The 57,671-nt window shown below is 34.5% G+C and carries 63 protein-coding genes and 2 pseudogenes (1 of these 65 cut by a window edge); 15 read left to right on the top strand and 50 right to left on the bottom strand.

The window, feature by feature from the left end; genetic code table 11:
- Positions 1-167: 167 nt before the first annotated feature.
- A complete protein-coding gene (locus tag ACEWK1_RS00920) occupies positions 168-749 on the bottom strand; it encodes a YitT family protein (RefSeq protein WP_212134811.1) in 582 nt (193 codons plus the stop codon).
- Positions 750-1,001: 252 nt separating this feature from the next.
- Here ACEWK1_RS00920 and ACEWK1_RS00915 point away from each other — a divergent pair, with 252 nt between their 5' ends.
- Positions 1,002-1,385 (top strand): GtrA family protein, encoded by a 384-nt coding sequence (locus ACEWK1_RS00915; RefSeq protein WP_121661669.1) that lies wholly within the window; start codon positions 1,002-1,004, stop codon positions 1,383-1,385.
- Between the two features lie 77 nt (positions 1,386-1,462).
- Here ACEWK1_RS00915 and ACEWK1_RS00910 read toward each other — a convergent pair whose 3' ends face one another.
- The 5 genes from ACEWK1_RS00910 to ACEWK1_RS00890 form a co-directional block, all read right to left on the bottom strand.
- A complete protein-coding gene (locus ACEWK1_RS00910; protein WP_121661668.1) occupies positions 1,463-1,828 on the bottom strand; it encodes a DUF4181 domain-containing protein in 366 nt (121 codons plus the stop codon).
- Between the two features lie 166 nt (positions 1,829-1,994).
- The gene (locus ACEWK1_RS00905; RefSeq protein WP_212134809.1) at positions 1,995-3,572 is read right to left on the bottom strand and encodes a sensor domain-containing diguanylate cyclase; all 1,578 of its coding nucleotides are present in this window, start codon (positions 3,570-3,572) and stop codon (positions 1,995-1,997) included.
- A 201-nt stretch (positions 3,573-3,773) separates the two neighbouring features.
- A complete protein-coding gene (locus tag ACEWK1_RS00900; RefSeq protein WP_212134807.1) occupies positions 3,774-4,301 on the bottom strand; it encodes a DUF664 domain-containing protein in 528 nt (175 codons plus the stop codon).
- A gap of 13 nt (positions 4,302-4,314) precedes the next feature.
- Positions 4,315-5,037: a DUF2161 domain-containing phosphodiesterase gene (locus ACEWK1_RS00895; protein WP_212134804.1), complete on the bottom strand. Its 723-nt coding sequence runs from the start codon at positions 5,035-5,037 to the stop codon at positions 4,315-4,317.
- 118 nt (positions 5,038-5,155) lie between these two features.
- Positions 5,156-5,653 (bottom strand): GNAT family N-acetyltransferase, encoded by a 498-nt coding sequence (locus ACEWK1_RS00890; RefSeq protein ID WP_212134802.1) that lies wholly within the window; start codon positions 5,651-5,653, stop codon positions 5,156-5,158.
- 154 nt (positions 5,654-5,807) lie between these two features.
- Here ACEWK1_RS00890 and ACEWK1_RS00885 point away from each other — a divergent pair, with 154 nt between their 5' ends.
- Positions 5,808-6,650, top strand: a complete 843-nt coding sequence (locus ACEWK1_RS00885; protein WP_212134800.1) for a hypothetical protein — start codon at positions 5,808-5,810, stop codon at positions 6,648-6,650.
- Between the two features lie 126 nt (positions 6,651-6,776).
- On the opposite strand, the pseudogene ACEWK1_RS00880 reads toward ACEWK1_RS00885, so the two are convergent.
- From ACEWK1_RS00880 to ACEWK1_RS00870, 3 genes and pseudogenes are all read right to left on the bottom strand, one after another.
- A pseudogene (locus ACEWK1_RS00880) lies at positions 6,777-6,956 on the bottom strand (transposase); the annotation flags it as partial.
- A 269-nt stretch (positions 6,957-7,225) separates the two neighbouring features.
- Positions 7,226-7,375: a hypothetical protein gene (locus tag ACEWK1_RS00875; protein WP_162987318.1), complete on the bottom strand. Its 150-nt coding sequence runs from the start codon at positions 7,373-7,375 to the stop codon at positions 7,226-7,228.
- Positions 7,376-7,458: 83 nt separating this feature from the next.
- Positions 7,459-7,644, bottom strand: coding sequence for an alpha/beta-type small acid-soluble spore protein (locus ACEWK1_RS00870; protein WP_162987317.1), 186 nt, complete (start codon positions 7,642-7,644; stop codon positions 7,459-7,461).
- A 278-nt stretch (positions 7,645-7,922) separates the two neighbouring features.
- Between ACEWK1_RS00870 and ACEWK1_RS00865 the strand changes: the two genes are divergently transcribed.
- Positions 7,923-8,486: a CBO0543 family protein gene (locus ACEWK1_RS00865; protein WP_212134796.1), complete on the top strand. Its 564-nt coding sequence runs from the start codon at positions 7,923-7,925 to the stop codon at positions 8,484-8,486.
- 7 nt (positions 8,487-8,493) lie between these two features.
- Here the strand turns inward: ACEWK1_RS00865 and ACEWK1_RS00860 are convergent, their stop codons facing one another.
- Positions 8,494-8,952, bottom strand: a complete 459-nt coding sequence (locus tag ACEWK1_RS00860) for a GNAT family N-acetyltransferase (protein ID WP_121661659.1) — start codon at positions 8,950-8,952, stop codon at positions 8,494-8,496.
- Between the two features lie 41 nt (positions 8,953-8,993).
- Positions 8,994-9,514, bottom strand: a pseudogene (locus tag ACEWK1_RS00855) (DinB family protein).
- A 112-nt stretch (positions 9,515-9,626) separates the two neighbouring features.
- Here ACEWK1_RS00855 and ACEWK1_RS00850 point away from each other — a divergent pair.
- Entirely contained in the window at positions 9,627-10,184 is a 558-nt protein-coding gene (locus tag ACEWK1_RS00850) for a hypothetical protein (protein WP_416635327.1), read from the top strand.
- Between the two features lie 193 nt (positions 10,185-10,377).
- Here the strand turns inward: ACEWK1_RS00850 and ACEWK1_RS00845 are convergent, their stop codons facing one another.
- Both ACEWK1_RS00845 and ACEWK1_RS00840 read right to left on the bottom strand, forming a co-directional pair.
- Positions 10,378-11,019, bottom strand: coding sequence for a DUF421 domain-containing protein (locus ACEWK1_RS00845; protein ID WP_212134794.1), 642 nt, complete (start codon positions 11,017-11,019; stop codon positions 10,378-10,380).
- Between the two features lie 234 nt (positions 11,020-11,253).
- Positions 11,254-11,724: a DinB family protein gene (locus tag ACEWK1_RS00840; RefSeq protein WP_212134792.1), complete on the bottom strand. Its 471-nt coding sequence runs from the start codon at positions 11,722-11,724 to the stop codon at positions 11,254-11,256.
- Between the two features lie 62 nt (positions 11,725-11,786).
- On the opposite strand from ACEWK1_RS00840, the gene ACEWK1_RS00835 reads away from it, so the two are divergent.
- Positions 11,787-12,257: a nucleoside deaminase gene (locus tag ACEWK1_RS00835; protein WP_212134790.1), complete on the top strand. Its 471-nt coding sequence runs from the start codon at positions 11,787-11,789 to the stop codon at positions 12,255-12,257.
- Between the two features lie 431 nt (positions 12,258-12,688).
- On the opposite strand, the gene ACEWK1_RS00830 is transcribed toward ACEWK1_RS00835, so the two are convergent.
- On the bottom strand, positions 12,689-14,185 hold the full coding sequence (locus ACEWK1_RS00830; RefSeq protein ID WP_121661653.1) for an aldehyde dehydrogenase family protein: 1,497 nt from the start codon (positions 14,183-14,185) through the stop codon (positions 12,689-12,691).
- 506 nt (positions 14,186-14,691) lie between these two features.
- On the opposite strand from ACEWK1_RS00830, the gene ACEWK1_RS00825 reads away from it, so the two are divergent.
- The gene (locus ACEWK1_RS00825; protein ID WP_212134788.1) at positions 14,692-15,771 is read left to right on the top strand and encodes a diguanylate cyclase; all 1,080 of its coding nucleotides are present in this window, start codon (positions 14,692-14,694) and stop codon (positions 15,769-15,771) included.
- A 126-nt stretch (positions 15,772-15,897) separates the two neighbouring features.
- On the opposite strand, the gene ACEWK1_RS00820 is transcribed toward ACEWK1_RS00825, so the two are convergent.
- The 4 genes from ACEWK1_RS00820 to ACEWK1_RS00805 form a co-directional block, all read right to left on the bottom strand.
- A complete protein-coding gene (locus ACEWK1_RS00820; protein ID WP_121661651.1) occupies positions 15,898-16,092 on the bottom strand; it encodes a hypothetical protein in 195 nt (64 codons plus the stop codon).
- 86 nt (positions 16,093-16,178) lie between these two features.
- Positions 16,179-17,606 carry a sigma-54-dependent transcriptional regulator gene (locus ACEWK1_RS00815; RefSeq protein ID WP_212134786.1) on the bottom strand — a complete coding sequence of 476 codons (1,428 nt, stop codon included), beginning with the start codon at positions 17,604-17,606 and terminating at the stop codon, positions 16,179-16,181.
- Entirely contained in the window at positions 17,603-19,252 is a 1,650-nt protein-coding gene (locus ACEWK1_RS00810; protein ID WP_416635323.1) for an ATP-binding protein, read from the bottom strand. The genes ACEWK1_RS00815 and ACEWK1_RS00810 overlap by 4 nt, the downstream gene beginning before the upstream one ends.
- A 13-nt stretch (positions 19,253-19,265) precedes the next feature.
- Positions 19,266-20,414 carry an iron-containing alcohol dehydrogenase gene (locus ACEWK1_RS00805; protein WP_212134784.1) on the bottom strand — a complete coding sequence of 383 codons (1,149 nt, stop codon included), beginning with the start codon at positions 20,412-20,414 and terminating at the stop codon, positions 19,266-19,268.
- 225 nt (positions 20,415-20,639) lie between these two features.
- Between ACEWK1_RS00805 and ACEWK1_RS00800 the strand changes: the two genes are divergently transcribed.
- A complete protein-coding gene (locus ACEWK1_RS00800; protein WP_121661648.1) occupies positions 20,640-21,593 on the top strand; it encodes a C40 family peptidase in 954 nt (317 codons plus the stop codon).
- An 81-nt stretch (positions 21,594-21,674) separates the two neighbouring features.
- Here ACEWK1_RS00800 and ACEWK1_RS00795 read toward each other — a convergent pair whose 3' ends face one another.
- Positions 21,675-22,208 (bottom strand): hypothetical protein, encoded by a 534-nt coding sequence (locus ACEWK1_RS00795; RefSeq protein ID WP_212134782.1) that lies wholly within the window; start codon positions 22,206-22,208, stop codon positions 21,675-21,677.
- 399 nt (positions 22,209-22,607) lie between these two features.
- On the opposite strand from ACEWK1_RS00795, the gene ACEWK1_RS00790 reads away from it, so the two are divergent.
- On the top strand, positions 22,608-22,742 hold the full coding sequence (locus ACEWK1_RS00790) for a hypothetical protein (RefSeq protein WP_257535985.1): 135 nt from the start codon (positions 22,608-22,610) through the stop codon (positions 22,740-22,742).
- A gap of 11 nt (positions 22,743-22,753) precedes the next feature.
- On the opposite strand, the gene ACEWK1_RS00785 is transcribed toward ACEWK1_RS00790, so the two are convergent.
- A complete protein-coding gene (locus ACEWK1_RS00785) occupies positions 22,754-24,097 on the bottom strand; it encodes a sodium-dependent transporter (protein WP_212134780.1) in 1,344 nt (447 codons plus the stop codon).
- 167 nt (positions 24,098-24,264) lie between these two features.
- On the opposite strand from ACEWK1_RS00785, the gene ACEWK1_RS00780 reads away from it, so the two are divergent.
- On the top strand, positions 24,265-24,852 hold the full coding sequence (locus tag ACEWK1_RS00780) for a DUF6434 domain-containing protein (RefSeq protein ID WP_212134778.1): 588 nt from the start codon (positions 24,265-24,267) through the stop codon (positions 24,850-24,852).
- A 38-nt stretch (positions 24,853-24,890) separates the two neighbouring features.
- On the opposite strand, the gene ACEWK1_RS00775 is transcribed toward ACEWK1_RS00780, so the two are convergent.
- From ACEWK1_RS00775 to ACEWK1_RS00690, 18 genes are all read right to left on the bottom strand, one after another.
- Positions 24,891-25,592, bottom strand: a complete 702-nt coding sequence (locus tag ACEWK1_RS00775) for a polysaccharide deacetylase family protein (protein WP_212134776.1) — start codon at positions 25,590-25,592, stop codon at positions 24,891-24,893.
- 101 nt (positions 25,593-25,693) lie between these two features.
- Positions 25,694-26,434 (bottom strand): YdcF family protein, encoded by a 741-nt coding sequence (locus tag ACEWK1_RS00770; RefSeq protein ID WP_162987316.1) that lies wholly within the window; start codon positions 26,432-26,434, stop codon positions 25,694-25,696.
- A gap of 286 nt (positions 26,435-26,720) precedes the next feature.
- Positions 26,721-28,067, bottom strand: coding sequence for an MATE family efflux transporter (locus tag ACEWK1_RS00765; protein ID WP_212134774.1), 1,347 nt, complete (start codon positions 28,065-28,067; stop codon positions 26,721-26,723).
- Positions 28,068-28,090: 23 nt separating this feature from the next.
- Positions 28,091-28,852, bottom strand: coding sequence for an ABC transporter ATP-binding protein (locus ACEWK1_RS00760; RefSeq protein WP_212134772.1), 762 nt, complete (start codon positions 28,850-28,852; stop codon positions 28,091-28,093).
- The gene (locus ACEWK1_RS00755; RefSeq protein WP_212134770.1) at positions 28,821-29,810 is read right to left on the bottom strand and encodes an ABC transporter ATP-binding protein; all 990 of its coding nucleotides are present in this window, start codon (positions 29,808-29,810) and stop codon (positions 28,821-28,823) included. The genes ACEWK1_RS00760 and ACEWK1_RS00755 overlap by 32 nt, the downstream gene beginning before the upstream one ends.
- 7 nt (positions 29,811-29,817) lie before the next feature.
- Positions 29,818-30,663, bottom strand: a complete 846-nt coding sequence (gene nikC, locus ACEWK1_RS00750) for a nickel transporter permease (protein WP_232273469.1) — start codon at positions 30,661-30,663, stop codon at positions 29,818-29,820.
- On the bottom strand, positions 30,660-31,601 hold the full coding sequence (nikB, locus tag ACEWK1_RS00745) for a nickel ABC transporter permease (RefSeq protein WP_232273470.1): 942 nt from the start codon (positions 31,599-31,601) through the stop codon (positions 30,660-30,662). Before nikB ends, nikC begins: the two co-directional genes overlap by 4 nt.
- Before the next feature lies 1 nt (position 31,602).
- Positions 31,603-33,135 (bottom strand): nickel ABC transporter substrate-binding protein, encoded by a 1,533-nt coding sequence (gene nikA, locus ACEWK1_RS00740; protein ID WP_212134768.1) that lies wholly within the window; start codon positions 33,133-33,135, stop codon positions 31,603-31,605.
- Positions 33,136-33,463: 328 nt separating this feature from the next.
- Positions 33,464-34,627: a serine hydrolase domain-containing protein gene (locus ACEWK1_RS00735; RefSeq protein ID WP_232273472.1), complete on the bottom strand. Its 1,164-nt coding sequence runs from the start codon at positions 34,625-34,627 to the stop codon at positions 33,464-33,466.
- Positions 34,628-34,754: 127 nt separating this feature from the next.
- Entirely contained in the window at positions 34,755-34,907 is a 153-nt protein-coding gene (locus tag ACEWK1_RS00730) for a hypothetical protein (RefSeq protein ID WP_162987314.1), read from the bottom strand.
- 123 nt (positions 34,908-35,030) lie between these two features.
- The gene (locus tag ACEWK1_RS00725; protein ID WP_212134766.1) at positions 35,031-35,918 is read right to left on the bottom strand and encodes a PhzF family phenazine biosynthesis isomerase; all 888 of its coding nucleotides are present in this window, start codon (positions 35,916-35,918) and stop codon (positions 35,031-35,033) included.
- Positions 35,919-36,111: 193 nt separating this feature from the next.
- Positions 36,112-36,963 carry a hypothetical protein gene (locus tag ACEWK1_RS00720; RefSeq protein ID WP_416635314.1) on the bottom strand — a complete coding sequence of 284 codons (852 nt, stop codon included), beginning with the start codon at positions 36,961-36,963 and terminating at the stop codon, positions 36,112-36,114.
- A 19-nt stretch (positions 36,964-36,982) separates the two neighbouring features.
- Positions 36,983-39,400 carry a heavy metal translocating P-type ATPase gene (locus tag ACEWK1_RS00715; RefSeq protein WP_416635312.1) on the bottom strand — a complete coding sequence of 806 codons (2,418 nt, stop codon included), beginning with the start codon at positions 39,398-39,400 and terminating at the stop codon, positions 36,983-36,985.
- 97 nt (positions 39,401-39,497) lie between these two features.
- Positions 39,498-39,704 (bottom strand): copper chaperone CopZ, encoded by a 207-nt coding sequence (gene copZ, locus ACEWK1_RS00710; RefSeq protein WP_121661635.1) that lies wholly within the window; start codon positions 39,702-39,704, stop codon positions 39,498-39,500.
- Between the two features lie 20 nt (positions 39,705-39,724).
- A complete protein-coding gene (locus ACEWK1_RS00705) occupies positions 39,725-40,066 on the bottom strand; it encodes a metal-sensing transcriptional repressor (protein WP_285842650.1) in 342 nt (113 codons plus the stop codon).
- A 217-nt stretch (positions 40,067-40,283) separates the two neighbouring features.
- Positions 40,284-41,093, bottom strand: a complete 810-nt coding sequence (locus tag ACEWK1_RS00700; protein ID WP_416635309.1) for a hypothetical protein — start codon at positions 41,091-41,093, stop codon at positions 40,284-40,286.
- The gene (locus ACEWK1_RS00695) at positions 41,093-42,118 is read right to left on the bottom strand and encodes an alpha/beta fold hydrolase (protein ID WP_251394037.1); all 1,026 of its coding nucleotides are present in this window, start codon (positions 42,116-42,118) and stop codon (positions 41,093-41,095) included. The genes ACEWK1_RS00700 and ACEWK1_RS00695 overlap by 1 nt, the downstream gene beginning before the upstream one ends.
- A 55-nt stretch (positions 42,119-42,173) precedes the next feature.
- Positions 42,174-43,184, bottom strand: a complete 1,011-nt coding sequence (locus ACEWK1_RS00690) for a serine hydrolase domain-containing protein (RefSeq protein ID WP_121661632.1) — start codon at positions 43,182-43,184, stop codon at positions 42,174-42,176.
- Positions 43,185-43,292: 108 nt separating this feature from the next.
- On the opposite strand from ACEWK1_RS00690, the gene ACEWK1_RS00685 reads away from it, so the two are divergent.
- From ACEWK1_RS00685 to ACEWK1_RS00675, 3 genes are all read left to right on the top strand, one after another.
- The gene (locus tag ACEWK1_RS00685) at positions 43,293-43,907 is read left to right on the top strand and encodes a TetR/AcrR family transcriptional regulator (protein ID WP_416635306.1); all 615 of its coding nucleotides are present in this window, start codon (positions 43,293-43,295) and stop codon (positions 43,905-43,907) included.
- Positions 43,908-44,028: 121 nt separating this feature from the next.
- Complete coding sequence (locus ACEWK1_RS00680) at positions 44,029-44,511, top strand: hypothetical protein (protein WP_121661630.1); 483 nt, start codon at positions 44,029-44,031, stop codon at positions 44,509-44,511.
- A 163-nt stretch (positions 44,512-44,674) separates the two neighbouring features.
- Complete coding sequence (locus tag ACEWK1_RS00675) at positions 44,675-45,721, top strand: hypothetical protein (protein ID WP_416635304.1); 1,047 nt, start codon at positions 44,675-44,677, stop codon at positions 45,719-45,721.
- A 66-nt stretch (positions 45,722-45,787) separates the two neighbouring features.
- Here ACEWK1_RS00675 and ACEWK1_RS00670 read toward each other — a convergent pair whose 3' ends face one another.
- The gene (locus tag ACEWK1_RS00670) at positions 45,788-46,753 is read right to left on the bottom strand and encodes an aldolase catalytic domain-containing protein (protein ID WP_121661628.1); all 966 of its coding nucleotides are present in this window, start codon (positions 46,751-46,753) and stop codon (positions 45,788-45,790) included.
- A 175-nt stretch (positions 46,754-46,928) separates the two neighbouring features.
- Here ACEWK1_RS00670 and ACEWK1_RS00665 point away from each other — a divergent pair, with 175 nt between their 5' ends.
- Positions 46,929-47,255 carry an MGMT family protein gene (locus ACEWK1_RS00665; protein WP_251394035.1) on the top strand — a complete coding sequence of 109 codons (327 nt, stop codon included), beginning with the start codon at positions 46,929-46,931 and terminating at the stop codon, positions 47,253-47,255.
- A 49-nt stretch (positions 47,256-47,304) separates the two neighbouring features.
- Here ACEWK1_RS00665 and ACEWK1_RS00660 read toward each other — a convergent pair whose 3' ends face one another.
- The 5 genes from ACEWK1_RS00660 to ACEWK1_RS00640 all read right to left on the bottom strand — a co-directional run bounded on the left by ACEWK1_RS00660 (position 47,305) and on the right by ACEWK1_RS00640 (position 51,678).
- On the bottom strand, positions 47,305-48,129 hold the full coding sequence (locus ACEWK1_RS00660; RefSeq protein ID WP_416635301.1) for an aldo/keto reductase: 825 nt from the start codon (positions 48,127-48,129) through the stop codon (positions 47,305-47,307).
- Between the two features lie 78 nt (positions 48,130-48,207).
- Complete coding sequence (locus tag ACEWK1_RS00655) at positions 48,208-49,419, bottom strand: Bcr/CflA family multidrug efflux MFS transporter (RefSeq protein ID WP_251394033.1); 1,212 nt, start codon at positions 49,417-49,419, stop codon at positions 48,208-48,210.
- 139 nt (positions 49,420-49,558) lie between these two features.
- Positions 49,559-49,780, bottom strand: coding sequence for a YdbC family protein (locus ACEWK1_RS00650; protein WP_121661624.1), 222 nt, complete (start codon positions 49,778-49,780; stop codon positions 49,559-49,561).
- A gap of 254 nt (positions 49,781-50,034) precedes the next feature.
- Positions 50,035-50,412, bottom strand: a complete 378-nt coding sequence (locus ACEWK1_RS00645; RefSeq protein WP_247347238.1) for an SET domain-containing protein — start codon at positions 50,410-50,412, stop codon at positions 50,035-50,037.
- Positions 50,413-50,559: 147 nt separating this feature from the next.
- The gene (locus tag ACEWK1_RS00640; RefSeq protein ID WP_416635298.1) at positions 50,560-51,678 is read right to left on the bottom strand and encodes an amidohydrolase; all 1,119 of its coding nucleotides are present in this window, start codon (positions 51,676-51,678) and stop codon (positions 50,560-50,562) included.
- Positions 51,679-51,853: 175 nt separating this feature from the next.
- Between ACEWK1_RS00640 and ACEWK1_RS00635 the strand changes: the two genes are divergently transcribed.
- The gene (locus ACEWK1_RS00635) at positions 51,854-52,525 is read left to right on the top strand and encodes a cell wall hydrolase (protein ID WP_121661622.1); all 672 of its coding nucleotides are present in this window, start codon (positions 51,854-51,856) and stop codon (positions 52,523-52,525) included.
- A 111-nt stretch (positions 52,526-52,636) separates the two neighbouring features.
- On the opposite strand, the gene ilvD is transcribed toward ACEWK1_RS00635, so the two are convergent.
- From ilvD to ACEWK1_RS00615, 4 genes are all read right to left on the bottom strand, one after another.
- The gene (gene ilvD / locus ACEWK1_RS00630) at positions 52,637-54,313 is read right to left on the bottom strand and encodes a dihydroxy-acid dehydratase (RefSeq protein ID WP_251394031.1); all 1,677 of its coding nucleotides are present in this window, start codon (positions 54,311-54,313) and stop codon (positions 52,637-52,639) included.
- A 207-nt stretch (positions 54,314-54,520) separates the two neighbouring features.
- Complete coding sequence (locus tag ACEWK1_RS00625) at positions 54,521-55,489, bottom strand: NAD(P)-dependent alcohol dehydrogenase (protein ID WP_416635295.1); 969 nt, start codon at positions 55,487-55,489, stop codon at positions 54,521-54,523.
- Between the two features lie 138 nt (positions 55,490-55,627).
- Positions 55,628-55,879 (bottom strand): YnfE family protein, encoded by a 252-nt coding sequence (locus ACEWK1_RS00620; protein ID WP_121661620.1) that lies wholly within the window; start codon positions 55,877-55,879, stop codon positions 55,628-55,630.
- A gap of 3 nt (positions 55,880-55,882) precedes the next feature.
- Entirely contained in the window at positions 55,883-56,020 is a 138-nt protein-coding gene (locus ACEWK1_RS00615) for a hypothetical protein (RefSeq protein WP_162987312.1), read from the bottom strand.
- 145 nt (positions 56,021-56,165) lie between these two features.
- On the opposite strand from ACEWK1_RS00615, the gene ACEWK1_RS00610 reads away from it, so the two are divergent.
- Positions 56,166-57,038, top strand: a complete 873-nt coding sequence (locus tag ACEWK1_RS00610; RefSeq protein ID WP_121661619.1) for a cupin domain-containing protein — start codon at positions 56,166-56,168, stop codon at positions 57,036-57,038.
- 232 nt (positions 57,039-57,270) lie between these two features.
- On the opposite strand, the gene ACEWK1_RS00605 is transcribed toward ACEWK1_RS00610, so the two are convergent.
- The gene (locus tag ACEWK1_RS00605; RefSeq protein ID WP_162987311.1) at positions 57,271-57,408 is read right to left on the bottom strand and encodes a hypothetical protein; all 138 of its coding nucleotides are present in this window, start codon (positions 57,406-57,408) and stop codon (positions 57,271-57,273) included.
- A gap of 164 nt (positions 57,409-57,572) precedes the next feature.
- On the bottom strand, positions 57,573-57,671 hold the 3' portion of the coding sequence (locus ACEWK1_RS00600; RefSeq protein ID WP_121661618.1) for a CPBP family intramembrane glutamic endopeptidase. 513 nt of this gene lie beyond the right edge of the window; 99 of the gene's 612 nt are visible here — the last part of the coding sequence; the start codon falls outside the window, past its right edge — the gene reads right to left on this strand; the stop codon is at positions 57,573-57,575.

Below are 57,671 nucleotides of genomic sequence, written 5' to 3'. Positions count from 1 at the left end.
GTGAGACCCCGCAGGAGCTCAGCGACGAGGAGGCTCACCGCCAGCCTCGCGGAAAGCGAAGCGCCTGGAACGGAAATCAACAGCCACCTTTCACCTCAAGCCAAAATAAAAAGACTATAAGCATACCCGGTTACTACCCAAGTTTGTTATAGTCTGGCTTTTCAAGCTTAAACTTCCCTTATAGATTTTGATGAAACAATTGTTGTTGTTAATCCAACGAATACGATGGTAATACAAGACAAAATTAATGTTTCACTTGATATTAATAGACCTCCTAGCAAGATCACAACCATATCAATACAAAAGATCAAAATCCCGACGTTAATTCCAGATCTGTCAGATATAAATTGAGCAAGAAGATCTGTTCCACCTGTGCTAGTCCCGATACGAAGCATTAACCCAATCCCTGAGCCAACAAATATCCCGCCAATAATGGAGCTTACAATTGGTGAAGCATGAACAATTCCATCCAATGGTTTTAGCAAATCAATAAAAAAAGATGAAAGTAATAACCCATGTAAACTATTATAAAAATACTTTCTATAATAGATCCATGCAACGAGAAATATTGGTGCACTAAAAACAATGATCATGATACCTGCTTTTAAATCAAACAAATAGTGCAAGATTAAGCCAATTCCGATCATTCCACCATCTAACACTTTATAAGGAGTTAAAAAAACATTGATTCCAATTGATAATAGAAGACTGCCTAACACAATAACACTCACAATTTTTATCGTATTCATTCGATTCCCTCACAAACATTTGGACATGTATTAACTTTATGAGAGAATCCTTCATAATATCTGTTAAAAATGGTCGTCATTTAAAAAACGATTATTTCATTCTATCCTTTTGTAAGTAGTATTGATAAAAATCATTACGTTCCAGGGTCAAGTAAAATCAAACAAATATGAAAGGTAACAAGAATTTTTGTAAATATTTATTTCTACTAACCGATATGAATAAAGAGTAATTTTTATGTAAAAGGTGATGGTATGACTCTAAATAGACTTTTTATTATAAAATTTATAAAATACAGTTTTGTCGGGATTATATGTACGCTCATTTATTTTCTATCAATGTTTATATTTGTAGAATTTTTCCATCAACAACCTGTTATCGGTGCGTCGATTTCTTTTATCATCATGACTCTTTTTTCATACCTGTTAAATAAAAAATATACATTTGGTGGAAAGTACTCTCATCAACAATTACTGCGATTTCTTGTTGTGTCCATCATTGGCTTCACATTAAATTTTGTGATTATCTTTACAGTTGTTAATGTTCTATCGTTTCATTATGCTATTGGAGAAATTGTGACAATCCTAGTAATCCCACTCATAAATTTCACTTTAAATAATATTTGGACATTTAAATAGAGCATAAAAAAACCTGGATGGTAAGGTGATTTCCATCCAGGTTTTTTATTTTATTATTGCGCACCTAGATGCATATTTTACACACCAGTAATACCTAAAATATATAAAACTCCTAATAAAATACAAACTCCAGTACCTAGCCACGTGAATATATATTCTCTATTTTCCTTATCAAACTTCCATTCCTGTATACCATGAAGAAAGCTCGTGATTGCTAAATAAATAAAAACAAATACAATCATGTCCATAAACGATAGAACGATATTTATTAAAAGCAACAGTAAAAAGACTCTAAAAAGCCATTTATCTATATTTTTAAACATTACATCATGATGCTCAAACTTTTTAAAAGCTTTTTTTAATTTGATACCTAATATATACCTTAAAAGAAGGTCTAAAATGAACCAGAAGATAAAAATAGCAACAACAATTATGATAGCCACCTAATTTCTCAATAAATGCAGTATATAAAAAGGTTTCATAAGATTCGTAAAAATTATCTCCTAAGACAAACCTACTTTCAATAGTAACATTTGTATTGTAATTCTCAAATCAAAATAAAAACAGGCTGTTGTACACAGCCTTAAATAAAATCATATTTGAAATCACTTATAAGTTTTCATTCCAAATTGTCGTCCTGTTTTTTCCTTTTGATTTTGACACATATAAGGCTTGGTCGGCTAGGTCAAATATTTCATCCTGCCGTTTTGTGTGTAATGGAAATTCTGCTATACCTAAAGATATTGTAATAGGTTTTCCGATAGGAGAAATATTATTTTCTAAGCATATACGAATTTTTTCCGCGATTGAGTAAGCAGTAGTTGATGTAACATTTGGAATTAATAGAACAAACTCTTCCCCGCCGTATCGAAATAACAAATCGTTTTTTCTAATCATCATTTGTGCATATTTTACTACAAACTGTAGTACTTGATCTCCAGTTTGATGTCCAAACGTATCGTTCACTTTTTTAAAATTATCAATATCAAAAGCGATAAGTGTAAAAGGTTTGTTTTTTGCTACCCATTCTTTCATAACCTCGTCAAGCAGGCGGCGATTTGAAGTATTTGTTAGAGAATCGGTTGTTGCTTCGTAAGAAAGCTGTTGATGTTTATCTTGCATTCCTTCAATCGCCATTGTCACACTTTTTGTTAATAAGTCAGCCTCTCTATTCCAATGTGATTTCATTTCAGGAAAACTCACTAATTTACCAGAAGAAATTTGGTTTACAACGTTAGAAAGATCAAAAAAAGGCTTTGCTAATTTTCTGGCAATAAAAATTGAAAGAGCAAGCAAACTAACAAAAGGGATAAGAATATATATAAGTAACTTTTTTAGGTGATCATACAATGATTCATAGATAAAAGAAACAGGTGTTTGCTGAACAACTCCCCAGCCTGTTTCTGGAACAACACTATATGCCGCTAACATCGTGACGCCCATTGTATTTGTGACAATTTCCTTTCCACTTTTACCTTGCATTATTTTCCCGACAATAGGATTTTCTGATACATCTTCGCCAATTTGTTTTTTGTCAGGATGAAATAAAATCTTCCCTTCAGGTCCAACAACATAATAATAAGAACCGTTTTCATCAATGATATCGTTGCCAAGAATCTCGGTAAGCACGTTTTGCTCCTGAAGATAAATAGATCCTCCGATCATTCCTTTAAAGTGATTATTCTGATCATAAAAAGGATGTGCAAGCAGCACAATTAAACGTCCAGAAGGAGCAATATATGGCTGAGAAACCGTTTGTCTTTTTGAATCCACAATTTTTCTTGTCTCACCTGAACTAAGAATTTCTCCTCTTAGACCTACCGAAATAGGGGCTATACTCCTAACAACACCACTTCCATCAATCCAAGATAAAGAATTGAAGTATCTGCTATTATTTCGTAAAAGCTCAAAGTAATCTTGAATTTCATCATCTTTAAAATCATCGTTTTCAGACAAAAAAGTTGCTGTTTCTTCTAAACTCATTCTCATTGACTTAAACAACGAATCAACCGATCTACTCATCTTACTCGACTTTGAGTAATTAAGATTAAGATAGGCGTTTGTCAGCGATTCTTTTTCATATTGATAGGATGCTATCAATAATATAACTGTCGTTAAAATAACAGAACCAGCTACAAGTCCTGTTAATAAAGTTGAAAGTCTAACTTTTCTATTTTTAATTTTCATAATAACTCCAATACATTAAAGAAACATGTTGTAGGTATAGTTTATTACGTTAAAGAGAGTATATAAATAGGGTCTCATTCCTATTAGGAACTTGTTCCTACTCTAACTATAAAATATATCAGCTTACACCTTCTAAAAATGTGATTTATATCACTGCAAAAACCAGCTTGAAAATGAAACTCAAGCTGGAGCCATAAAAATCTACTCTATAAATCTTTTTCGAATCATTCTTATTTGTCCACGATGATTTAATTCATCTTCAAAAACGTGGAACCATTTAAAATAATTATTTGCGGTCAAATTATTCCAAAACGGAGTTGTTTCATCGAGCCAATCATCGCTTCTTTGTTGTAGCTGTTTAAGTGTTTCATTCCTGCTTTTTTCTAGTCTGTCAAGATAAAACTCTAAAGGATATCCCTTAATATTTTCTTGTCCTTTCTCACCTAAATCCAAACCCAATTCTAGCTCTTTTTCTTCAAGCTCTGTGGGTTCCCTGTTTTCAAATGTTAAAATTTGATAAATCTTCTCAACATCAGCGAAATGATACAGCAACATACCGATCGAATTACTTTGAGAGTCTAGGTGAAAGTCAAGCTCCTTGATGGATAAACCATGAACAGCTCTTAATGTTGTATGTCGTGTATAATTCATCATAGAAACTAACCGACCAATTTGCGGTGAGAACCCCTCTAGCTCACCAATATGGTATATCTTCTCGTTAAGTAGCATCTAAATTCCCCCATTATTCTGATTCTTTTACTTTATCTAAATAATAATCTACTAATTCAGGATACTCTTTTATTTCAAGTCTTCCTGTGTCAGTTATGGTATAGATGCCTCTTTTCACTCGTTGAAACCAACCATAAAAGTTCTTGGTTAAGATGGAGGATGTTTTTGAACCTGTTCCTAATTGCACTAATTTTTTTGGAGAGAGTTCACCAAATTCAAGTAAATAGCAAGCAATTTGAATACAATTTTCTTTGTAGGCAGTCATAATTTTCGTTCGACTGCTTCCCCCAATATTATAATCAGCACTTCTTCCTTTTATTTCTTTAAGAACTGAATCTCGTTTCCACTTCTGTTGCTTACGTTGTTTACTATATGTAGTTGGATGGAAGATCATCTCCATTCTCTTTCTATTTCCCGTGAAAGATACAATAATCAGACCAAGCTCCAGTCTTTTTATGAGATGACATAGATCAGACCATCGCTTCGACCGCTTATTATAGCGAGGCTTCGGAATAGCAATATATACTTGATCCGTTAAACGCTGCCGCTTAGTTGCTTGCATTAATAACTCAATACTTAAGTTAAGCTTTAGTTCCACCACAATAAGCTCGTCATCTTTTACTGCCGCAATATCGCAATCCTTTACTTCACCATAAACGTCATATCCTTCTCGGGTAAAATAATGTTGGATTGGTTTATATAAGTCTGCTTCTTGTATTTTTTTCTTTTCAGTCATGTTGCCACCATCCAAGTGTGTTTCCAGAGTTATTTATTTAAGTTTTATGGCTACTTTACACTAAGTAACAATTCTGTTAGTGTTCTTTTGCATTTGAATGACATAATCCGCCGTTGTATTACAAATATAGTACCATAAGTTCTTCATCATAATAAGTTTCTTTAACTTTTAATGCCTTTTGATCAATACCAAATGTTTTGAAACCTAATGATTGATAAAGATTTTTTGCTGCTATATTGCTCGATGAAACAGTTAAATATAGTTGCTCGATTCCTTCAATAGACTTTGATTTGTTAATGGCTGCTTCTACTAACTTTTTACCTATTCCCGATTTGCGGTAGCTAGTACTAACATAAACAGCGACGATATTAGCTCTATGTTTTAGTTTATTTTTTGTTTCCGGCAACAATGTAGCAACAGCAACTAATTTTTCATCAACAAATGCTCCAAATGTGAAGGAGTTTTCTACACTTAACCTCTTTTCTACAGTAGCTATAGAATAGGTGATTTCCTCCTCATAACTGGAGCTGAATGCTTCTGGATGCTCTTGTAACGCCTTTAATCTTAGACTTTTATAAACAGCTGCGTGTTTTTCACTTAATAATCTTATATCCATCTTTTTTCCTCTCTTTCAAGGAGATTCCATTCCATTGTACCAAATCAAGCGGGTATTTCGTTAGTTGAGTAAAAAAACAAATAATAACAAAAGATAAAGGTAGGAGAGATTTGAGAAATCAAAATATTATATTAGTCAAGAGCTGGTGATACCCTTGCGTAGAGGACGACTGAATAGAAACTCTATACCATTTCTTTTATTAACAATTATTCATCTTATTATTTTTTCACAATTACTAAAACGAAAAAGAGAATACACATGGACACTGCTTCTTTCAAATATTGGCTTTGCTTTCTTTTTTGAATACTTTGTACTAAATCTTTTTCAAGCATACACCTATAAGCCCTCCATCTTAAAAATAAAATATTTAGATAATATTCTTGGAGCAATTTTATCTCAAGCCTTTTATGTACCCATTACAGCAACGTTTTTAACGATTTATAAAAAGAATTGGCGATGGAAAGTTTCCTTCATCACATATTTTTATATTGTTGAGGAATTATTTCTTCGCTTGGGCATTTATAAAACTAACTGGTGGAATCCAAAATTCACCACAGTCTTAATGCTTATATATTTTTATATAAGCGATTACTTTTATAAAATGATTGAGAAGAGAAAATATTGGGCTCTTAAATTGGCTCAATATTTAACAATTGTTGTAATTGATGTGACCTTTATGTATACGTTGGCTGTAAGAGGAAAATTAAAATTTGGGGTTGGGTTGCTACATACCTGGAAGGAACATTTTATCATTGCGCCTCTTTACAGTTTACTACTGAGTTTTTTCTCTACCTTTATCTCTTCTAAGCGTGGAATCATTTATCGCTTTTATCATCTATTGTATTTTTTAGTGGTTGATTATTTCCTTATAAAGGTTCGCTTTGTGAAAATAAATTATAGTGCCTTTCTTCAGTTTATTCCCTGGCATCTATTTGTTATTTATGTTTCACGTTTGGTGTATAAGGAGATATTTTCAAACTCAAAAGAAAGAACATAGTTAATTTAAAATAGAGGGTGACTCAAAAGGTTGTTAAATTACGACCTTTTGAGCACCCTTTCTTTATTTTTGGTGTAGAAACCAAATAAGTAGGATTTTTTATTTGAAAAGAGGTATTCCTCCCCCTTATTCGCATCCAATTTTCTCTTTTACTTTATTTCTTTTTATTGCTTTCTGCATTTTTTTACAGTTATGTGCAACACAAAGAAGCCCCCATTCAATCGTATTTTTTTGGAGGCCACGCATCGAAAAGCGTCTGTACTGCTGATTATGTTTTATTTGTCCAAATATACTTTCCACATCACATTTTCGTTGGTTCTTGTATAAGGTGCTGTGGTAACTTCATTATACAAAATAAGGCGATTTTTTTGTTTAATCATGTCTTTAAAAGAGGCTGTTTTAGTAGGGTGTTGCAGATAAATATTATTTTTAATGGAACGAACTAATTTTACCTTATTTACTTTATTTTTTTAAAAAAGTACGCAAAAAAAGGCTAATCCAAAGGTCTAAAACCTAGACTTTTGGATCAGCCTCTATTTTTTATTTATAAGTTTGGGGGGTTAGTTCTAGTATAGTCATTCAGTAGCCATTTGGTGTCGTCTGTTCAGCTCTTCAGTTAGTTCAAGCACAACAGTTCTTAGATGTATGTCTTTAGTTACTTTTGTTGACTTTCCTAGAATGTTATATAAATGAGCAATTTCATGATCTTTTAAAACACTAAACATTAGAAAACCTAAAATGGCATCTTCATTCTTTAGTTGTCGTTATACATGATGTTTAATTCTAAAAGAATGATGCCTTATTCAAATTAACCTAGTTGTTGTTGCGCCATTGAAACAAGGCGTTTTGTAATTTCTCCACCAACAGATCCGTTTGCACGTGATGTTGTTTCACCGCCAAGATCTACACCAAATTCATTTGCGATTTCCACCTTCATTTGCTCAAGTGCATGTTCAGCTCCAGGTACGACTAAGTTATTTGAGTTATTTGCCATAATCAATTCCTCCTTTGTATAGTGTACTTGTAACATTTGTCGATAGTTTGTATATTATGCATCTTTTTCAAAATTCCCTTCTAAAAAATTTGAAAACCTCGTCCTGAAGGTATAGTCCAGGCATTAAATGCTTTTGTTTTTTTATAAAAAAATATGCTAAATAACATACATTTGGATGTACAAGCTAACACCTAGTTAATAACTGGAGTAGAAAAAATTGGTTTGGCAAATAATGATAGTAACAACCATTTTTTTCATGCGATAGGAGAGAATGCTCAATGTCACGTGAACACATATTAGAGGAAATAGATTCTTTAGATGCCAAATTAACTGACCTAATTCTCGAATACTGGAAACAGTTTGCTCATTTTGGAACTTGGCAATTTTGGTTTAACGTTGTTTTCTTTTTTGTTCCATTAATTTTCACCCTGTTTTTTATTGATCGTAAAAACATCTTTCGAATTTGTTTTTATGGGTATTCTTTTCATGTGATGTTTGTTTACTTAGATGTATTTCTTACTCGTTTCAACTATTGGGATCATCCTTATTTTATGGTTCCTTTTATACCCGTTAGCATTCCTGTTGATGGATCATTTGTTCCAGTTGCATTTATGTTTGCTTATCAAATTTCAACTAATCGCAATCGTAATTTTTATATTTTAACCTTTATCACTTCGGTACTAATCACAACAATTGCTTTTGTATGGCATAAGCTTGGATTGTTGCTTTTTTATAAAGGAATGAATATTTTTCATGTTTTTCTTCTTGATGTAGGTATGTCTATTCTTGCGTATTGGTTTACTAATCTATTTGTCAAATTGAATCAAAGCGTAAAGTCATAAACACATTTTATTCAATATCCAGTGTAAAGCGCACCATATCTCTGCATTGGATACCATTTTCATATATCGGTTCATCATAATGTTTGACGAAAAAATCAAAATCAACGCCTGTTAGTCTAAATCCACATTTTTGATAAAAGGCCATTTGATCGATGCTAGAATTTCCAGTGCCAACTTCCATTACTTTAAATAATTTTTCTCTAGCTACGGAAATCGCATGCTTGATTAATAACTTGCCAACACCTTTTCCTTGGTAATCCTCTGAAACAGAAATATTCACTAACTCCACAGAATGTGGTCTTGTAGGAAGTAGCACTAAAACTCCAATGACCATGTTCTCCTGATTTTCAGCAACAAAACACATTCCCCGGTTAAGGTAATCTTCAATTATAGATACTGAAGGATCCGCAAGTAATAATAATTGTATTGGTGGTGTTTCTTCCTTTTGAAGTGCTCTAATCTTCATTATTGAAAGCTCCTTGTTTTGAGAAAGATACTTTTACAATTCTATTTCTTTAATACTCCCAAATATTCCTTCCAAGGCCCAACGTCATCATAATACCTCTTTGCCATGACTCTAACGATTTGCGAAAGATGTGTAAGATCATGAACAACCCAGGTTGAAAGAAGCTCTCTTATTTTGACCACACCGAAAGCGGGATGTGTCCCCTCGATTTCTAGATGATGATGAGGATTAATTAGTTCTTTTAATTTTTCAGTGTTTGTTTCTCTAAGTTGGTTAAAAATTAGTAGTTTTTCTTCAATCGTACTTTCAGGCTTAGTCAAATGTGAAAAACGATCAAATGCAGGAAAATGTTTGCTCTTTCCATCATGTAGAATAGATTCTAATCTAGGAATCCAATTATGTAGTTCAGCTTCAATTAAATGTTCAACAATTTCAGAAGCATTCCACGTTCCTTCTCCTTCATTACAATGCAGCCATTGATCAGAAAGTCCAGATAAAAATGCTCCAATGCTTTTGGTGTTCTCGATAATACCTCGATTGCTTCATTCAAATGAAAATTCATCATATTGCTCCTTTCTATGGAACTAGTAGAATATATTTTTTACATGTAACAAAGAAAAGTAAGAAGTGCTAAAATAGTGTTAGAAATTACCATTTCATAAAGAGAGGTACTTATGAATTATTTAGGATGGATCATTATTGCATGCGAGGTTTCATTTTGGGTTGTTATATTACTAGGGTTAATGGCACGATATTTACTGCAGCTTCAAAAGCTTGGTTTTTTACTGTTAGCTTCTACCCCCATTATTGACCTTTTGTTAATTATCATTACAAGCATTGATCTGTATCGCGGAGCAACAGCAACTCTAGCACATGGAATTGCTGCAGTTTATATCGGAGTTTCTCTGGCATATGGAAAAAGTATGATTAATTGGATGGACGAAAAATTCCAATTTTATATAATGAAAAAACCTTCGGCTAAGCCGGTGAAACGATACGGAATTCCTTTTGCAAAGCATTATGGAAAAGGATTTATCAAGCACGTTGTAGCATTTACAATTGGTGTAGCAATCTTAGAAATGATGATCATCTATATTCAGGACCCTCAAAGAACCGAAGCACTCAATACAATGGTAAGCGTATGGTTAATCGTTTTAGCGATTGACTTATACATTACAACAAGCTACTTTATCTGGCCCAAGAAAGAAAAAACAGCAAAGAAACCCCATTAAAAAACGGAGGTATTGCATGGAATCGACCTGTCAATGCCTCTTTTCTCCTTTACATTCCTGAAGTTAATATAATAAATCCCTAAGAAAACGGGAGGTCTACTTAGGGATTTATTATAAATAACAAACCTATTATACTACATCTTTTTTTAATATTAACTAAAATATTACATTTATTGGTGTTTTTTATAAAAAATTATTGTAAGTGCTTTGGAGGAGCTTCTTTATGTCTATTATGTTTAACTTCTGCAAAAATGTCCTCTTTATTTTCTGGCTTTGTATTATTGTTAATTAGGCTTAAAATTTCATTTATATGAGTAAGTTGAGCATTACTAGGTATTAAGTTTACAATTGTTTGTTTAAATTCGTCAAAATCCTTCTTTGTAACAGGCTGTGCTTCTTGTTTTAACTCATACCCTAATTGACCATTTGGTTCCAAGGTTGCCCATTTTACATCACTAATTTTCGAAATACTATTTTGGCGAAGCATCATTTCTAGTTGATCTACAGATAATCTAAGTTTTTTAAGATTTTGCTCATTTAAATTTCCGTTATCAATGATAATTTTCGCCTTACCTGTAATCGCTTTTTCAAATTTGTCTGATTTCATTTGAAGAAGTTCCATAACTAAAAGAGTCCCAACTAATATTCCTCCGACTAAAAATGTCGTCCAAACATTTTTACCCGCAACAGGCTGAATAAGGAGAGTACCGATACCAACCATTAATACTGTCTCAGCTAACGTCATCTGAGAAATTGTTTTTCTTCCTGCAATTCTCAATAAAACGGTTCCAACCAGAACGATGAGAATGGCTTTCCAGATAAAATCCCATTCCATGTATCACTAACCACCAATCTTTATATAGTTGAGTTAATTTCATAATTATGACTCATAAATCAAAAAACGAACATTTTTCTTCACCTTGAACATGTTAATAAACAATACACGGATAAAAACATTATTTCATGTGAAATTTCATACGTTTTTTGGTAACAAATGATACATTATGAAATTGATTCAGTTAATGATAATTTTCCCAGATTCCTAACCATTATCCATTGTTGTTAGTAGTTATTCGAATAAAGAAACGTTAAGATCCTTTTTGAAGTGATATACGAGCAGTGAATGTAGCTGCCCTCTATGGTGATAAAGATGAGCTATTATTTCTAACAGCCATTCATATCTAGAATATGTAACACCCCAATATGAAGTTGTCATTTCTAAAAGCTCGTTCTCTGTATAATTTAAAAATGCTTTCTCAAGTATTTTATAATGTTTTTCTAAAGCTTGTTGCAACCCTTCTAACGTTTTGTATGAATGAGCATTATAAAATGAAGACATTTCCCCTTCTGTTGCCCCGTTTAAAATAAGTAAATCAGCTTCACATAACACTGAAATATGCTCCAAAAGCTCACCAATTGAGCGTTTAGTTGCTAAAGCCTTTATATGTAAATCTTCTTCTTTCAACTGATTAATCATGGTAGATACAGAATCAAGAGCCAGCTTGATCTGTTTTAATGCACTCTTTGTATATAAATTCATTTTGAAACTCCCTTAATCTAGTTTTATACTATATTATAATAAAGATTTTAGGAGGCATACATGTGATAGATCATACTTTTTATATGAAAGAAGCTTTAAAAGAAGCTGAAGAAGCAGGAAAACGCGGAGATCGACCAATCGGGGCTGTGATCGTTCATGATGGGAAAATCATTTCACGAGGATCTAATCGGATAAGCACGTTAGAAAACGAAGTGGCACACGCAGAAATAAATGCAATTCATAGCTGTGCAGCCTATTTAAAAAAACATGCTGAAAATTGTACAATCTACACAACTGTTGAACCTTGTATGATGTGTTTAACAACTATTGTTATGGCAAATATACGACATATTGTTTTTGGTGTTAAGGATAACTATTTACAAATGGAAAACTTTATCGAATCTGTTCCTTATGTCAAAAAGAGATTGTATACATATGAAAGTGGCATTTTATCAAGTGAATCTGAACAGATTATTAAAAAATACTCACCCTTTATGGCAGAAATTATTTTTAATGGGCGGAAACCGTCTTAAAATTCGCCTTAGGTTGACTGGAATAAGATTTTAACTCGGATAATGGAGTTTTATCTTCGATTTTAGACGTTTTATCTTCGATTACGGAGTTTTATCTTCAAAGTTAAACGGTCTATCCTCGGTTATTGAGACTCATCTTCGATTCTAAACATTTTATCTTCGATTATGGAGATTTATCTTCGATTTTAGACGTTTTATCTTCGATTATGGAGATTTATCTTCGATTTTAAACGGTCTATCCTCGGTTATGGAGATTTATCTTCGATTCTGAACATTTTATCTTCGATTACAGAGTTTTATCTTCGATTACGGAGATTTATCTTCGATTCTAAACGTTTTATCTTTGATCAGACAAAAATCGACACTATTCCCGTTACCTAAAACCAACTTAAAAAGAGGTCATCAGAATGACGACCTCTTCCCTTCAGCAATTAATCCATATTTACCCAAACACTTTTTACTTCTGTGTAATTTTCTAATGCATAGCTTCCCATTTCACGGCCGATACCTGATTGCTTATATCCGCCAAATGGACTTGCTGCGTCAAATGCGTTGTAGCAGTTAACCCATACTGTTCCTGCTTTAATTCGGTGTGCAATGTAGTGTGCTTTTTTAATATCTTGTGTCCAAACACCTGCTGCTAGACCATAGTGGGAGTCATTTGCTTTGTCAACAAGATCATCTAAGTCATCAAACGGCATCGCAGCAACAACCGGTCCGAAGATTTCTTCTTTTGCGATCGTCATTGAATTATTAACATCGGCGAAGATGGTAGGAGCTACGAAATAACCTTGTTCAAATGGAATAGTACCTCCAGCTAGAACTTCTGCTCCTTCTTCAATTCCTTTATCAATGTATCCTTTTACACGATTTTGTTGTTGTGCTGAAATGAGAGGTCCCATTGTTGTTGCTTCTAATAATCCATTACCTTGAGAGATATCTTTTGTTAGGGATACTAGATCTGCAACAACATTATCGTATTGTTTTTTCTGAACATAAAGACGACTACCCGCACAGCATACTTGACCTTGGTTAAACATAATTCCCATTAAAGAACCAGGTACAGCCTTTGAAAGATCAGCATCCGGTAAGATAATATTAGGTGATTTCCCACCAAGCTCAAGTGTTACACGCTTTAATGATTCACTTGCCTGTCTCATAATTGCTTTACCAACAGCTGTTGAACCTGTGAAAGCCACTTTGTCTACTAACGGGTGATTTACTAATGGTGAACCAGCTGTTTGACCGAAGCCTGGAACAATATTAACAACACCTTTAGGGAAGCCAGCTTCATTAATTAATTTCCCTAAATATAGTGCAGATAATGGCGTTTGTTCTGCCGGCTTAAGGACAATTGTACATCCTGTAGCAAGGGCAGCCCCAAGCTTCCAAGCAGCCATTAACAATGGGAAGTTCCAAGGAATGATCTGTCCAACTACACCAACTGCTTCATGACGTGTGTAATTGAAATAGTTCCCTTGTACAGGAATTGTTTGTCCTACAATTTTTGTAGACCATCCTGCAAAGTAACGGAAATGTTCAATCGCTAACGGAATGTCAGCGTTTGCAGTTTCGCGAATCGGTTTACCATTATCTAATGTTTCTAACTGTGCAAGCTCTACCTTATGTTCTTCAATTAAATCAGCTAATTTATAAATTAAACGACTTCTTTCAGCAGTTCCCATCTTCGACCAAGGACCATTGTCAAATGCTTCTCTAGCTGCTTTTACTGCAACATCTATATCCTCTTCTCCTGCTTCAGAAACAGATGCTAGTTTCTCACCAGTTGCCGGGTTTAATGTATCAAATGTTTTACCACTTACTGCCTCTACCCATTCTCCATTAATAAAAAGCTTTTTGTCCCCATTTAAAAATTCAACTAATCTAGGGCTCAATTCTAGTTCTTTTGTTCCTACGTTTTGTACCATTACATTCCCTCCCAAAATATAAAAAGATAAGTTGGATAGCTAAAAGAATTTATGTAAGACAAATTGTTGTATCAATAATTGTTGGTGACCGTACCACCGCTATCAAATATATTAATCTCTAGATCGTGTTAGAACATATAATGGAAACTATTTCCATTACACTATTATCCTTCATAAAACACTCCTCAATTTTTAATTCGTTAATAACTAAGCAAGAATGATGCCAAATAGTAAACGCTTATAAATAAAGAGGATTACAAAATATAATGAATAAAAAGCCGAAAAATCGGCTATATTTTGCCGTTTTTTCGTCACTCTGCCAAATTTGCGTAGAAAATTCCTAGATTGGTTACTCTTTTTTTTAAAAAAACCTATCTTAATCACATCAATACCTTATTTTTTTCCATAATTTTAATCAACCTTTTCCTTGAGATTCATTGTAAAAAGCTTATAATATATATATTATTCTTAACAGGATTTTTCAATTAGTAAGAACAGGTGATCATATGATAATTAAGCAATTACTGTCAAATTTAGCTATATTAACTTCATTACTTTTTTTATACACTCAACTAACAAAATCTTCTCCTCTTCAAAGATCTTCAACTATCTCAAGGAAATTACTTATGGGAAGTATTGGTGGCCTTTTAAGTAATGTCTTAATGCAATATAGTATGCAGTTTGAGAGCACAATTGTAGATTTAAGACATATTCCGGTTATATTACTCGCTTATTATGGCGGAGCAGTTCCCGCATTAATTGCGATGCTGTTTGTTATTATCGGACGCTTAATGATTGGCATTAACTTATCTGCGTATGCAGGTGTGATTTTGATCGTACTAATAACTTTGATTTCTATCTATCTATCAAATAAGAATCTATCTAAAAAGGTTAAAATAATCTACATCTTAACTCTTTCTAATATTATATTTTCAGTTTTAGTATCCATTATATTAACAGATGCTCATATTTTAATGTTTTTAATTCCTTCTTATTGGGGAATTTCATATCTGGGTGGATTTATTGGTTTTTATATGGTTGAGTATTTACGAAACAGCCAAGAGCTATTTGACCGATACAAATCAGAGTCTTCAACAGATGGGTTAACTGGACTAAACAATGTTAGAAAATTTGATGAACTATTCAATTCCTTTTTATCGACAATTGAACAAAAGCAGGAAAAACTATCTCTTCTATATATTGATATTGATCATTTTAAAAGAATTAATGATACATACGGTCATAAAGAAGGTGACGTTGTTTTAAGAGAATTAGGAAATATCTTAAAAAACTCAGTAAGGTCGTTTGATATCGTTAGTCGTAATGGTGGCGAGGAATTTACAATTATTTTATTAGATTGTTCACTTGAAAGAGCAAAGGAAATTAGCGAGAGTATTCGAGAGCGAGTGGAGAAATATAACTTTACTTTAAACTCTGGTGAAAACATATCGATCACTGTTTCCATAGGAGTAGCCTGTTATAATGACACAACAATGAATTCAGCTTCATTAATTGAAGATGCAGATAAAGCGTTGTACCAAGCGAAGAGAACTGGAAGAAATAAGGTATGTGTATCCAACAGTTAATTTTAAAAAGGGTGTTCACAAAGAATGATGAACATCCTTTTTAATAGTCTCTAATAAACCGCTCAAAAAAAGAAAATAAAAAGGACATCTTCTTTTATTAAGAAAATGTCCTTTTTAAACGTTCGTTTATGAACCCATTTTTCTTCGTGTATTACTTGTTTTTTTGTGTTGCTGACTTTTCATTTTTTGATTAGAAGCAGCACCGCTTAATGATTGTTTATTATTAGAAAGCTTTTCTTTCTTTTTTGCTAATTGTTGCTCCATTAATTCCTTAAGACTTACTTTCTTTTTTTCGTTTGTATTGTTTTCTGAATTCGACATGATCTTTTCTTTATCTCCTTTTATATAGGACAATTATTGTCATTCTTGCTTATTATAATAAATATTTTGACATAATCAAAGTGTTATTACGTTTTTTCGTTTAACAAATATCTCAGCTTTCTCATCGTAATTTGCAGTCGTTTTGCAGCTTCCTTCCTGTTTCCATGCGTGTCTTTTAACGTTCGCATAATAAACGATTTACCAACCTGTGATTCTAATTCTTTGACTTGGGCCAGCACCTCATCTAGCTTAACTTCGTCTTTTTGTTCAAATGTAGTCAATGTTTCTGTCAGCCATGTTTTTAAGTAACTTTCCAAATTACTTTCTTGTTTATCTGCCTTAGAGGTTATCACTTGACTTTTAGTTTGGCGATTTATTGGTAAATCATCTGCCTGAATAATGGTAGCATTAGGATCAGCTAACATAACTGCTCTTGTAACAAAGTTTGATAACTCTCTTATGTTTCCCGGCCAATCATATGATTGTAATAAGTCTATCGCAGAATTAGAAAATGAGAGTGACGTGCCAGTTCGTTGCAGTAAATGCTGAACAAGGAGTGGAATATCCTCCTTCCGCTCACGTAATGGCGGAATTATTAGATGAACAACATTTAAACGATAAAATAAATCTTCTCTGAATTTCTTTTGTTTAACAGCTTCTTTCAGATCTTCGTTCGTCGCCGCTATTAACCTAGTATTGGTTCGAAGCATGCTCTCACTACCAACGCGCATAAACTCCCTTGTTTCAAGAACTCGAAGTAATTTTACCTGTATCGCATAAGATGCTTCAGCAATTTCATCTAAAAATAAGGTTCCGTTACTGGCAATTTCAAATAATCCTTTTCGAGGCTGGGTGGCACCAGTAAAGGAACCCTTTTCATGACCAAATAATTCACTTTCTAGTAAATTTTCAGATAGTGCACCACAGTTTACACCAATAAAAGATTCTTGATGCCGATCACTTGCTTGATGTAAAAAGCGTGATAAGACTTCTTTTCCTGTACCAGTTTCACCCTCAATTAAAATATTTACCGGTTTTCCTGCAACCTTGGCAGCTGTTTGAATAAGTTGATTCATTGTCCTACTATTCCCTACGATAAGACCTGATTCACGGGCTATCTTTTCGATATGATGTTGATTCGTAAAACAGGTAGATTCTAGCAACTTTTCTACTTGCTTTTCTAATAAATCAATATCGTCAAAAGGTTTTTCGATATAATCACTTGCACCTAGTTTTATCGCATCAACAGCTGTCTTAATGGTACTGTATCCTGTCATAATCATTACTTTACATGCGGGTTGAACTTGCTTTAGATTTTGCAATAGAGAAAGACCATTTGCATCCGGTAATTTCAGGTCAATCATAGCAACATGAAATGGCTCTAACGAAAAGTCAATTTTAGAAAATTCCTTTCCACTATTAACGACTTTTACATGATATCCTTTAGACTGAAAAAGACGAGATAAAAAGTAACCAATTTCCACTTCATCATCAATAATTAAAATCGAAATCATACACTCGCCTCCGTTTTATTTGTTGGTTGAAGTGGCAACACGAGTTGAAAGGTACTGCCTTTGTTTACTTCACTTATTACATCAATACTTCCACCATGTGTTTTAGCGATTCCTATGCTTACTGATAAGCCTAAACCAGTTCCTTTTTCAGCTTCTTTTGTTGTATGAAAAGGATGAAAAATTTTTGACAAGCGTTCTTGTTCTATGCCAATACCATTGTCACGGACCGAGACCTTAACTGCTTGATTTTCCAGTGATGTTATGATTTCAATTTCTTTATTATCTTTTACTATCGCTTCTACTGCATCTTTTGCATTTAGTAGCAGATTAATGATAATTTGTTCAATTTGCTGCTGACTTCCTTCGATCATTGGAAGATCTTTATGTAAGTTTGTGATGACGGTTATTTGATTTTTTTCCAACTGATATTTTAATAAATTTAACACCTGTTTCACCGCATCATTTATATGAAAAGTTTGAAATGTATACTCCTCTTGTCTTGAGAAAGCTAGTAAACTTTTAATTATATCTTTACAACGAATTCCACAAGTTTTAATATCTCGTAAAAGAGTAAAAGAATCATCGTCGTCCTTTACATTTCTTAATAGAAGCTGTGAATTTCCTAAGATCGCAGTGAGTGGACTATTTAGTTCATGAGCTACTCCTGCTGCCATTTCCCCAATTGCAGCCAATTTTCCTGAATGAAGTAATTGTACTTCCATTTTTCGTTTTTCTGTTACATCTTTTACATACGCAATAACGCCATTTACGATGTTTTTATTGTTATAAACGGGATATGTGTAAAGTTCAAAGGTGGATTGGTCCTCAAAATTAATTTCTTTATATCTGGCTTTTTCTGTTTGAAATGTTTTATTAGCCAATCTTTTATAGTGTTGTTCTAGGAGAAGATTATCTTTATGATGATGGGTTTTCAAAAAATGCCTAACGGAGTCGTTCATTTGAATAACATTTACATGCTTATCAAAAATAATGATCATATCGTCAACTGCTTTAAATGTGTTCTCCCACTCTTGCTTTGACCTTAACACCTCATTATATAATTGGGTATTTTCTATACTAACTGCTAAATGATCGGCAAGCTGCTCAAGAAATGCTATGTCATCTGAATGCCAATGTTCACGGAAACAACGACCGATACAGATTACACCGATTTCTTTGTTTTTACTATAAATGGGCACAACGAGAATGCTGGTTAGCTTTAGGTTTCTTAAAAACTCTAGTTCATGAAAATTCCAGGTTGGAGTTTCTACCTGTTGAAACATAACTTGCCGTTTAGTTAAAGCCATCCAGTAAAGAGAGCGATCGCGAGGTAAGTCTATCCCACGTTCTATGGTAAAAGTGTTTTCAGGGAAAACGTTAATTAAAGTAAGGCTTACATTTTGGAGTAGAAAAAAGCTTAATCGATCAAATTGTATAATATTTTTTAATTTATCAACCATATTATTTAAAATCTCTTCTAGTGTCATATCGATTTTAATACTCTTCATCACTTCGTTCATTATTTCAAGCTGCATATTTTTCTTTTGTAACATATCAACTGTTTTCTTAAGTTCTGTATAATAGCTTTTCTTGGAAGATTCAACACCTGTTAACAGGGCAATCATCTCGTTTTTATCTTCAAGCAAAAGAATTTCCTCCTTACAAAACCTGATGTAATAACTGCTTCATTTGTTCAAGATTCATATCACGAGGATTTGTTATCATACATGCATCTTCTAATGCAGTTTGACAGATTGATGTAATCATATCTTGAGAAATTCCAACCTCTCTTAATTGCTTTGGAATTCCGATATCAGCTGATAACTCTCTTACATATTGTATTGCAGCATTTCCAGCTTCTTTTTGGGTAAACGCTCTTGTATCAATTCCCATACAATCTGCCATATCGATAAATCTTTTTGGCGCTGCAATATAATTAAAATCCATTACATATGGTAAAAGTATTGCATTTATTTCCCCATGAGGTAACGGAAACCTTCCACCAATCGCATGAGAAAGAGCGTGTGCTGCTCCTAAAATCGCATTAGAAAAAGCAAGTCCTGCCTGTAAGCTAGCCATCGCCATTGCTTCCTTTGCTTCTTCATTTGTTTTTGATGCAACAGATGGTCTTAGATAAGTCGCCACAAGGGATAGTGCATTTTTCGCTTGTACATCTGTTAATGGTGTGGCGGCGATACTCACATAAGCCTCGATAGCATGAGTTAAAACATCCATACCAGTTGCAGCCGTTAAACTGCTATCTTTTGTCATTAAAGTAAGAGGGTCAATGATGGCAATGTCTGGTACAAGTGATTTCGAAATAATTGTCATTTTCTTTTTTCTAGTTGAATCCACTATTACAGAAAACTGGGAAACTTCAGATCCGGATCCCGCTGTAGTCATAATCATGATCATAGGTGGTAGAGGATGGACGATTTTATCGATTCCTTCATAATCCTTAATTTCTCCTCCATTTGTTGCTACAATCGCAATAGCCTTCGCCACATCTAATGCGCTTCCGCCACCAACACCAATAATGGCATCACATTCGTTTTCTATATAAGATCTGCATCCGTTTATCACTTCGGTATCCTTTGGATCAATCGTAATATCTGTATATGTGGCAAATGGAAGACAAGATTCTTTGCAAAGATTAACAACTTTATCTAACCAGCCAGCTACTGCAACTCCTTGATCACTCACAATTAATACCTTTTTAGCACCAAGACGTAAACATGCCTCACCCGCTTGTTTAATCGAGTTTTTACCAAAGATAATTTCAGGTGTTACAAATTTTGATATATTCATCGATATCACCTTTATTCGATTTTTATACTATGTAATTTCTTATTAGTTTTGGAAAATCCTTCTTTTTTGTCGAGAAATGTGTTAAACGCTTACATTTTTACATTCAATTGGATAAAATCTCTAGTTATCCCATATTTTTAGAGGTATAATCAAACCTCCCAACACGTTATGATGAATTTATAGCTGCGCAGAAATAGAATTCTAACAACAAGGAGCGTGTTGTGCTTGAAAAAGCAAATTATCTTAACAATAGCCACTCTTGGAGTCATTTCGACTGGATTTACAAAACCAGCTTCAGCCCACGAAGTAACATATAAGGTTCAAAGCGGTGACTCTTTATGGAAAATATCCTTTAATAATAACTTATCTGTTCAAGAAGTTATGCAATATAACAACTTAACGACCTCTACCATTTATGTTGGACAAGAATTATCATTAATTGCTCCACATTCACATGAAACACCAGTTGAAATAACAACTTACACCGTAAAATCCGGTGATTCCCTTTCTTTAATTGCAAAAAACTTCAATACAACTGTAACAAATTTAAAAACGTTAAATAACTTAACATCTGACCTTATATACATTGGACAAGTATTAAACGTAGAAGGTCAAGCTACAGTTACTCCACCACCTCCTACGGTAACGAATACTACAACTTATACCGTACAATCTGGTGATACACTATGGAAAATTTCTATAAATACTGGTTTAACCGTGACACAGCTAAAAACGTATAATAATTTAACGAGTGATTCAATTTATACGGGACAAGTGCTAAAATTAACGGGATCAACAGCTACTGCACCTGTTACATTAAATGCAGAAGCATTAATTACTGAGGCAAAAAAATATATCGGAGTTCCATATGTTTGGGGTGGAAGCACTCCTACAGGGTTTGATTGTTCTGGCTATTTAAGTTATGTTTATAACACACAAGGAATAAAAATACCACGTACAGTGGCAACAATATGGGAAGCAACAACAACCGTTTCTTCTCCACAAAAAGGAGACCTTGTTTTCTTTACAACAACTGCACCAGGTCCAACACATGCGGGTATTTATCTTGGGGATAATAAATTTATCCATGCTGGTTCATCTACAGGTGTAACAATTTCTGATATGAATAACACCTATTGGAAGCCACGTTATTTAGGTGCTAAAAAAATAAGCTTATAGAATGCTAGATTTGTTGCATATATGAATAGAAAAAGGAGCAAGCTTATTTCAGCAGCTCCTTTTTTCATTATTTATTTATAATTAAATGTTCAAATTTTTTCTTTTAGATAAACCAGTCATAATAAAACATGTAACAAAGGCAACAGAAGTAACAATTATGGCAAACATGAATCCGACTGCTCTCATAAACGTATCTTCACCAGGGTAAAGAGGCTCTAATCTAACTAAAAAATAGAAAAAGACTATCGTTAAAATCAGGTAGAAACTACTACCAACTGCCCCCATTTTCAAACGGGTTAACTTTGTACCTTCCCAAGCAAAATTGATCATGCTCCATACAATTACACTCACAATCACCGCAAATAGAATTACAAATAAATGTAAAAATGGGATCGTAAAAAACGTCAAAGCATACAAAATAACTCCTGTTATCAAAAAGAGAAAAGCATTAATAAAAAATAGAAAAAGACCCGATAACCAAGGATTGCGAAACCAACGTTTACGTTTAAGAGGGTTAATTACTTTTTGATTTATCACGAACAAATTTATTATGGGTTCCTTGAAAAACAGCATGAAAAGGATTGCCATAACACCCAGAATGAATAAAACCGACAAGTTTTATCTCCACCTTATTATGTATTTCAAATTCAGTTACCTTATTAATTATAGGTATGATTTTATCGTTTATCAATAAAAAAATATCCTTTATAAACAAAAGAACAAATAAGTACTTCTTTTTTTAAGTACAAAAAAGAAAAAGATACTGTTCGTAGAGGTATAGGAATTGATAGGCGGAGAAATTCCGTTTAAGGTATATGGTAGGTGCTTAAGAAGCCGTTATAAGCGGATATATTCCGGTTAACTTCTATATATAACTAAATCTAAAGAATAGATTCATATAAGCGGAAAAACTCCCCTTATTTTGTCGAAAATGTTGGTATTTCCCGATTTAAACGGAACTTTTCCGTTTATTTTTCAAATTTAGTATAAAAAATGCTTGGAGACACAATTACAATGTTCCAAGAATTTTTACTAATAAAATTATCTGTTAATGTAAGTGCAAATGGCCGTTCGAATAGTACGGTTATTTCTAATTTTGTACTTCAAAACCTCAAACCCCTTTTGAATACAGACATCGGTCTTATTTAATATGTTTATTACTAAATAAGACCGAGTGTACTTAAAAATACAACAACAATGGTAAGTGGTACTACCCATTTCATTAGAAATCTCCATACTTTAAATAAGATAGGCGAAAGTGAATGACCTATACCAAACTCTGCTTCTACTAACTGTTTATTCATTTTAATGGAGATAAAAAGAGCAATAAGTAGGCAGCCTAACGGTAACATAATATTACTAACCAAGAAATCAGTAGCATCAAATATTGTTTTTCCGAAAACATGAAAGTTCTGTAGTTTACTAAACGATAATGCTGCAGGAATTCCCGCAAAAAACACAACAACTCCAGATAGCCATGCTGTTCTTTTACGTGTTGACCTTTTATTGTCAGTGATTGCTGAAACGATAATTTCTAATAAGCTAAACGATGATGTTAAGGTTGCAAATAAGAAAAGCAAAAGAAATATAGCTAGAAACAACTCACCCAAAGGCATTTGCGAAAAAACAGCAGGTAGCACCATAAATAGCAACCCCGGACCTTCAGCTGGTTCTAATCCAAACGCAAAAACAACTGGAAAAATAGCGAGACCTGCTAGTAACGATACTAGAATATTCATGACAACAACTGTACTTGCAGAGGATGGAATGCTCACTTTTTTTTCTAAGTAGGAACTATATGTAACCATGCATGAAAAACCAACTGCTAATGCAAAGAAGGATTGTCCAAGTGCATATAGAACAGATTCAGCAGTGATTTTTGTAAAGTCAGGCTGTAAGAAAAATCGTACTCCCTCCAATGCACCTTCTAATGTTAATGCTCTAACAACCAAAATTAAAAATAGAAGAAACAAAATCGGCATCATATACTTACTTGCTTTTTCAATCCCATTTTTAATTCCTACTGATATAACAATCATGTTTATAAGTAAAAATACAGCTAAACCTAGAAGTGTAATAAGTGGTGATCCTGTAATGCTACCAAATAATTCTGGATAACTTGCATTAGGTTCTATCACACGGCCACCGATTGCCATTATCGTATAAATTAGCACCCAGCCTCCAACTACTGCGTAAAAAGAAAGCAATAAAAAGCAGCCAATCACTCCTAATGGTCCAATAATTGTCCACAAACTGTTTGGTGCTAGTTTTTTATAAGCGGAAACAGCTTCACTTTGAGCCCCACGTCCAATAATAAATTCTGAGATTAGCATCGGTAAACCTATTAGAACAGTAAACAGAATAAAGAGTAATAAAAAAGCTCCACCACCACTCGTACCTGCTACATAGGGGAATTTCCATATTGCCCCAAGTCCTATTGCTGCCCCTGCTGAGGACATGATAAAACCAAATTTCGATGACCATGTTTCTCTATTTGTATTCATTAGTTCCCCCTTAAAATAATTATTATTTTATTATAGCTTATGGAAGGTGGTATAGCATAAAAAATAAACTTCATATATTATTTTCCCCTTGTACAAATCCATTATTTTCTATACAATAGAACATAAGTTCGATTTTGTGGTTATTTTGAAGAGGAGTTAAATAAAGAATGAGACCAAAGTTATGTAAAGAAATGTACATAGAGGATTTTAAAAATTACTATTGGCTAAAAGAAGAGCTCGCTACTTTCTGTAAAGAAGTTGGTATACCATCATATGGATCAAAAATAGAATTAATGGAAAGAATTATCATGTTTCTAACAAGTGGTGTTATACCTAAAGCTCATAAGAAAAAAAGTTCAAAAACAAAGCAATATGATTCTCTCTCTTTGGATACTGTCATTATTTCAAATCACAGATGCAGCCAAGATATTAGAGAGTTTTTCACAGAAGAAATCGGTAAAAAATTTCATTTTTCAACTTACATACAGAACTTTTTTAAAAACAATGCTGGGAAAACATTCAAAGATGTCGTTAAAGCCTGGTATGAAGAAGAAGAACGCAAAAAAGATCCTTCATTTACTAAAGAGATCTCGCCACAATTTGAATATAATCAATTCATAAGAGATTTCTATCAAGATCCGACCAATAAGGGAAAACGTCGAAAAGATGCGATAGATGCATGGAACACCATAAAAACTCTACCGGGAGATAATAAATACAAATCCTCACACGTTAGTATACATAAAAAGGAGTAAACACTTTGTAGTATTTACTCCTCTTTCATTTTCTTAGTTTAGCTCCCGTTTATACTTTGCAATTCATTAACAGTTGTAAACGAATAGCCTTCTTCTGATAAAGATTTTAAAATTCCTTCAAGCGTTTGTAGTTCATCTTCATCGTACATTGGATGAAGTAAGAGAATTGAGCCTGGTTTTATATTGTTTTTCACATACGAAATTTTTTCTGAACGAGATGAATTGTAGGTATCAGGTTCAAGGTCCCACATGATTGTCTCAATGTTTTCCTTATCTAAGTAATATGGCAATGCAATTAATTTCTTCCCATTTGGAGGTCGAAAATCAATTTCTCCCCTATATCCAGTTTGACGAATCAACTCATTTGTCTTTGTTATTTCGTCCTTAATAAATGACATTTTTTTGAATATCATCCGTTCATGGGAATAAGTATGATTACCAATATCATGTCCTGCTTTCACTATCTTTTGTCCGAGATCCATATTCTTTTCTAGTTCACTACCAATTAAGAAGAATGTAGCTTTCGCATTATATTCTTCTAATAGTGGTAAAATCTTCTCAATCTTATCAGTTGGTCCATCATCAAAAGTAAGGGCTACTACCTTTTCTTTCGTCTGAACACTATTTATTAAATCACCGAAAACTTGATAATTCCTTAAGTTCATTAGTTTATATGCACCTGTAAGTAAAAGTGCAATAGAAAGGATCAATGCACCGGTCACTATTAACTTTCTTCTCATGTAATACGTCCTTTTCCCAAAGATTTATTCATTTTCAACCACAATATTTTCATGTAGATGCGGCCTTACCTATTCAATAAAATCAAAAGTTTGCTTCCTGATTAATCAAGTACATCTTCCACCAACATTTTCCCTATCCCCATCATTTCTCGTAAATGTGTAAGAGGAACAATACTTAGTGGAATAGGGGCTCCCGCACGATATGGAGTAAGTCCGGCTTTATTTGCATAATAACTTGCACGAAATAAATGATAATCACTAGTTACAACCATTACTTCTTGTGATTTCCCTGACATTAGCTTTTGACTGAAATCAGCATTTTCCTTTGTACTTGTTGCTTTATCCTCCATCATTATTAATTGCTCCGGTATACCATTAATAATAAGGTATTCCTTCATAACAAAAGCTTCCGTATATTGCTCACCAGTATCAAGTCCCCCAGATACGATTATGCTTGATTCTGGATATTTACCATGCATGTCAATTGCTTTTTGCAAACGATTTTTTAACACTGGGGTTGGGGAACCATTTTTTACTCCAGCACCAAAAACGAGAATATAATCAACGCTTTTAGGCTGCTTTTCAATCATCCCGCTTAATAGTAATGCTTCTAAACTTGCTGCTGTAAGTAGTCCTATGGATAAAACAATAAATATCGTTCTTTTAAGCTTTTTTCTTTTTTGTACATATTGTTTTAACTTCTTAAAATAAATACTAACTACTAAACAAATCATTCCCAAAAATAGAATAAATACAATTCCAATGTTTATTCTATTTGTCCACAATGATGCTAGTCCATAAATAATTAATAATGCAGAAAAAATCCAAAACACATTTCTCATATTACCCTCACCCAATTTTAATAGAATTATCATCTAAAATAACAATTATTACTAGTTTACCTGGAAATCTATCAAATTGTGTCATATTTTGGTATCAATTACAATGGGTTTAATTGCTTATAATAGTTACTAGGATAGATAGAGGAAAGAAAAAGTGGCTACACCTGTGAGTTTAATAACACTGAAGAAATTAAACTTATTAGATCAAAAAAAGTCCTTCAACTAGACTACTATGAAGGACAATACACATTATATTCACAAGTAAAATGCTCTCTAATTGAACATTCTACCTAAAGTTACTTCTCTCAATCTTCCTAACATACATCGATAAAAATACTGTTCGACCCAAAGTAAACACAGTAAATGACAGCCATAGTTCGTGTGGAGTAATATCTCTACCATATATGAGGATTACGATAACAAACGCAAGCAACGCATAGAAGATTGAGTTTCGAACCGATTTAGCATCTGTCGCTCCTGCGAAGATCCCTTCCAATTGAAGTGCCCAAAAACCAGCGATTGGATAAATGACCATCCAAATTCCTAACTCTATAACAGCATTGTTTACTTCTTCAATAGATGTAAAAATTTTGAAGATACTCTCATCAAACAGCAGCATTATTAACGATAATATACAAGCTGATAGAGTTCCCCAAAATAGAGATAGTGATAACGCTCGCTTGAAAAGAGGAAACTGCTTACTACCAATGGATCTTCCGACTACAATACTAGAAGCGTTTGCAAACCCTCCAAGTAAATAGGCCATCAAATAATGAATTTGCAATAATATCGCATTAGCCGCTAATGCTGTTTCTCCCAGTCTTGCACCTATTGTTGTAAAGGTAACTGTCATTGTTAACAAGCAAATTGAGCGTAGAAAAAAATCTCGATTTACTTTGAGCATTTTCACTAAAGGGGCTTTTTCAATTAAGATTCTCCATTGAATCATTGATAAGTCAATTAACTTTGTACGAATCATAAAGAATAGACCGATAAAAATAGCACTAATTTCCGCTATTACCGTTGCATAGGCTACCCCAGCCACTCCTAGACCAAACACGAGAACAAATAAGAGATCTAACACAATGTTTAGCACATTCATTGTAATTTGAGTGCTTAACGAAAGCTTTACCTTACCTAACCCCATCAGCCATCCAATCAAAACATAATTTAAAAGGGCAAAAGGAGCTCCCCAAATTCGAATCGAAAAATAAGTAGAAACAAGGTCTCCTACTGATTCTGAGGTACCAAATAAGTAGAGTGAGAGCTTTAAAATCGGAATCTGTAAAATGATAAATAACGATCCTATAAGTACAGCCAAAAACATAGGACGTAAACAAGCTAAAGCCATTTCCTTAGCATCATTTGCCCCATTTGCTTGTGAGGTAAGTCCTGTTGTACTTACGCGTAAAAAACCAAGCAACCAATACATCGTATTAAATATAACAGCTCCAAGTGCTACTGCACCAATTGCTGATGCATCAGGCAATCTTCCTACAGCAGCTGTATCAACAGCACCTAAAATTGGTGTAGAGATCCCTGATATGATCAGGGGAATTGCTAATGTTAAGTATTCACGATGTGTAAAAATGCTCCCTTTATGTAAAGGAGCTGAAGTTAACACAGATTTCATTACTTTCTCCTTCTTAGCTAGCTTTATAAAGCAGTATACCTTACTAGTTGTTTTGTATAATCATGACGTTCTTCTTGTAATATATCGTCGGAAGAAAAGCGTTCCAATAGCTTTCCTTCTTTTAAAACTACTATCTCATCACATAAAAAACGTACAGCCTTTAGATCGTGTGAAACAAATAAAAATGAAGTTTGCAATTCTTTTTTAAGAGATTTTAACAGCATTAGAATTTGAGCTTGAATGGAAACATCAAGGCTTGAGGTGGGCTCATCTAATATAAGTAATCTTGGATGAAGACTAATCCCTCTAGCAATAGAAACCCGTTGCTTTTGACCACCGCTAAGCTCATGAGGATATTTAGTAAGGTGCTCCTCTTTTAATCCAACCATTTTGCCAACCTTTTTGGCAATGTCAAATAAAGAAAGATTAGGGTATAAGGTATCTTTTCGATCACGGAAATTACTTATTGGTTCAACCATACTTTTCCATACTGGAAGCTTAGCATTCAATGAAGTAGAAGGATCCTGCATAATGATTTGAATATCTTTATACAACTCTCTTTTCTGCTTACCTTTTAACTTATGAATATCTTGATTTAAAAAAAGAATCCGACCGGAATGGATGCTTTCCATACTTAATATGCTCTTGATAAGAGTACTTTTGCCACTCCCACTCTCCCCTACAACTCCTAACGCTGTTCCTTCACTTATAGAAAAAGAAATATTGTCAAGAGCGGGTAGTTTACCGTAGTTTTTAGATATAGACTGGACTTTTAATAGAGTCACTTGTCGTTCCCTCTCCTTCTTTCGTATTCACAAGGTGACAAGCTACTTGATGAAGGGGTGTTCCCTTTAATGTAACTTGTGAATGAAGGCAAACGGGTTCACAATAAGGACATCTTGTTGCAAATGGACAGCCTTCACGATTCACTTCACCAGGTTCTCCAGGAATAAGTTGAAGATATTCAGCATCTGCCTTAAACGTTGGGATTGTATTCAAAAGTAGTTTTGTATACGGATGTGTAGGGTTCTTTTTAATCTCATTTGTTAGACCGTATTCCATCCATTCTCCACCATACATAACAGCAAGTTGATCACAATAGTTCATCACATGATGAAGCTGATGACTAATAAAAATAATTGCGGTATTGTATTGTGTTTGCAAATCATTTAAAAGCTGCATAATTTGGTCAGCATTTTTAGGGTCTAATGCGGTTGTAATCTCATCACATATGAGAAGCTTCGGATTAAGAATCATGGCAGAAGCAATAACTACTCGTTGTAACTGCCCGCCGCTAAGTTCAAAGTGATAAGATGAATAAACTTTTTCAGCCGGTAGTTGTACTCTTTCTAGCATGTCAAGAATTCTTTTCCTTCTCTGTTTTTTTGATAAAGAAGTATGTGTGGCCAATTGTTCATCCATTTGAGAGCCTATTTTAAAGAAAGGTGAAAAGCCGTTTGAATAGTCTTGAGGAATATAACAAATTTCAGTCCCAATCAACTTGTTTTTTTTCTGAAAAGAAATCGATTGTCCCTCAAATAATATGGAGCCATTCATATTAAACGACGTAGGAATGGAGCCTAAAATTGCCTGTGCGGTAACACTCTTTCCACTCCCACTTTCCCCAACAATGCCTACCATATCTCCAGAATATATAGTAAACGAGAGAGATTGAATGATTGTTTGATTTGTATGTTTTATTTCGATACTTAATTCTTTCATCTCTAAAAGAGGAACATTCATATAAAAGCTACTCCTTTCTGTTAGATTGAACATCTAGTTTATCTCTTAAGCCATCTCCTATTAGATTAAAGGCCATAACAACAAGCATGATCGCTAGACCGGGAAAAATAATTAAGCTTGGAGATGTTTGAAAATATAACCTTCCTTCATTTAACATTGCTCCCCACTCTGGCAGTGGTGGTTGTGCTCCTAACCCGATATACGATAGGGAAGAAATAAGAAGAATAATTTTCCCTATATCTAATGATGCTAAAACAATCACTTGTGGAAGGATATGTTTGAATAAATGCAGGGTCATGATTTTCCAAACGGAACTTCCACTAAAAGCTGACATCGTAATATAGTCCTTATGCTTTTCAGTAAGAACAATACTACGTGTTAAGCGAGCATAGCCTACCCACTTTACTGAAATAATCGCAATCATCACATTCCAAATCCCAGGACCAAGTAATCCTGTTATCGCGATTGCCAGTAAAAAATCTGGGAACGCAACAAACGTATCAATAACTCTCATGAATAATTGATCTATTTTTTTCCCGAAGTAGCCTGAAAGAACACCAACTGGTAAGCCAATCAATAAAGAAACAAAGATGGATAAAACCGATATCCCCAATGTGTAGATGGCACCTTCTGTTAACCTCGCTAAAATATCACGACCTAGTTGATCTGTTCCAAGTAAATGCTCCATACTAGGCGACTGCAATCGTTCACCAGTGCTTACTTTTAATGGATCATGTGGATTAAATAGGTAAGATAAGAAAAAAAGGAGCATAATCAAGATGAGTAATAGTACACCCGTTTGAATAAATAGATTTCGCTTTTTCTTCTTAAGATGTAATACATCCGTTATCACGCCCTTTGCTCCTTTCTTCTTAATTTTGGGTCTAAAAGATAATACGATAGGTCAACAATTAAATTAATACTCATGACAAAAATGCCTGAAAGTAAAATATAAGCTTGGATTAACGGATAATCTCGATTCATGATGGCTTCAACGACCATTTTTCCTAACCCAGGCCATGAAAATAAAATTTCTACAACAATTGCCCCAGCCAATAAGTTCCCAAGGCTCATACCAAACATCGTAACAACTGGTATCATGCTCTCACGTAAAGAGTATTTAAAAATTAGGCTTTTTTCACGAATGCCTTTCATTCTCAAAGCCTTAATATATGGCTTATTCATTGTTTCAAGCATTGCTGCTCTCAATAGCCTTGCGTAAACAGCAGACATTGCAAGTCCTAATGTAAGGGATGGGAGAATAAGGCTTTCGGCACCATTATTACCGATAAACGGAAGAACCTTCAACTTTACACTAAAGAAATAGATTAATAGAAGTCCCAGCCAAAAGCTTGGAATGGAAGCTCCGAAAAAAGCAAAAATTCGTCCAAGATGATCAATCCATTTTGATTGATAAACAGCTGAACAAACCCCTAATGGAATCGATATTAAGATAACAACAAGCATTCCCCCTCCCATCAGTTCAAGAGAAGCTTGTAAACGGTCCTGTATTTCACTCAAAACAGGTCGGTTTGTTAAATACGATTCCCCAAAATCTAGCTTAATCGCCTGTTTAAGCCACATTCCATATTGAACAAAGATGGGCTGATCAAAGCCCATCTCCGATCTTATATCCTCAATTTCTGCTTCTGTAATCAATACTTCATCAATATCCAACATTGCCTTTACAGGATCTCCGGGAGCTAATTTAATGAACACAAAGCTCAAAAACGAAAGACAAAGTAATACGACAATAATTTGTATAATTTTTGATAAAAGATATCGAATCACGTTATTCTACATCCAATTGATTTGTTATTAAATAATATTCTTGTTTTGAAACTGAATAGTTTTTTACATCTTTATTCATAGCAACAGTGATCATTGGGTGAACGATATAAGATTGATAAATTTTTTGCTGTGTCATGTTTTCAACCTGTTTCCCAACATCGTTACGTTTCTCAACATCTGTTGTTTTATTTAGCTCTGTTAAAATTTCATTAATTTCTGGATCATTAATTTCACCAATATTTAGAGCACCATCAAGTGAATAGGCAGAATTGAGGAAATATCCAACATCTCCACGTGGAGCTGTTAAATTACTGTATGTTGCAATATCCCATTCCTCATTTGTTGATAAGTACTCATCGATATTTTCAACAGATTTAATGTTGATCTCAACACCTATTTCCTTTGCATTCGATTGAAGCATCTGTGCAATAAGTGGAAGCTCTGGTCTTGATTGATAGGTAATCATCTCTAGTTGCAATGGTTCTCCATTTTTCTCCATTACACCATTAACTTCCTTATAGCCAGCTGCTTCAAGCAGCTTCTTTGCATGACTAGAATCATATTTAACGGGATCTGCTTTCATGCTAAACGGAAAGTCAGGATTAAACGGACCACCTGCTGGTACAGCCATTCCTCCCATTAAGTCATTGGCAACTGCTTCACGATCAAATAAAGAATCCAAGGCTTGACGGACATTTTCATCGGCAACTTCAGAGCTGTTCATGTTATAGGAAATAAAATGGGTACGTAAACTACTCACAGATTCGACTACAATATTTTTATCACTCTTTAAAGAGGTGGCTAATTCAGAAGGTAGATAATAAATGATATCTGCTTCTCCTGATTGAAGAGCCATAGCCCTTGCATTCGCATCTGAATTAAAACCAAATGTTACTTTATCAAGTTTTGGTTCTCCATTCCAATACGAAGTATTTTTAGTAAGCTCTACCTTTACCTCTGAATCAAATGTATCAACAACAAAAGGGCCTGTACCAATTGGAGCTGTTCTCAATTTCTCATCATCTTCTACCTTAACAATTGACGTATGCGGATGTGTTAATTCAGATGGAAAAGCTGGTAGAGGTTGTGTTGTTTTGAAAATAACCGAATTTCCATCAGTTGAGATAGACTCTAGCTTTAAAGCTGCCTTCATTGATTCACTAACGTTGATTCCACGCTCAAACGATTGTTTCACAGCTTCTGCATCTAATGTTGTTCCGTCTTGAAACAATACTCCCTCCTGAACGGTAAATGACCATGTTAATTCATCAATTGCTTTCCACTCACTTGCAAGCCAAGGTTCAAGCTCCAAATCTTCATTTAACTTGACTAAAGTTTCAGTGATTCCAGCTCGTACCGTTGTACTATTATCGTCTTGGTGTGGATCAAGTGTGCTTGTAGGAAAATTAAACAAAAAAGTTAACGATTTTTCTTGGGCTTCGTTTGCTGCTTCCTTACTATTTGTGCTCGAGTTAGAGCATGCTGACAGCATTAATACGATTCCAATAAAGATAGACAAAAATGTAGCTTTCATAAGACATCTCCTCACGTTATGTGCTTTAAACGAAATTGTTACGATTTAATTAACAAAATTTATTTTTATGTAGATTTCTATAGTTATATTACACAAATCGAAATCGTTACGCTTTGTATAATAAATCAATTTCATACATACTGTCAACAAAATTTAGAAAATTTTACATAAATACTATTTTACCAGTTTTTAGCTTTATAATATAGCTTTTTTTATTTCGGAATTAATTAAAGATAGATACAGGTTAATGTTATATCAGGTCAATTTATTTTAAAACACTAGTTACGGAAAAAACCTGTAATCGTATTCGATTACAGGCAACTTTCATCTACTTTACTGCTCCATAAATCACATTTCGCAACCTAGGCTGATGATAAGCTTCGAAGTTTGGTATCATTTGCTGCATATATACAGCTGATAGCTTTTCTTGTGGATCAATTAATACCCACGTACCAGCTAATCCTGACCATCCAAATTCCCCTTCCGAGCTATTGCTTCCACCTTTTGCCGAATCCATCATAGTCCGAACACCGAGTCCGTAGCCGTATCCAGCTAAATAGTCCCAATTATATGTTTTAGCTTGTTCATCATTTAGGTGATTTTTTGTCATTAAAGAAATTGTTTTTTCTCCAATCACTTTAACTCCCTCAAATTCTCCACCGTTTGCAAGCATATGAGCAAAACGGCTGTAATCTCCTAATGTTGACAGTAAACCACCACCACCAGATTCAAGCTCTGATAATGGTTCAAATTGAACATCCATTTTGTCATTTTTAATCAGAGTTCCATCTTCATTACGATTATAGAGAGCTGCAAATCGATGCATTTTGTTATCAGGGATTCTAAAAAATGTATCCTCCATTCCTAGTGGAGTGAAGATTTCATCTTGAAAAAACTGTCCTAGTGTTTTTTCTGAAAGTACTTCGATTAGTGCCCCTAACACATCATGGCTTAGACCGTAATGCCATTGGGCTCCAGGTTGAAAGGCAAGTGGAATGGCAGCAAGGACTTCTGATAAACGGCGATTTGTTAATTTTTCACCCTTTTCTTGTAATTGCTGAAACGTTTTAGCAACTTGTTTTTCGGTTTCATTTGCTTCTCCACCATACGTAAGTCCAGAAGTCATTGTAAATAAATCTTTTACTAAGATTGATCTTGATGCTGGTATTACAGTAACCTTGCCGGTTTCATCTTTATGATATACCTTCATATCTTTAAATTCTGGTAAGTATTTTTCAAGTGGGTCATTTAATAAAAAAAGACCTCGCTCATATAGCATAAGTGCTGCTGTACACGTGACAACCTTAGTCATGGAATAAATGCGAAAAATTGTATCTTCATTTATCGCAATTTCATCTTCTTTATTAGCAAAACCAACATAATCTTTATAGATCGTATTTCCTTGATGCATAACCTGAAGGGAACAGCCTGATGGTCCTTTTTCCGTAAAGCTTTTTAATAAAGGGTACAATCTGTTATGTAATTCGTTCAAGTGCTTATCTCCTCTCAACACGTTTCTCCCTCTATTTTTCTACAATTAACTAAATTTCGCAATCTATTTTATTGAATTTTTGTAAATGTTTTCATAAATAAAGGGCCTTAGTTGGCCCTGGACAATCTTATATGTTGGAGAATCGTTCTTTAATCATTTTCAATGCTTCTACCAATCCTGGAAGTTTATCGAAATACTCTGCTTCATTCTTTAGAAGGATTTCATTAATACGTGACTGCAAAAGCTCCTCAACCAACTCAACAGTTTGTCGATGATCCATTGTTCACACCCTTAAATGAAGTTCTTCTACTATATGCATGTGATGATGAAATGTTTCTACTTTTTATTCTTTGTCAATTTAGTCCTAAGTACTTTGATACGTTACAAATTTCCAAGTCTCCAATTAAATGACAAGATCAAATTCTTTTACAAATCTCGCTGTCCCAGTGATCTCAACTTCATGGGAATCTTGTTTTTTTGTTACTGTAACATGTACTCGTCCATCTTTATCCATTTCCTGTCCTTGTTCAACTAACAGATCGAGTTGATCACTTAACTTATCAATGTATCTGGAATAATAGGCTCCCATAACTCCTGATGCCGTCCCTGTTACAGGGTCTTCAATCGTTCCCGAATATGGAGATGAAAAATGTCGAGCATGCATATCAGCAGTATGGTCATAGGTTTCAAGAGAAAAAGGATGGATGGATGCTTTTGGCATTTCTTTTAAAATAGTCGGGAACAATTTGTTAGTTGGTTTCATTTTATGAAAGGCCTCAAGATTTTTAATTGGTACTAGCAGTGTCCAAATACCTGTGCTACCGTACACTACTGGTAAATCATTCGCAATATCCTTAGCATCTATATTGATTGACTTAGCTAAATCATCTTGAGAACCTTTAAATTCGATAAATTGAGGTGTAGCTTGTTTCATTGAAATTTGTACATCTTCATTGTTTGAAAGAACTTTTATAGGTAAAACTCCTGCTTTTGTTTCAATCATTAAATGATCTTTTTGCGGAAGTAAATCCATTGTTTTTAATGCATAGATTGACGCCATTGTGGCATGGCCGCATAAATTCATTTCATGACCTGGTGTAAAATATCGTAATCTAAGATCTGCCACATTAGATTGGTATAGAAAGGTTGTTTCATTAAAACCAACTTTTGCAGCGATTTGCACCATTTCTTCTTCTGTAAAATCTTCACCATTTAAGACAAAGCCTGCCGGGTTCCCTTTGTTCGGTTGTGAACTGAATGCATCATAATGATAAACTTTTACTTTTTTCATATTAAGGCTCCATTTCTTTGTGTTTAAAATGACTTGCCTGCAAACTTTTATAAGCCTTACATGCTCTAATTGAACTACACTTTAAAGTTTGATGATTATATCATTCTATTACTAATCACTTTAAACCTCTAAATTTCCGATAAAAAAACTGCTCAATCCTATACGACCGAACAGTCTTTTTATCATTCTCATATTATTTTATTTCTACAACAAATGGAAAGATCTTCACCTCACCATTCATTTGAAACTCAGCCCATATTTTATATATTCCAGGATTAGTAAACTGTGTTTCAAACACCGGTGTGTCTCCTTCAAGTGGATGAACATGCAAGTATTGTTGTGCTTCTTCATCCAAGATAACAACATGCCCCAGAGCGCCGAGGTAGGTTTCTAAATTTGCACCATGAACATCAAATGTTAATGTAACTGGCTCATTTATCACTAATGGTGTTGTTGACAGTGACACTTTGTTGTCTTCAACTGTCTTTTCAAGTAGTGGATCAACTGTTAATGAACCATGATGATGTTCATCTTCAACAGGATTTCCTACTTTAATGGAAATTGGTTGAACTTGATAATCTAAATTTTTGGGTTTTATATCGACAAATGCCTTGTATGTTCCTTCTTCCAGTTCATTTTTCACTTCAAATTGACCTGGTGCAGTTTCCTCAGGGTGGAGATGGTAATACTGATCTAAATGCTCATCAACAACGATTAAATGTAAAAGCTTTTCATGATTTACTTCTAAGTTTGTTACAGGCTTACCTGTAAGATCTTTTAAGTTTAAAACCATTTTATCCTCAACTTCTTTAATGGTTACGTTAACTTCACTTTCTGTTTCTGTGTTAGCTCCATGTTCATGCTCTGATTCCGAATGTTCATTTTCCGTTGTAGCATGGGTATTATGTTCAGTTGTTACTTCTGTTTTATGTTCTTCAGCATGTGTATCAACTTTCGTTTCCTCTAAAAACATCGCATCATATATATAGTAGCCAATAATTACAATACCTAGATAAATGACTGCTGAAAGGATCCATTTTTTCATTTTTTGGTTCTCCTTATCACTATAGTTTTACTCTTTGTAGGCGTAGCGCATTTAAAACAACTGATACTGAGCTGAATGCCATTGCTGCTCCTGCTAACCATGGGGCAAGGAAGCCTAATGCTGCTATTGGTATACCGAGTGAATTATAAGCAAATGCCCAGAATAGATTTTGTTTAATATTTCTGATTGTTTTTTTACTCATAAAGATAGCATCAGCAATGCTATTTAAATCTCCACGAATAAGTGTAATGTCCGCTGCTTCCATTGCAACATCTGTACCTGTTCCAATGGCCATTCCTATATCAGCGATCGCCAGTGCTGGTGCGTCATTGATCCCATCGCCGACCATTGCAACGATTCTTCCTTCCTTCTGCAGTTTTTTCACTTCTTCCGCTTTTCCTTCCGGCAGCACCTCTGCTACAACAGAATCAATTCCGGCTTCAGTTGCAATTGCTTTCGCTGTTCGTTCGTTATCACCAGTTATCATGACAACTTCTAAGCCCATTTCTTTTAGACGTTTTACTGCTTCTTTTGAGGTAGGTTTAATTGTATCAGCAACAGCTACTAAACCGGCATATTGATTGTTAATGGCAATCAGCATCGCCGTTTTACCGCTTTCTTCAAGATTCTCCATAGTTGGTAGAGCCTGTTTAATGTTTATATTATATTTTTTCATTAATTTTCTCGTACCAGCTAATATAGTTTGATTGTTTACTTTTGCTTTTATACCGTAGCCTGGTATCGCCTCAAATTCTTCAACATCAGACAGTTCAATATTCTTTTCCTTAATTCCAGTTACAATCGCCTCAGCAAGTGGGTGTTCAGATTGCTTTTCAGCCGTTCCAACTAGTTGTAAAAATTCCTCTTCATTGACATGCTTCTCAACTAAAACATCAGTTAAAATTGGTGCTCCATTTGTAACCGTTCCTGTTTTATCTAAAAGTATAGTCGTTAATCTGTGAGTCATTTCCAAGTGCTCTCCACCTTTAAATAAAACACCGATCTCTGCTGCTCTACCTGATCCAGCCATAATTGATGTTGGTGTTGCCAATCCAAGTGCACAAGGACAAGCAATCACTAGCACGGCAATTAATTTTTCAAGGGCTTCGGCAAAGTCTCCAGGTGTAATCCAGATAAACCAAACAAAAAATGTGAGAAAGGCAATTGCTACAACGATTGGGACAAAAATACCTGAGATTTGATCCGCTAAACGTTGAATTGGTGCTTTCGAACCTTGAGCCTCTTCCACCACTTTAATAATTTGTGAAAGTGCTGTGTCACGACCGACCTTCGTTGCTTTCACTTTTAAAAATCCATTTTTGTTAAGAGTTGCTCCGATGACAGAGTCACCAACTGTTTTATCAACTGGAACACTCTCACCAGTTAGCATTGATTCGTCTAGTGCCGAACGTCCTTCGATAATTTCTCCGTCAACTGGAACCTTTTCACCAGGCTTAACATACAGAATGTCACCAACTACCACGTCTTCTAGTACAACCTCTTGTTCCACTCCATTACGGAAAACAGTCGCTGTTTTCGCTTGAAGACCCATTAGCTTTTTGATTGCTTCAGATGAACGCCCTTTTGCACGAACTTCAAACAACTTACCTAAAATAATCAATGTAATTAAGACTGCGCTTGTTTCATAATAAAGCTCGATCATATGTGCTTCACTTCCGATTGAAACGATCGATAAATATAAACTATAAAAATACGCAGCTGATGTTCCTAGCGCAACAAGAACGTCCATGTTGGCACTTTTATTTCTTAATGCTTTATAAGCTCCTACGTAAAACTGTTTTCCTACGATAAATTGAACAGGTGTTGCTAAGGCTAGCTGTACCCATGGATTCATAAACATATCAGGTAAATAAATAAATGATGTAAAGCTAAAGTGGCTGACCATTGCCCAAAGAAGGGGAATGGATAAGATAAGGGAAAAGAAAAACTTTCCTTGTTGAGTTTCAATTTCCTTCGCTTTTAGATCTGCAACATCTTCCTTTTGCTCACCTTTTTCACTCGCCTGATATCCAAGTTTTTCAATCTTTTCAATCATTTCCTTTGTTCCGGTTTGTGAAGGATTATAGGTGACTGTTGCGCTTTCTAACGCTAAGTTGACGGTTGCATTTGTTACACCCTCAATTTTGTTTAAGCCTTTTTCAATCCTAGTTGCACAAGCAGCACAAGTCATGCCGATAATAGCTAAGTCCACTTTTTCCTCAACTACCTCGTAGCCCAGGTCATTTATTTTCTTTTTAAAGTCTTCTATTCTAACAACACTAGGGTTGTATTTGATCGATGTTCTTTCAAGAGCGAAATTTACGTTTGCTTCTTCTACACCTTCTACTTTTTTTAGTCCTTTTTCAATTCGAACTGCACATGAAGCACAGGTCATACCTGTAATTGGCAGAACAGCTTCTTTTATTTCCTGCGTCATATCGTCGTCCTCCTATATACCCTACAGTGGTATATTTACTTTCAAAAGGAAACGTGCACTGATAAAAGCACGTTTCACCGTCTTTATTTAGTTTTTCTTATACTACATCGTATCCTTGATCATCAATTGTTTCCTTTATTGTGTCTAATGAAACAACTTCTGGATTAAATTCTAATTCAACTTTTCCTTCATTTAAATGAACTTTTACCTGTGAAACACCATTTAATTTTCCAACATTTCCTTCTATAGAATTCACGCAGTGTCCACAAGACATTCCATTAACTGTTAAGATGATTTTTTGCATATTTTTTCTCTCCTCTATTATTATTTTTTCATTAATCGTTGAATGGTTACAAGCAATTCATCAACAATTTCAAAATCTCCTGCTCTAATTCTTTCTGTTACACAACTTTTCAAATGAGTTTCTAATAATACTTTGGAAAAGCTATTTAATGCAGACTGAACAGCTGAGATTTGGGTAATCACATCATCACAATAAGTATCCTTTTCAACCAATCCTTTAATACCTCGAATTTGTCCTTCAATTCGGTTCAACCTAGTAATAAGCGTTTTTTTTACTTTTTCTGAATGATGGCTTTCCCTTTCAGAATGTTGTCCGGAGCAACAAACTTCAACCTCTAACATCTCATTTTGTTCTTCACACATTAACATAACCTCCTTATAAATATAATCTACCATACCCCCCTACCCTATGTAAAGTACTTTGTTGGTAAATTATTCATTTTTTTTAAAGAGGTACTTTTTGTGCCTCTATAGTGAGTGTATCATGGGGTCTATTCATTTTAATATTTCATAAAGAGGCCTGTTCTTCATTCATATATATTGTAGTTGTTGAAAATCGCCAATTCAAACGATCTGTTTTTTAGCTATTTAAAAAATGAATATATCGATCAGCAGATTTTATTAATGAATTCTTGCCGTCTTTCACGATCTTGTGATCAAAAGCACCATAAATAGCTTCAAAATCATAGTTTTCTAGGCTCATTTTAATATTATTTACCACCCTAGCAGACAACGGTATATGATTTGGTGCACTATAAATAAAGCTCACCCACCCTTGATCAGGTACAATATAGATGCTATCACCTACGAGTAATGTACCTTTTTTATTCGAACCAAGTGTCCATAGCAAAACGGAGCTACCTTCAAAATGTCCTCCTACATGGATGAGAGAAATATGTTTGGTTAATTCAAGGCTATCCCCGTTCCAGAAATGAATGAGCGAACAAGTTCTCGTTACCCAATCAAGATCTTTTTCATGGATATAGATTGGACATTGAAATGCATTCCCCCATTCAATGATCGTACTATAATAATGAGGGTGAGAAATGGCAATCCCTCGTAATCCACCAAGTTCGTTTATTTTGTTAATTGTTTTCTCATCTAAATAAGTAATACAATCCCAAAGTATATTTCCTTCATCAGTCCTAATCAAATATGCTTTTTGACCAATACCTACTTGCGGATATGTGCGAATACTCCATAAACCTTGCTCTATTTCCACAAATTCGTTATGAAAGCCTTCTTGCTTTAGCTCCTCTAATGTTGTCCACTTTTGTCCAGTTAATGGAACGTATTGTCGTTCGTCACTACAAATCTTACATATACCTGGTGGTTGATGTGTAGCTTCATGCTGTACTCCGCATACTTTACATATATAGTGTGCTCTCATTAAATAACCTCCATTTTATTTAGTTTAATCAGGTGATTATTTTTCACTTCTTTCATAATGAGATTAAATTTATTTGCTTCTTCAAAACATGCATAATGTCCTGATTCCTCAAAAAAGTATATTTCCTTTTTTGGTGCTTTTAGAAAGTCATAATATTCCTTTAATCGATCACTAAACACAATTCTGTCATGTTTTCCTGCAATAAAATAAACAGGAACATTCACCTCTGAAACAAGATGAAAAAAGTTGATTTTAGTTAATTCATCCCAAAGATGTGTTGATGAAAAACCAAATCCTTTCATAAACGAGAGCTTTTCTTTCAAAGTTAAATGAGAACTTAAAATGTAGTGAATATTAACAGAAGCAGCTTTTAATTTATACGTAACACCATTAAATTTTGTCAGCCATGTTCGTTGCGTGACTAAATCATCTACTGAATGATAGAAACCGTTCTTTGGAGAACCAATTCGTTCTAATTGCAAAATGGCTTTTTTATGATTCTTTGCTTTAGCCATGCTTAAAGCAAATTGGTACGATCTTATTTCTTCCTCATCACGTTTCACTGGCTGGTTTATTCCTACATAGGCCTCTACTAACTCAGGAAACTTTTGTACAAATAATAATCCAAGCACCGCTCCGACAGAATGTCCCATAAGGAATACTTTCTTTTGTCGAAATTGTTTAGTTAGATATTTGACGAGCTCATAGCAATCTGAAAGCAATTGTTCTACATTCATACTCTCAGGTGTTACCTCGGGAGAATAAGATTTCCCTGATCCTCTTTGATCCCAATTTACAACAAGAAAGTCATCTTCCAGATCAGCATTATAGTACATTTGTGCTCCTGTTTGTGGGCTTCCTGGTCCTCCATGTAAAAAAAGTAAGATTGGTAGGTCTTTATGTTTTCCACGGATTGTAATCCATTGCGTTACATTACCCAACGTTCGTTTTTCTAATTTTGTAACATTGTTCTTATCAGAATTTCTATAGGGTTTAACATATCCACCTTTTAGTTGTTGAAACACAGTACTTGCCTCCTTTGCTTTCGACGCCAAAAACTAACGTTTGTTAGTTGACGATTCAAAAAAATTTCTGCCAATGACGCAGTTTTTGATTAAATAATATGGATGCTATTTCTCTACTAATAAGTGTTCCTCCAAGCTCTTTCATCGTAAGCTTTTTATGGGATGTCATATCATTACTTAAAATGACAATCGTAATATCGTCATCTAGATATCTTTCAACATGTGTTGTATATCCACCTGGGTGTGAACCTCCATGTGAAACACTTTTCTTACCAAAGAGTTGTTTGATGAACCAGCTATAGCCCATTGTAATAAATTTTCCTTCATAAGTTGGTGTTTGCATTTGTTCTATAGAGTTATTAGTTAAAAGGAGTTCCGATTTAAGGGCTTCGTGAAACAAATGAACATCTTCTATGGTTGAGACAGCATCACCACAAGCAAATAAAAGTGATGGACTCACATATGGTCCTGACATTTGATTTATATAATTGGTTGCCACGTCTTCTATCTCTTCATGTAGAAAGCCCGTTTGTTTCATGTTTGCTGGCTTAAAAATGTATTTTCTAATATATTCGTGGTAGTTCAATTCAGTAACTTTCTCAATGATGAGTCCTAACATAAAAAATCCAGTGTTGTTATATGTGATTTTTTGACCTGGTAAGAAATTTAATTTATGTTGCTGAAGTGTCTCAAGTATTTGTTTCTGAGTGTAATCTTGATCCCATTTTAACTGCTTTCTTAACATGAGTAAGTTTGGAATTCCTGATGTATGGTTTAATAAATGATGAATAGTAATACCCTTGTTTTTATAGAAAGGAAAGAACTCATCGATTGGCTGATGGATAGACAATTTCCCTTTTTCGATCAGCTGAAATGTTGCAACGGCTGTTAATGGTTTGCTTAACATGGACCCCACTGGATATTTTGTATGGATCCTGTTCTCAATCTCCTTTTCTTTGTTTGATAGTCCGAATGCCCCTTCATAGATTATTTCATTACCCTTTGAGATCGAAATAACACCAGAAAATTTAGGACGCTTGTTCATATATGATTGAATTGAAAGCATATTTATCCCTCCATTGAAAACTAACGAACGTTAGTGTACAATGTCATTATATGGTTTAGCTTGAAATGTTGCAACATTTTTTTCCAACTAATTTTAAGGGTGTGTAAAATGACTAAAAACACAAAGGATAAAATATTTGAAACGGCGTTAGATCTTTTTTCACAAAAAGGCTATAGTGCTGTATCAATAAGAGAAATAACAAGAACTGTCGGTATAAAGGAAAGCTCTCTTTATAATCATTTTAAAAATAAGGAGCAAATTCTTGAATCCATCCTTACTCATTTTCGTACAGATTTTTCAAAAACAATGCCTCCTCTTGAAGCATTGGATGAGATTTTAAACAATTCAACTACAGATGCTTTTTTTAAGGCAGGACACAGAAATTTTAAAACATATATGGAAAATGTTCATGCCCAGAAAATGTGGAGAGTTCTACAAGTTGAGCAATTCCGTGAACCAATGGCTCGGGACATCATCCTAACCGATTTCTTTCAATCAACAATTGATTTCCTTGAAATTGTCTTTAAAAAATTGATCGAAATGAATAGGATTAAGCCGGTAGACCCAAGGTTACTTGCAGTTGAATACCAATATCCAGCCTTTTCTCTTCTAGCTGAATATAACATCCTAAAGTTTGATGGTAAGGACACCACTGAAGTAGAAAGACGGTTGGATCAGCATATTGACTTCTTTTTGGACATGGTAAAGGTAAAACAAGAGTAAAACAAAATGATTGAACATAATGTGAAACAAGAAAAATCGGGTGGTGCCTGTCACTCGACGTACATGCACCACTCGCCCATTCCCTCATAAGATAACGTATTAGAACAGAGGGGTGAGCGGTGTGAAGTGGTGGCTAAAGACGCTGATTCTGACTTATCTTTCCTTCTTGTTTTTTGGAAGCTTTCTGGCAGTAGGTGCGTTGTGGACTGGTATTTTAGAAAAATGGTTTCCAATCATTTCTGATATAGAGATTTTTTTATATTATTTCTTTGCGGGAGCAATTGGTGGTTCACTAAGACATCTTTATATGTTTTGCTCTCACTATATGAAAGATGGATTAACCGACTATCGAGAATGGATTATGTATATTTTTTATCCAATATTTGCTACAGGCACAGCTGTTATCGCTGTTACACTTATTCAAAGTGGTTTATTTTTAGTTGAATTTATTGACTACAAAGATGCACCACTTGCTCAAATCAGTATTGCATTTTTTGTTGGATTTGGGTTTAATCGGTTTTTAAACAAATTAAATGTTGTTTCTAAAAATTTATTTAAAAGTGACAAAAATGATAAAGAGAGTGAAAGTAAAACTTCATCCTGAAATGAAAAACCTCCTGTACAATCAGGGGGTTTTTCTGTGAAATAAAAGTCTATGAAACAAGAAAAGTCGGGTGGTGCCAGGCACCAAAAACCAAATTCTACCATTAAGTAAAAACAAATTTTTGATATAATATGAGAATAAATTTACTAAAGGAATGGAAAACATGAAACTACAAAGTTTAATCGTACTACTTGCTCTTATTACTTTTCTTGCTTCGTGTTCTAACGAAAATTATCAGCATGCTATCGATCAAGGGATGAAGGAGCTTGGGCAAAAAAATTACCATCAGGCTGCCATTTACTTTGAGCTTGCCTTAAATGAAAAAGAAGGTGATCGAGACGCAGCAAGCTACTTTGATCAAGCAACAAATATGGAACGAGCTAAACAGGCTTATAAGGAAAAAGATTATGAGTCTGCTATTAAGTCGCTAGATGTTGTCATAAATGAACAAAATGGTTTAAAAACCGTTCAGGATGAAGCTGAAACACTAAGAAAACAAATAATGGAAGAGAATAACCAAACCTCTTCAGTTGAGGAGAAAATAACCTTTATTAACGAATTATTGAAGAAAAATAATATGAGTGAAGCTGAAAAAGAGTTACAACATTTACAAGCTACTATTTCCTCTAACGAAATACTTAACGTCTATGAATCTAAAGTGAATGAATTGATAAAACAAATTGAACTTGCTACAAGTGAAGCAGATGAAAATGAACAACTTAGTAACAGTACTAATGATGAAAAAGAAAGGGAGAAAGAAAGGGAGAAAGAAAAGAAAAAAGAATCAAAGCAAAAATCTATTTCCTATCAGCATTATACAAATGAACGCTATGGATTTTCCTTAAAAGTACCAAGCAACTTAAAGATGGCCCCTCCCCCAACCAATGGAGATGGCGTAAGGTTTTATAGCGAAGATTTTGAAGTTACTGCCTATGGTAACCATACGAATATTATAAGTGAAAACGAAACAATTGAAACTTACTATAATGAAGATTTGAACTCTATTCCAGTTAACATAGCTTATAAAAGACTAACAGCCAACTGGTATGTTCTTTCTTATGAACAAAATGGGCTAATTACGTACAAAAAGTTTTTCTTTGGAAATGAAGTAGCAAATACGATCATAATGACGTATCCAGCAAGTGAACAAAGTAAGTATGGCAGTATTGTTACACACATTATTGAGTCATTTAGCTCTTCAGCTTATTAATAAAAAATGCTAAGCACTTTTGACGTGCTTAGCATTTTTTTATGAAGCCCAAATTTCTATAGGCTTTTACTTTTTGGCTGGAGCAACTGAAGCTTCAGGTGACGTTACTTTGTCGTAGAACTCGACGAATTTATCACGATCTTCACTATCACGATAAGCCATAGCTACACGTGGATGCTCATTAAGAGCACCGGATATCATATAAGGGATAATGTAGCCCCATTCCCACTTCTGACGCATTTCAACCATGTGCTTTTCAATAACACCTAGAACCGGTTTTAGTTCATAGCTTGATTTTTTAACATGTGTTACTAGTAATTCCGTATGGCAATTTCCTGCTGCACGTCCCATACCGAACACAGAAGAATCTAGGTAGCTTACTCCATTTCTCATGGCTGTTAAAGTATTTGCAAAAGCAAGCTGCATATTGTTGTGAGTATGAATACCAAACTGTTTATTAGGAAGCATAGACTTAAATTTCTTTACTTGATGTTCGATATCAAAAGGATCTAGGCTACCAAAAGAATCTACAATATATACAACATCAACCGGGCTATCTTTGATCATGTCAAATGCTTCAATTAATTGATTCTCGGGAACACTTGATAAAGCCATAATATTAAGAGCAGTTTCATATCCTAAATCATGGAACATTTGAACAAGCTCCAACCCCTTGTCCACTTCACGAATGTAGCAAGCAACACGAATCATGTCTAATACACTTTCTTCTCGTGGTAACACATCATTCGGATCTACTCTTCCGATATCAACAAGTGCTGAAAGCTTTGTGAATTTTTTCTGAGGAATCACTTCTTTTAAAAATTTGTCATCAAGGAATCTCCACGGATTTGGCTCGCTTGCTTTTAAAAGCTTCGGGGAATTTTTATAGCCAATTTCCATATATTCAACACCAGCTTCACTTAAGCCGTTATATAAGTCTTGAACGAACTCCACACTGAAATCCCAATTATTTACGAGTCCACCATCACGGATTGTACAGTCAATTATATGAGTGTGTTTTTCTGTAGTCATTGCTTCCTCCTGATTATGTAGAATATCTATTAATTTGACACATTGCTTAGTTGGTGTCAACTTATTTCGCAAAACTATTATAAATATTGTGAAAATAACTCCTTTATGCTTCTTAGGTTTAAATTAATGTTACCATTAGTATGAGGTTAGTCTTTATCTTTTAAGGAGAAATTTTATGCGTCCCTTTACCAAAAGAACGATCCTTATTATAAAAAATATACCTAAAGGAAAAGTCATGACATATGGACAAATTGCACGGTTAGCTGGGAGCCCCAGAGCAGCTAGGCAAGTTGTACGGATTCTTCATTCTATGAGCGAAAAACATCAACTTCCTTGGCATCGTGTTGTTAATGCAAAAGGGGAAATTGGTTTTAAGGATGAGGAAGCTTTTTACTCACAAAAGCTACTTCTTGAGAATGAAGGGGTTATTTTTGAAAGGCAAATTGATTTGGTTAACTATCAGTTTCATCCTATGGAAGAAGATGTTGGTAATTTTCTATAATAGTAAGGCCCATTCCAAGTATAAAGGAATGGGCTTTTAAGGTTATGTTTTATCGAATATGCATCTCGTTTGGATGCTTACCTTTACGACGGTTTTTGTTCAGTTCATGAATTGAATTCATTTCGTCTGATGTAAGTTCAAAATCAAACACGTTGAAGTTTTCTTCAATTCTTGATGGTGTAACTGATTTAGGAATAACAATTGAATTATTTTGTAAATGCCAACGTAAAACAACTTGTGCTGGAGTTTTGCTGTGAGATTCAGCAATTTTAACTATTACTTCATCTTTTAACACATCTCCACCCTGTTCAAGTGGACTCCAAGCTTCTACAAAAATATTATGTTTTGCACAAAATTCTTTTATCTCATTTTGAGCAAGGTATGGATGACACTCGATTTGATTTAAAACTGGCACAACTTCACATTCATCTAGTAGACGCTGTAAGTGTTCAATTTCAAAATTACATACACCAATAGCCTTTACTCGACCATCATGGTAAAGCTTTTCTAATGCTTTATATGTATCAACATACTGTTCAAATTGAGGAGTTGGCCAATGAATTAAATAAAGGTCTACATAATCAAGGCCCAATCTCTCTAAACTTTCATCAAAAGCACGTAAAGTATTGTCGTACCCTTGATCACTATTCCAAACCTTTGTTGTGATAAACAATTCTTCGCGTGGGATAGGTGAATCTTTAATTGCTTTTCCAACACCAGCTTCATTCTTGTAAATCATGGCTGTGTCGATCGATCTATAACCAACTTCAAGAGCATTTGCTACAGCAGCTGTTGCTTGATCATCTGCAACCTGCCAAACACCGTATCCTAGCTGTGGCATTTTTAATCCATTATTTAATGTAACGAAATCCATCTACCATCACTCCTATATGTTAGTTTAACCGTCAATCTAACTATACTAAATTTTTAGGAAGAATCAAAAGAATATCCCTTACTTTGCAGTTTGAACTTTTACCGGTGCTTTTCTAACTAATCCAAAATAAGATAAGAAAGCTAAAAAGCTTGCAGAAAAAATGACAATTCCCATTGGAATAGCATTGTATTCTCCAGCAATACCAACTAACGGCGCTGTTAACGAACCAAGGACAAATGGTAAAAGTCCAAGAAGCGCTGAAGCACTACCTGCGATATGTCCTTGTGTATCCATTGCTAGTGCGAATGATGTTGTGGAAATAATCCCGATAGAAGCAACTAAAAAGAAAATAGGAATGGCAACTGCTATGATTGGCGCTTTTAAAAGCAGTGCTATTAGTAAAAGTGCACCTGCTGTGTTAGATAAAATTAATCCAATCTTTAAAAACGTTTTTTCAGAGATCATATCGTTTAATCGTCCTACTGACTGACTTCCGATGATCAAAGCAATACCATTAACTCCAAATAAAAAGCTAAACTGCTGTGGAGTGACGCCATATATATTTTGATAGACAAAAGGAATACCAGATACATAGGCAAAAATACCAGCGATGATAAACCCTTGTGTAAGAGCATAGCCTGCGAATTGGCGATCCTTTAGTAGAGAGCCAAAGTTTTTGACAATCTGTTTAAAATTACTTGGAACACGTTTTTCCTCCGGTAATGTTTCTTCAAGTTTCCATGATACAGTTAAGAATAAAATGAATCCTACACATGCTAAAACAAAAAATACACCCGTCCAGTTTGTAAAGGCTAAAATCCCTCCACCAACAATCGGTGCAACGATTGGACCTAGATTACCTACTAACATTAATAGAGCAAAAAACTTAGTTAATTCTTTCCCACTATAAAGATCCCGGACAACCGCTCGTGAAATAACGAGGCCTCCTGCAGCCGCAAAGCCTTGAATAAATCTTGAAGCTATGAAAATATAAATATTTGGTGATATTGCACATGATAATGATGCAAGTAAATAAAGAATAATGAAAATAAGTAAGGGTTTGCGTCGTCCTTGTACATCACTCATCGGACCAATAACCAATTGTCCTAGACCTAAACCTAATAAACATGTTGTTAAGCTAATTTGTACAAGAGATGCATTTGTATGATAATCCTCTACAATCGTAGGAAATGACGGTAAGTACATATCAATCGTAAATGGACCCAATAGCCCCAAAGAACCTAAAAGCAACCCCAGTTGCAAACGTTTTGAACCGGTTAAATTATTCATGATGTCTCTCCTTTCGGGTGCCTGTCACCACCCGATATTTGTCGTGATTTTTTTTTTGACAACATACTAAGTGTTCTCCTGTAAAAACAAAAATTAAGAACCTGTATCTAATTCATACTAGTTCTTAAAGTGTTATTTACTATAATTCTATTCCATTTAAGATCTCTCTAAGCTGAATGACTTCTTCTTTAGAAAGTGTAACGCCTTTCCCCATTTTTTCGTGTTGTTCATCCCAATCACGTATATCATATTTGGGATCGCGGCCATTCCAGCTAATAAGATTAAATTCCTTCTTCCACCCTTTCGCACCTTCGGATATCATACCTAAATTTTGTTGAATGTCAAATTTTATATTTGCCATTTTTGTCATCTCCTAAGTCTAATCTACTTTGAAGATTATACCACTTTCATGCTAAATAAATACAATGAAAAACATTGCATTTAGAAAGATCTCTATGTGGCTCTGTGAAACAAGAAAAAACGGGAAGTGACAGGCACTCTTTCCTAGTCAACTCTAAAAAAAAGGTGAACCTAATCCTCTAATGGATTGGTTCACATAATAAAAGTGTACGAATTTTACAATAACCAATTAACAAAAAGGACTATTGGTACAAATTACTCCTTATTAAACCACAATGGCTCTTTATCATCAACATCACCATTATAGTTTATTAAAATCTCATCTCCAGCTTGTATATCAGTATAAGCATAAAAATCAAAGGTATGATTATCGAAATTAATCTCATAAATCGCATTAGGTTCATATGAATGGTTAAATAGCATTCCATAACCTAGAAGGATAGCTGTGTGATTTATACCATATTCAAAAGCATAATCAGCAAGTAATGTTTTTTCTATATGTTGATGCTGATCATTTGGATAAGAAATGACAGGTGCCTCATGTAAAAGCTCACCTTTTTTGATATTAGTTTTAGCAAATACTCCTCTATTAAATTCTCCATCACTGAGAGAAGATGTTTTTATTTCAATCATGTTCATCACCACTCTCTTTTAAAATGTCTTTCTAACTATAACATTAACTGAAGTAATTTACTCATTTTTTAAATTAACTCTAAACAAAATCTTGTCCTTTCTCTTCCTTTTTCATTCTCTCTTACCAAATCCTTCTCCAAACCTTAATTAACTTATTTCAATTAATCCCTTAAACATCTCGACCGCCGTTTCTATCACGTCGTCTCTGAAATCATATTCAACAGTATGAATAGGTGGATATTCTTCGCCATTTCCGATATAGAAAATAGCCCCTTTCGTTTCCTTTAAGTAATGACCGAAATCCTCAGAAGCACGAAACGCCTGCTTCATTTCAATAAGATTAATCCCTTTGTTTTTACAAGCAACGCGTATTTTATCTGAGCTCTCCTTATGATTAACCGTCTCAGGAAAAACATCGTTATAGGAAAAACTCCCCTTTAGTCCATATTGCTTTGCAAGCGATAATGTTAGTTCTTCAAGATTATGCTGCAGTTTATCCAAGTCTTCTTCATACAGAGCACGAATCGTCAAAAGCAGCTCACCTTTGCTTGCTGATACCCCGAATGCTTTTTCACCGATATTAACATGTACCACAGTACAGAGAACCATACCTTTATTATGCTCGACAGATGTAAAGACATCGATTGCATCAATGATTTTTGCCATAGCAAAGGCAGGATTAATCCCATCTTCAGGCTGACTAGCATGTGCCGGAGTTCCTTCCATAAAAATTGTCATGCCTTTAGACGCACAGTGAGCCGTTCCGTTTATAACATTCACCGTATTATGAGCCATTCCACTCATATTGTGGTAAGCATAGATCTCTTGGATGTTGTTCTCCTTTATAAAAGAAACACATTCTACCGCTCCATCTCCAGTTTCCTCAGCGTGTTGAAATAGGAAAAAGATATTTTTGTCTGCTCCTTTTTGATCTATTTCAAGAGCTAATCCAGCTAAAGATGCTGAATGACCGTCATGACCACATTTGTGAGATACACCGGGTGCCTGTGAGGCATGCGGAATGACAATCGTTTCTTCGATTGGAAGTGCGTCAAAGTCTGCTCGAAATGCAATGTTTTCTCGATCATGTCCTGCTCGGTATATTGCGTAAAACCACTTTCCTTTGTCAACGACTTCAAGATTTGTATAACTTTTTAGAAACGAAATCAAATGTTGTTTTGTCCATACTTCATGGTTAGAAAGCTCTGGATGTTTATGTAATTCATGACGTAACTCTATAACTAATTCTAGATTTTCTCTCTCCATTTATTTCTTCCTCTATTTTTTTATTTATATTAAGACTGCATAACCTATGAAATATCAGTGTTTCAGCCTCTTGTAATCTTCCTGTAATAAAATTGTAACACTATTCAATTTTTTTTGGACATAGGTATGAGTAAGACAAGAGTTCAAAAAATGATATTTACTAGGAGGACTAATTGTGAAAAAACTATTTTTTTTACTAGCATTCCTGACCACTCTGTTTGTCGCTGCACCTACTTTTGCACATACGGTTGAAAAAGGTGACACGATGTCGGAAATCGCACGTAAGAATGGACTATCATTAGATCAACTAGCAAAAGCAAACCCGCAAGTTAAAAACATTGATTTAATTTATGTTGGCCAACAAATTCATACAAATATTAATAAGACTATTAATACTTCGGATAAGACAAGTGTAAAGACACTTTCAAATAAAACAAATAATGCCACTCAAGTTAGTAGAGGAAATGATCGCTCTGAAAAGATTAGCCTTTCAGAAGCTGAAATAGATTTATTAGCAAGAATTGTACGAGCTGAGGCTCAAACAGAATCGTTTGAAGGTAAAGTAGCAGTTGCTAGTGTTGTGTTAAATCGAGTTGACAGCCCAAAATTCCCTGATACAGTTAGAGAAGTTATCTATCAACGTAATCAATTTCAGCCAGTTGCAAATGGACAGATTAATAGACCAGCAGATGAAGAGTCTAGAAAAGCTGTTTTTGCTGCCCTATCTGATATGAGGGCTATAGCAAAGGATGCCTTATTCTTCTATAATCCGGATATTGCCGAAAGTAGATGGCTTGATTCAAGAGAAACAACAGTACAAATTGGACAACATGTATTTAAAAAGTAATATTCATTTTACATAAATTATTCAATGATCTTCCTGTTAGTAATCACTAACATTTACATAGATGAAAAGGGGTTCAGAATGAAATCATTCTGGACCCCTTTTTAATGAATATTAGATTTTCATAATACCGCCGGTACTAGCAGATGTTACAAGTTTGGAATAACGAGCTAGATAGCCTTTTTTCACTTTTGGTTCAAAGCCTTTCCAGTTTCCTTTACGTTTTTCCCATTCTTCCTCATCTACTTGAACATCCATTGTACGGTTTTCAATATCAATTACGATGTGATCACCATTTTCAACGAATGCTAGTGGGCCGCCTTCTGCCGCTTCAGGTGAAGCATGTCCGATCGATAATCCACGAGAAGCTCCTGAGAAACGACCATCTGTTACAAGTGCAACTTTTGGTCCAAGTCCCATTCCAACAATCATAGATGTTGGAGAAAGCATTTCCGGCATACCAGGTCCACCTTTTGGTCCTTCGTAACGAATAATCACTACATGTCCTTCTTTTACTTTACCATTTACAATTCCATTGATTGCCTCTTCTTGTGATTCAAACACAATTGCAGGTCCTTCATGGCTAGTAATTCCGTTTTGTACACCACCTGTTTTAATAATCGCACCGTCTGGAGCAAGGTTTCCGAATAAAACAGCAAGTCCACCTTTTTCAGTATGTGGATTGTCAATAGGACGGATCACCTCATGATCTTTTATTTCACAGCCAGCGATGTTTTCCCCAAGGGTTTTGCCCGTAACAGTTAAAGTATCAAGATGAAGAGCTCCTTCTTTCTTAGAAAGCTCATACAATGCAGCAGATACACCACCAGCTTCATGTAAATCCTCAATATGGTGATCTGATGCAGGAGCAAGCTTAGATAAATGTGGAACACGTGCTGCCACTTCATTAATACGTTGAATTGGGTATTCAATTTCCGCTTCATGTGCTAAAGCTAACGTGTGAAGAACCGTGTTTGTTGATCCACCTAATGCCATATCAAGTGCAAAAGCATTATCAATTGCTTTTTCTGTTACGATATCTCTAGGCTTAATATCGTCTTTAATAAGATTCATTAATTGTTTTGCAGAACGTTTTACAAACTCTCTACGCTCAGGCGCAACGGCTAAAATCGTTCCGTTACCAGGAAGAGCTAATCCAAGTGCTTCAGCTAAACAGTTCATGGAGTTCGCTGTAAACATACCTGAACAAGAACCGCATGTTGGGCAGCCAAATTGCTCAAGCTCTGTTAAACCTTTTTCATCTAGTTTACCAGATTGGTAGGCACCTACTCCTTCAAATACAGAAGAAAGTGAGATTTTTTTCCCATCACTTGTCACACCAGCCTTCATAGGGCCACCACTTACAAATACTGTAGGGATATTAAGACGTAATGCTGCCATCATCATCCCTGGTGTGATTTTGTCACAGTTTGGAATACAAACCATTCCATCGAACCAGTGTGCTGAAACAACAGTTTCAATAGAATCTGCAATAATTTCACGGCTTGGTAAGGAATAGCGCATTCCAATATGTCCCATTGCGATTCCATCATCTACACCGATTGTATTAAACTCAAATGGTACTCCACCCGCTTCACGTATTGCTTCTTTTACAATTTTACCGAATTCTTGTAAATGTACGTGTCCAGGTACAATATCAATATATGAATTACAAACCGCGATAAACGGTTTATCAAAATCCTCTTCTTTTACACCTGCCGCACGAAGTAAGCTACGATGCGGTGCACGATCAAATCCTTTTTTAATCATATTACTACGTAAATCCATCATTCAAATCTCCCTTCTCCTGACGTAATTAAAGAATGATAGTAATAGGTTACTTCTAATTGACTAAATAATCAATATATTTCTTCTTATTTGAATAATTATTATACTAATTTATTTTTAAAAGAGACAAAGAATGGAAGTTTTGCAGTAAATTAAACCATTACTTTTTATTAAATATTATTTTTGTATTTTAAAAATAAATCGTATACCTCACATGGTTATAACAACTTTTCCCTGAGCGTGTCCTTCGGCAAAATAGGTTAAGGCCTGTGGTACTTCACTTATTTCAAATTGCTTATCAATCACTGCTCTTACCTTTCCAGATTCTATTAAGTCTTTTATAAATTTCAGATCTTTTTGATTAGCTCTCTGCAAAAAAACATTCATTTTCTTTTTTTCTGTAAATGATATCCAGCCTCCCTGTAAAACTGTTTGATACAGTTGAGATTCAGCCCCACCAACGTGAACAAAGATACCATGACGTTTTAATGCTCGCTTATAAACAGATAATGGTTGATGTCCGTTTACCCCGATGATCAGATCAAAATACTCCCTGTATTTATCAATACCTTCTATTTTATAATCGATTATGTAGTCAGCACCTATAGTTCGTAATATATCTATATTTCTCGTACTGCACACACCCGTTACCTCAGCACCAAATGCTTTAGCAATTTGCACAGCAAACGTTCCTACACCACCAGAGGCTCCATATATTAATACCTTTTGCCCTGAATTTATTTTCCCTTTATCTCTCAATCCCTGCAGGGCAGTTACTGCTGCCATTGGAACTGCAGCTGCTTCTTCAAAACTCATATTTACAGGTTTTCGTTCTAATGAGCTTTCCGGAGCTGAAACATATTCGGCAAATGCTCCCCATCCAGAGGAGGATAAATCCCCAAATACCTCATCTCCTGGTTTAAACTGAGTTACTTTTGAACCCACAGCTTCAACACAACCTGCGATGTCACCACCTGGAATTGGATGCTTGGGCTTTAATACTCCATAAAAAAGTCGAGTGATATACGGTTTTCCTTTTAATAGGACAAGATTCCCAAAATTTACGGAAGCTGCATGTATTTTCACCAGAACTTGATGGTCATTAAGGGCGGGTTTATCAACTTCTTCTAGGTTTAAAACCTCTGGTGAACCGTATTTGTACTGAACAATTGCTTTCATAATGTATTCCTCCCATTGGAATATCAGTGGTAATATTAGCTCAGTAATAAATATGGAAGAAAGTACAGAAAAGACCAATTACAAAAAAATTTACAAAACTCAGTTGAGTAATTAGACAAAAAAACACCCCGCAGGATGTTATTTTGTTAATAGATTGTATTCATCTTCTAACTCATCTAACGATATTTCATTTGAGGCACACTTTACTGCAGAGTTTACAATGTGATCAAAGCTTTCAGATGAATTGATTTCTGATAAAAAATGCTGTTCAACTTTTTCTAATTCCTCTTGCTGCCTCATTAATTCCTCATCTTTTCCTTCATAATCTGGAGCACTCAATGTTTCAAGGTTTTGTTTAATGATTTGAACATAGTGCTTTAGCTCATCCATCTATTATGACTCCTTTAAATATTCATCATTTTGTTGTATTGTGATGATTTCGTTTCGCTCTCCTCCATCGGAAAGCTCTTCTGAAAATTCGTGTTCATTCGTTGAACTATACTCTTCTTTTGCTTGTTTTGTTTCTTTCATAATAATTCTCCTTTCATTTTATTTTTAGTATGTAACGAACTAAAAATATCCATCCAGACAAATCAATTAGGACAATAAAACGAAGTACACTCTTTACACATAGGCATAAGATAGTGTTGTAAAATTATTGAAAGGATTGAGATAAATGTATGAGCCTTATCCTTATTACCACTCTGGATTTTTAACAAGAAATGATCATAACTACAATGATCAGGCAATGTCGATTCTCTTAGATGAAATCAAAAAAGGTGCCTCAACAATTGACCTTTATATGCGGCTGGCAAAATCAGCTACAGATGAAAACCACAGAAATGATATTCTTTATGCGTTAGAAGGAAAAAAAGCAACAACCAATCAACTCACCAATTTGTATATAAACCTTACTGGAACAAAGCCTCTTTATCAAATTGTTGAAATTCCTTTTCTAAGTTACGAGGAAGGATTGGAAAAGGCTTTTGAAGCGGAAGGTTCTTTCGAAAATCGAAATCATTCTTTACTTAATCAAGATCCTATTATGCAGCATATCTTATGGTTGAAAACAAATACTCAGGAAGTAAATGCTCAAATTTTCCGGAATTTACTTAAAGACCGTGCAAATCAGAGAAAAGATTATGGCAGAAACCCGTTTGTCGTTGATATTGAAAAGGTCACAAAACAAAACAAAACATTTCGTACAGCAATATGGACAGGTAACAAACTTCAAGTCACGTTAATGAGTATTGATGTTGGGGATAGCATTGGATTAGAAATTCATCCGAATACTGATCAATTCTTGAGAATTGAAGAAGGTCAAGGACTTGTACAAATGGGTGACAGGAAAGATCGATTGGATTATGTAAGAAAAGTATCTGATGATTTTGCGATTATGATACCAGCCGGAAAATGGCATAATCTCACAAATACGGGAAACAAACCGCTTAAGCTTTACTCGATTTACGCACCACCAGAGCACCCGTTCGGTACAGTGCATAGAACGAAAGCTGAAGCAATGGCAGCTGAAGAAAACAGAAGTTTCTAAATCCAATCCATATAAAAGGATGAGAAAACTGAGATCATAATGTCCTCTTTTCCCATCCTTTTTCTATTCTTATAGGTTTGTGATTAAAATCCAGTTTTCGCTAATAATAGATTTAATCTGGTTTGATACAATAACAACGATTTTTAGCAAAACTTGGACTATGCCACGCACAACAAAGCGATCTTTTCTATGTATACCCTATACTTTCAAAAAAGACCGCTTATCTATTTATTTACATTTTGTTAACTGGTGTTACAACAGCATATAAGTTATCTGATGTATTGGAAATATTTACTTCAATAACTTTGTATCCATTACCTCCGTCTTTGTAGTCATTCTTAATAGAAATAGTTGTTTGTTGATTGTTCATATTAAACTTTCCTTCCTATGTTAAATTTCTCACACAGAAGTTAATATATGACGGAGGTTAGAAAATGTGTCATATATTTATCATGATCTTTCAAAAAATTTATTTTATTTTAAATATCCTATTTCTAGTGAGCTGCTATTTTATCCATAATTCTTGCCCTTAACTCAATTCCTTAATCTGATTAAATTATATTTAAACATTAATGTTAATGTTATATTCATAGTGTAGTGAATGATAACTGGAACAATAATATTATCATGATA

The organism is Metabacillus sp. YM-086 (genome assembly GCF_048059995.1).
GTDB classification, from domain to species: Bacteria; Bacillota; Bacilli; order Bacillales; family Bacillaceae; genus Metabacillus; species Metabacillus litoralis_B.
The sequence above is the reverse complement of the archived record's forward strand: the minus strand, read 5'-3'. Positions and strand labels throughout refer to the sequence as shown.

Bases quoted from the DNA above. Each gene is read 5' to 3' on its own strand.
- ACEWK1_RS00920 (WP_212134811.1), bottom strand. From the start codon at position 749: ATGAATACGATAAAAATTGTGAGTGTTATTGTGTTAGGCAGTCTTCTA.
- ACEWK1_RS00915 (WP_121661669.1), top strand. From the start codon at position 1,002: ATGACTCTAAATAGACTTTTTATTATAAAATTTATAAAATACAGTTTT.
- ACEWK1_RS00905 (WP_212134809.1), bottom strand. From the start codon at position 3,572: ATGAAAATTAAAAATAGAAAAGTTAGACTTTCAACTTTATTAACAGGA.
- ACEWK1_RS00900 (WP_212134807.1), bottom strand. From the start codon at position 4,301: ATGCTACTTAACGAGAAGATATACCATATTGGTGAGCTAGAGGGGTTC.
- ACEWK1_RS00895 (WP_212134804.1), bottom strand. From the start codon at position 5,037: ATGACTGAAAAGAAAAAAATACAAGAAGCAGACTTATATAAACCAATC.
- ACEWK1_RS00890 (WP_212134802.1), bottom strand. From the start codon at position 5,653: ATGGATATAAGATTATTAAGTGAAAAACACGCAGCTGTTTATAAAAGT.
- ACEWK1_RS00875 (WP_162987318.1), bottom strand. From the start codon at position 7,375: ATGTTTAGTGTTTTAAAAGATCATGAAATTGCTCATTTATATAACATT.
- ACEWK1_RS00870 (WP_162987317.1), bottom strand. From the start codon at position 7,644: ATGGCAAATAACTCAAATAACTTAGTCGTACCTGGAGCTGAACATGCA.
- ACEWK1_RS00865 (WP_212134796.1), top strand. From the start codon at position 7,923: ATGTCACGTGAACACATATTAGAGGAAATAGATTCTTTAGATGCCAAA.
- ACEWK1_RS00860 (WP_121661659.1), bottom strand. From the start codon at position 8,952: ATGAAGATTAGAGCACTTCAAAAGGAAGAAACACCACCAATACAATTA.
- ACEWK1_RS00850 (WP_416635327.1), top strand. From the start codon at position 9,627: ATGAATTATTTAGGATGGATCATTATTGCATGCGAGGTTTCATTTTGG.
- ACEWK1_RS00845 (WP_212134794.1), bottom strand. From the start codon at position 11,019: ATGGAATGGGATTTTATCTGGAAAGCCATTCTCATCGTTCTGGTTGGA.
- ACEWK1_RS00840 (WP_212134792.1), bottom strand. From the start codon at position 11,724: ATGAATTTATATACAAAGAGTGCATTAAAACAGATCAAGCTGGCTCTT.
- ACEWK1_RS00830 (WP_121661653.1), bottom strand. From the start codon at position 14,185: ATGGTACAAAACGTAGGAACAAAAGAACTAGAATTGAGCCCTAGATTA.
- ACEWK1_RS00825 (WP_212134788.1), top strand. From the start codon at position 14,692: ATGATAATTAAGCAATTACTGTCAAATTTAGCTATATTAACTTCATTA.
- ACEWK1_RS00820 (WP_121661651.1), bottom strand. From the start codon at position 16,092: ATGTCGAATTCAGAAAACAATACAAACGAAAAAAAGAAAGTAAGTCTT.
- ACEWK1_RS00815 (WP_212134786.1), bottom strand. From the start codon at position 17,606: ATGATTTCGATTTTAATTATTGATGATGAAGTGGAAATTGGTTACTTT.
- ACEWK1_RS00805 (WP_212134784.1), bottom strand. From the start codon at position 20,414: ATGAATATATCAAAATTTGTAACACCTGAAATTATCTTTGGTAAAAAC.
- ACEWK1_RS00790 (WP_257535985.1), top strand. From the start codon at position 22,608: ATGTTCCAAGAATTTTTACTAATAAAATTATCTGTTAATGTAAGTGCA.
- ACEWK1_RS00785 (WP_212134780.1), bottom strand. From the start codon at position 24,097: ATGAATACAAATAGAGAAACATGGTCATCGAAATTTGGTTTTATCATG.
- ACEWK1_RS00780 (WP_212134778.1), top strand. From the start codon at position 24,265: ATGAGACCAAAGTTATGTAAAGAAATGTACATAGAGGATTTTAAAAAT.
- ACEWK1_RS00775 (WP_212134776.1), bottom strand. From the start codon at position 25,592: ATGAGAAGAAAGTTAATAGTGACCGGTGCATTGATCCTTTCTATTGCA.
- ACEWK1_RS00770 (WP_162987316.1), bottom strand. From the start codon at position 26,434: ATGAGAAATGTGTTTTGGATTTTTTCTGCATTATTAATTATTTATGGA.
- ACEWK1_RS00765 (WP_212134774.1), bottom strand. From the start codon at position 28,067: ATGAAATCTGTGTTAACTTCAGCTCCTTTACATAAAGGGAGCATTTTT.
- ACEWK1_RS00755 (WP_212134770.1), bottom strand. From the start codon at position 29,810: ATGAATGTTCCTCTTTTAGAGATGAAAGAATTAAGTATCGAAATAAAA.
- nikA (WP_212134768.1), bottom strand. From the start codon at position 33,135: ATGAAAGCTACATTTTTGTCTATCTTTATTGGAATCGTATTAATGCTG.
- ACEWK1_RS00730 (WP_162987314.1), bottom strand. From the start codon at position 34,907: ATGGATCATCGACAAACTGTTGAGTTGGTTGAGGAGCTTTTGCAGTCA.
- ACEWK1_RS00725 (WP_212134766.1), bottom strand. From the start codon at position 35,918: ATGAAAAAAGTAAAAGTTTATCATTATGATGCATTCAGTTCACAACCG.
- ACEWK1_RS00720 (WP_416635314.1), bottom strand. From the start codon at position 36,963: ATGAAAAAATGGATCCTTTCAGCAGTCATTTATCTAGGTATTGTAATT.
- ACEWK1_RS00715 (WP_416635312.1), bottom strand. From the start codon at position 39,400: ATGACGCAGGAAATAAAAGAAGCTGTTCTGCCAATTACAGGTATGACC.
- copZ (WP_121661635.1), bottom strand. From the start codon at position 39,704: ATGCAAAAAATCATCTTAACAGTTAATGGAATGTCTTGTGGACACTGC.
- ACEWK1_RS00705 (WP_285842650.1), bottom strand. From the start codon at position 40,066: ATGTGTGAAGAACAAAATGAGATGTTAGAGGTTGAAGTTTGTTGCTCC.
- ACEWK1_RS00700 (WP_416635309.1), bottom strand. From the start codon at position 41,093: ATGAGAGCACACTATATATGTAAAGTATGCGGAGTACAGCATGAAGCT.
- ACEWK1_RS00690 (WP_121661632.1), bottom strand. From the start codon at position 43,184: ATGCTTTCAATTCAATCATATATGAACAAGCGTCCTAAATTTTCTGGT.
- ACEWK1_RS00685 (WP_416635306.1), top strand. From the start codon at position 43,293: ATGACTAAAAACACAAAGGATAAAATATTTGAAACGGCGTTAGATCTT.
- ACEWK1_RS00675 (WP_416635304.1), top strand. From the start codon at position 44,675: ATGAAACTACAAAGTTTAATCGTACTACTTGCTCTTATTACTTTTCTT.
- ACEWK1_RS00670 (WP_121661628.1), bottom strand. From the start codon at position 46,753: ATGACTACAGAAAAACACACTCATATAATTGACTGTACAATCCGTGAT.
- ACEWK1_RS00665 (WP_251394035.1), top strand. From the start codon at position 46,929: ATGCGTCCCTTTACCAAAAGAACGATCCTTATTATAAAAAATATACCT.
- ACEWK1_RS00660 (WP_416635301.1), bottom strand. From the start codon at position 48,129: ATGGATTTCGTTACATTAAATAATGGATTAAAAATGCCACAGCTAGGA.
- ACEWK1_RS00655 (WP_251394033.1), bottom strand. From the start codon at position 49,419: ATGAATAATTTAACCGGTTCAAAACGTTTGCAACTGGGGTTGCTTTTA.
- ACEWK1_RS00650 (WP_121661624.1), bottom strand. From the start codon at position 49,780: ATGGCAAATATAAAATTTGACATTCAACAAAATTTAGGTATGATATCC.
- ACEWK1_RS00645 (WP_247347238.1), bottom strand. From the start codon at position 50,412: ATGATTGAAATAAAAACATCTTCTCTCAGTGATGGAGAATTTAATAGA.
- ACEWK1_RS00640 (WP_416635298.1), bottom strand. From the start codon at position 51,678: ATGGAGAGAGAAAATCTAGAATTAGTTATAGAGTTACGTCATGAATTA.
- ilvD (WP_251394031.1), bottom strand. From the start codon at position 54,313: ATGATGGATTTACGTAGTAATATGATTAAAAAAGGATTTGATCGTGCA.
- ACEWK1_RS00625 (WP_416635295.1), bottom strand. From the start codon at position 55,489: ATGAAAGCAATTGTTCAGTACAAATACGGTTCACCAGAGGTTTTAAAC.
- ACEWK1_RS00620 (WP_121661620.1), bottom strand. From the start codon at position 55,879: ATGGATGAGCTAAAGCACTATGTTCAAATCATTAAACAAAACCTTGAA.
- ACEWK1_RS00615 (WP_162987312.1), bottom strand. From the start codon at position 56,020: ATGAAAGAAACAAAACAAGCAAAAGAAGAGTATAGTTCAACGAATGAA.
- ACEWK1_RS00610 (WP_121661619.1), top strand. From the start codon at position 56,166: ATGTATGAGCCTTATCCTTATTACCACTCTGGATTTTTAACAAGAAAT.
- ACEWK1_RS00605 (WP_162987311.1), bottom strand. From the start codon at position 57,408: ATGAACAATCAACAAACAACTATTTCTATTAAGAATGACTACAAAGAC.